We start from the raw sequence: 57,671 nt of genomic DNA on the forward strand, positions 1-57,671 counted from the left end.
GGATGAAGAACTACAAGATCTTGCGCGACTGCCGGCAGCGAGGCACCGGCCTGCATCACGCCGTTCAAGCCGTCGCCCACCTGCACAATCTCGCCGTGTCGACCTGATCCCGGCAACCACGAATCCAGCCCTGACCTGCCGACACACCGACTTCTGCAACACCCTTTAGGCGGACTCGCGGACGATCAGCTCGGTCGGCAGGATGACCGGGTCGGTGGGACCGTTCTCGAACAGGGCCAGCAGCAGCCGGACCATCGCCGCCGCCTGGTCGAAGATCGGGTGCTTGACCGTGGTCAGCGGCGGCTCGGTGTACTTGGCCGCCTCGATGTCGTCGAACCCCACCACCGCCACGTCGTCGGGCACCCTGCGGCCCGCCTGCCGCAGCGACTGCAGCGCGCCGACCGCCATCAGGTCGTTGGCCACGAAGACCGCGTCCAGCCCGGGATCGTCGTGGAGCAACTGCCGCATGGCCGTCGCGCCCGACTCGCGGGTGAAGTCGCCCACCGCCACGATCGAACGGCGGTCGGAGTCGCGCAGCACGTTGCGGTAGCCGGTCAGCCGGTCCTGTCCGGCGATCATGTCCAGGGGGCCGGCGATGGTCGCGATGCGCCGCCGTCCGGTCTCCAGCAGGTAGCGCACCGCCGACTCCGCGCCGCCCACGTTGTCGTTGTCGACGAACGGGATGTCGACCGGTACGGCCGGCCTGCCGTACGAGACGACCGGCACGCGCAGCCGGGAGACGGCGGCGGGCAGGGGGTCGGCGCCGTGCATGGAGATGAGCATGACCCCGTCCACGTGCCCGCCGGCGATGTAGCGCTCCACGCGCGCGTGGCTCTTGGCCGAGGAGGCCAGCATCAGCACGACCTGCTTGTCGGCCGACTCCAGCTCCACGCTGGCCGTCCTGATCACCGTGGAGAACAGCGGATCCTCGGAGAAGACCCGCGTGGGCGGCTCCGATACGACCAGCGCGATCGAGTCGGTGCGCTGAGTGACGAGGCTGCGGGCGGCGCTGTTGGGCACGTACCCGAGCTCGTCGATCGCCCGCAGCACGGCGTCGCGGATCCCGGGCGCCACCGTCGTCTGCCCGTTGACGACCCGCGAGGCGGTCGCCCGCGACACCCCGGCGCGCGCGGCGACACCCTCCAACGTCGGACGTTTCATCGGATGTATGGCGCCCTGATGGGGTACGCCAATCCTCCCTTCGCCGCACTCACGGAGAACACTGATCGCTTCCGGCAGTATGCACGCACCGGGCCCCCTGACGAGACCGGGCCTCCGGCCGGAGCCGGAGGTCACCGGGCCACGCTAGGAATCTACAGTCCGTTCCTCGCGATGACGTCGCGATACCACAGGGCGCTGTCCTTGGGGGTACGCACCTGGGTCTCGTAGTCGACATGGACGATGCCGAAGCGGCGGCGGTAGCCCTCGGCCCACTCGAAGTTGTCCAGCAGCGACCACACCAGGTATCCGCGCAGGTCGGCGCCCTGCGTCAGGGCGTCGTGGACGGCGCGCAGGTGGCCGTCGAGGTAGGCGAGGCGGTCGGCGTCGTGAACGCGGCCCGACTCCACGACGTCCTCGTAGGCGGCGCCGTTCTCGGTGACCATGAGGCCGACCTGGGGGTAGTCGCGCGCGAGCCGGACGAGGAGCTTGGACAGGCCCGCGGGGACGACGGGCCAGCCCATCGCGGTCCTCGGGACGTCGGCGGCGGTGAAGGCGACGTCCTCCGAGCCCGGCCAGGCCGGGTCAGCGGGGGTGCCGGGGGCGGATTCGACCAGGCAGGGGTTGTAGTAGTTGACGCCGACCAGGTCGATCGGGGCGTTGATCAGCGTCAGGTCGCCGTCGAGGATGTGCGCGACGCCGCCGTTGCGCTCGGCGGTCGCGAGGACCTCCGACGGGTAGACGCCGCGCAGCGCCGGGTCGAGGAACTGGCGGTTGAGGAGCGCGTCGATCCGCCGGACGGCTGCCGCGTCCGCCTCGGACGGCTCCGCCGCGGGGTCGGCGACCTGGGCGGCGGTCAGCACCGGAGCGGCGTTGACCACCAGCATGAGGCTGCGCGCCCCGGCGGCGCGCAACTGCCTGGCCGCCAGGCCGTGGCCGAGCAGCAGGTGGTGGGCGGCGCGCATGGCGGCGGCGGGGTCGGTGCGGCCGGGGGCGTGCACGCCGTTGCCGTAGCCGAGGAACGCCGAGACCCACGGCTCGTTGAGCGTGGCCCAGTGCTCGACCCGGTCACCCAGCCGCGCGTGTACGGCTGCCGCGTACTCGGCGAAGCGGTAGGCGGTGTCCCGGTTGGCCCAGCCGCCCTGGTCTTCGAGGGGTTGGGGGAGATCCCAGTGATAGAGCGTCGCATACGGCGAAATTTCGGCCTTTAGCAGCTCATCTAGGAGTCTGTCGTAAAAGTCGAGACCTGCCTGGTTGATCGGGCCCGAGCCGGTCGGCTGGACACGGGGCCAGGCGATGGAGAAGCGGTAGGCGGCCAGGTTGAGCTCGCGCATCAGCTTCACGTCGTCGGCGTAACGATGGTAGTGGTCGCACGCGACGTCGCCGGTGTCACCGCCGACGACCTTGCCCGCCGTTCTCGAGAAGGTGTCCCAGATCGACTGGCCGCGCCCGTCCTCCCTGGCCGCCCCCTCGATCTGGTAGGAGGCCGTGGCGGCGCCCCAGACGAAGTTTTCCGGGAAAATCATCCCTTAACAGCTCCTTGCATGATTCCACCGATGATCTGCTTGCCGAACACGGCGAAGACCAGGACGAGCGGCAGCGTGCCGATCGCCGTCCCCGCCAGGCCGAGCACGTAGTCGTTGACGTAGCCGCTGGCCAGGGTCGAGAGCGCGACCTGCACCGTGGGGTTGTCGGGGGTCAGCACGACCAGCGGCCAGAAGTAGTCGTTCCAGGCCGACATGAACGTCAGCATCCCGAGCACCGCCATCGCCGGCCTGGCCACGGGCAGCACCACGTGCCAGAACAGCCCCCACGTGGTGGCGCCGTCGACCCGCCCCGCCTCCAGCAGCTCGTTGGGCAGGGCGCGCTCCAGGAACTGCGTCATGAAGAACACCCCGAACGCGTTGACCAGGGCGGGCACGATCAGCGCGTACATCGTGCCGGTCCACTCGACCTTCACCATGAGCATGTAGAGCGGGATGATCCCGAGTTGGGCCGGGACCATCATGGTGCCGACCGTGATCAGGAGCATCGCGTTCCTGCCGCGGAAGCGCAGCTTGGCGAAGGCGAATCCGGCCAGCGTCGACAGGAACATCACCGCCACCGAGATCGCCCCCGCCACCAGCACCGAGTTGGCCAGCGCCAGCCCGAACGGCACGGTGTCGAAGACGCGCGAGACGTTGGCGAAGAAGTTGCCGCCGGGCAGCAGCGGCGGCGGCACCTCGGCCAGCGCCGAGTTGTGCCGCGAGGCCACGACCACGCTGTAGTAGAGCGGGAAGGCCGAGAAGAAGGCCACCGCGATGAGCGTCAGGTACCTGAGCCGCATCACAGACCGCCCTTCATCCGGCGCGTGAGCAGGTAGTTGAGCCCGGCCGCCAGGACCACGAAGACGAACATGACCCAGGAGGCCGCGGAGGCGTATCCGAAGTCGAACTTGGTGAAGCCGTGCTCGTACACGAACAGCGAGAGCGTCTGGAACTGCCGGTCGGGGCCGCCCGTCACGCTGGAGCCCCCGAACAGCAGCGGCTCGGCCAGGATCTGCATCGCGCCGATGGTCGAGACGATCACCACGAAGACGATCGTGGGCCGGATCATCGGCACCGTGATCCTGCGGAGCTGCGTGAGGTTCGACGCGCCGTCGATGGTGGCCGCCTCGTAGAGCTCCCTGGATACGGCCTGCATCGCCGCGAGGAAGATCAGCGCGTTGTACCCGGTCCAGCGCCACATGATCATGACCGAGATGGCGATGTGCGAGGTGGCGGTGCCCGCGGCCCAGTCGATCGTGCCGACCCCGAACCAGCCCAGCACCCAGTTGATCAGCCCGAAGTCCCGGCCGAAGAGCTGGCTGAAGATCACCACGACGGCGACCACGCTGGTCACGTTCGGCAGCAGCAGGCTGATGCGGAAGAACGTCTGCATCCGCAGCGGCCGGTTCAGCAGATGCGCCAGCCAGATGGCCAGCAGCAACTGCGGCACCGTCGAGATGATCCCGATCGACAGCGTGTTGAAGGTGGCGTTCCAGAAGTAGGCGTCACCGAGCAGCGTGCCGAAGTTCCCGAGCCCGACGAAGGTGTGCACGTCGGACAACAGCGTCCACTCGTGCAGCGAAACCCACGCGGTGTAGATGAGCGGGAAGAGCCCGAAGGCGCAGAACAGCAGGAAGAAGGGGGCGACGTACGCATACGGCGACACCTTCATGTCCACGACGTGCCGTCTGCGCCTCCTGGAGAGCGCCCTCAGCGAGATGGCGCTCATTTGATCTTCGCGACGTCCTGGAGGACCTGCGCCCATGACTCGTCGGGCGACTGCTTGCCCTGCTCGACCCGGCCGAGGCCGTTGCCGATCGCGGTGCGTACGTCGGCCTCCTTGGGGCCGAGGTGCTGCGGCTTCAGCGCCTTGGCGGCGTCGGAGTAGATCTTGCCGATCGGGGCGTCGCCGAAGAACGGCTTGGTGAAGGTCTGGATCGACGGGTCGTCGTAGAGCGCGGGGATCGACGGGAAGGTGCCCTCCTCCTTGAAGACCCGGGCCTGGTTCTCCTTGGAGGTGAGGAAGTCGATCAGCTCGGCCGCCTCCTTGGCGTGCTTGCCCTGCTTGGGCAGCATCAGGTGGGAGCCGCCGCTGTTGCCGGAGCCGCCGGGCACGGCCGCGATGTCCCACTTGCCGGAGGCGTTCGCGGCCTGCTCCTGGATGTAGCCGGTCATCCAGGCCGGGCAGATGATCGTGGCGAACGAGCCCTTGGCGAAGCCGGTGTTCCACGGCGGGGAGAAGGCGGCCAGCTTGGCCGACAGGTTGTTCTGGGAGATCTGGTTGGACAGGTCCCAGGCCTTCTTCACGTCGGGGTTGGAGTCCACGATGATCTTGTCGGAGGTGTCGTACAGGCCGACCGGCGCCTGGTTGACCATCGCGCGGAAGATCTCACCGGGCGAGTCCACGAACTTCGCCCCCGCCACGTTCGCCGCCGCGAACTTCTTGCCGGTCTCGATGTAGGACTCCCAGGTGGGCCAGAGCCCCGCGACCTCGGCGCGGTCCGTGGGCAGCCCCGCCTTCTTGAACAGGTCCTTGCGGTAGCACATGGCCAGCCCGCCGACGTCGGTGCCGAGCCCCAGCACCTGCTGGCCGTCCTTGCTGATGCCCTGCTGCCACTTCCAGTCGAGGTAGTCGGCCTGCCGCTTGTCCAGCCCGAACTGCTTGAGGTCGTGGAACTTGCCGGGCAGCGCGGTGAAGGTGCTGACGTAGCCCACCTCGACCGCCTCGATGTCGGCCGCCCCGGCGTTGGTCGCCAGCCGCTTGACCAGGTTGTTGTGGTGGTCGTTGAACTGAGTGACCTGCTCGACGATCTCGACGTTCGGGTGCGTCTTCTTGTACTCCTCATAGAGCGGCTTGAAGCCGAAGTCGCCGAAGAGGCCGACGGTGAGCTTGACCTTCTCGGTGGGCTTCGCGGAGGCGGCGGTGCCGGTGGTTTCGCCGCCGCCCCCGCAGGCGGTGACGGTGAGAGCGAGCATCAGGGGTACGGCGAGCAGGCGCAGACGAGGGGTCATGGAAACCTTCCAAGGCTTTCCTGGGAACGATGAGAGAGCGCTCTCTCAGAGTTATCTCGTCCCTCACCGCAGCTCGTCAAGGGAGGCTAGATAACGATCCGAGCGACAAAAGAGAACGCTCTCTCACAACTCTGCGGCTGTTTGCCCAGGTGGCGCCGGTTGCCCAGTGTCTTTGGGAGCGCTTTCACCCCGCCTCAGGTCACGCGTTCGCTGCGCCGTACCAGTCGCCGGGCGGGCAGGTCGTAGGCCAGCCCGACCACCACGCACACGACCGCCACCGCCGCGGGAGCCAGCCAGAGCGGGCCGGCCGGCCACGGGCGGCCGAGGAAGCCGATGCTCAGGAACAACAGCGGCACCGCGCTCATCACCAGGCCCGCCGCCGACGCCGTCAGCGCGACCAGCAGCGCCTCCCAGCGGATCATCGCGCGGATCTGGCCGGGCGTCGCGCCGAGCCGCCTGATCGCGGTCAGCTCCGCGCCCCGTGAGGCGGTGGTGGCGACCAGCCGGTTCGCGACCGAGACCAGTACGTACCCGAGCAGCACGGCCAGCACCGCGATGTTGATCCACAACTGCGCCGAGGTCTCGCCCGCCTGTGGCGAGGTGGCGGCGGAGGCCAGGGTGAGCGCGGGCCAGCGCTCGGACAGCCGGTTCAGCGCCGACGGGTCGGCCGTGCGCACGAAGACCGACGAGGCCAGATCCGTGGTGGTGTGCCCGGCCACCAGGTCGCGGGCGAGCACGATCGGGCCCAGGCCGAGCGCGCGGCTGTAGGTGGCCACGACGCGAGCTTCGACCTTGGCGCCGTCGCCCAGCACGAGGTCGCGCCGCTCGCCCACCTCGCCGGATCGCTCGTCGATCGCGATCGCCGCACCCGTCAGATCGGCCAGGCTGCCCTTGGTGACGTCCAGGTCGACCAGGTCGCGGGCCTCTGGGCCGAGGACCATCGCGGCGCGCGAGGTGCCCGACTCGGCGCCGTCGCCCAGGGCCAGGCCGCGCCCGATGACGGTCGTGGCCGAGGCGGTGACGGCCGCGCTCACGCCGGGCAGCGCCCGTACCTCGTCGAGCAGGTCGCGCGGGATGCCACCGTAGGCGGGCGCGGTGATGACCGCGTCGGCCTTGAGCGTGCGCGCCGTTTCCTCGGCGGTCGCCCGCATGACGGTGGTGTGGGTCAGCGCGTTGCTGGTCGCCAGCGTGATCACCATGCCGAGGGCGGCCACCGCGCCCGCGGTCCTGAGGGCGTAGCCGTGGGTGTTGGACACCGCCAGCCACAAAGGTGGGGACACGCGCGCGGGCAGGATCCTGACCAGCAGACCCGTGGACCGCTGCACCAGCTTGGGACCCGCCAGCGCCAGCCCGACCACCGCCAGCAACGCGCCCAGGCCGGGGCCCAGCACCGCGATCTCGCCGCGCAGGAACAACGGCATCGTGGACAGGCCCATACCCGCCACGATGATCAGCAGGCCGGCGTTGAACCGCACCGCCGACGGCCGGCGCGGCTCGCTCTGCGCCTCACGCACCGCCGCGACCGCCGGCATCCTCGACGCCGAGATCGAGACCGCCCAGGCCGACACCCGTACCACGCCGAGCAGGACCAGCGCCGCAGCCGCGGCCGGGATCGGGCTGTAGGTCAGCGGGAGGCGCGCGGGCAGCAGGCCCAGGTGGATCAGCAGGTCGCCGAAGTGGGCCGCCAGGTAGTAGCCGGCGGCCGCGCCCGGGATCAGCGCCGCCAGGGCGGCGGTCAGGCCCTGGACCGCGACCAGCTTGCGCACCTGGCGCGGGGTCGCGCCGGCCGCGCGCAGCAGGGCCAGGTCGCGGCGCTGGCGGGTGATCGACAACGAGATGCCGCCGCCGACGACGAAGCCGACGATCAGCATGCTGATGCCGCTGATCGAGCTGGGGAGGGCGATGAGCATGCCTCGGGCGGCGGCCGTACCGGGGGACTCGGCGTCTCCCTTGGCCGGTCCCGTGCGGACCTCGTACCGTCCGCCGAGCTTTCGCTTGACCGCTTCGGCCAGGTCGGCGGGGTCGGTGCCCGGGGCGGCACGCAACGCGACCAGATCCACGGTGCCCGCCCGCGGCCCACTGGTCCGCCCGGCCAGCTCGGCGGCCCTGTTGTCTTGGAAGTACAGGTCAGGCCCCTCCACGAGGCCGCTGACCCGGTATTCGCCTCGATGTCCTCCGGCTACCACCTCGATGGTCGCGCCCTGCCGTACGCCCAGATGCTTGGGCACCACGACCTCATCGTGGGCCCGCGGCGCCCGCCCACTGACCAGCGCACTCCCCGCGAGCACGGCCGACCCCCACCCATGCCCACCACCCAGCGGTGTGGCGGTGCCCCGCGGTGTGGCGGTGCCCAGCGTCAGCGGTGTGGCGGGGAAGGTGACGTCGCCCGTGGCGGAGGCGACGCCGTCGAGACGGGCCAGTTCGCCGGCCAGATCGGCGGGCACCACGGCCCGCTCGGGCAGTGCGAGGGGCAGGTCCTCCTTCTGCGGCAGGCTCTGCGGGGCGGAGACCAGCAGATCCGCGCGAACAAGCCGCTGACCCGTGAGGTCAGAACGCAGCCCCGACTCGATGATCACCCCGGTCCCCGTGACCAGCGCCATGCCCCCGAACACCGCGAAGAACGCCACGACCAGCCCGCCGATCCCCGACATCGCGAGCGCCGTCCTGATCACAACCCACCCCCCACAGTCGGTACGGCGGACTGCGCCCCAGGCCGAGCGGCGGACTGCGCGCCAGGCTGAGCGGTGGGCTGAGCGCCAGGCTGAGCGGTGGGCTGAGCGCCAGGTTGAGCGGCGGGCTGAGCGGTGGGCTGTACGGCGGGTTGAGTGGCGGATCGCATGGCGGGCTGTCCGGCTGCGCCGCCCCGAGCCAGTCGGGTGAGTCGCGCGGCCAGATCCTCCGCCGACGGCGCGGCCAGGACGTCCACCACCTTCCCGTCCGCCATGACCAGCGCGTCGTGCGCACGGGCGGCGGCGGCCGGATCATGGGTGACCATGACCACGGTCTGCCCAAGGTCGTCCACCAGCCCCCGCAACAGATCCAGCACCTGGGCGGCACTACGCAGGTCGAGCGCCCCCGTGGGCTCGTCGGCGAAGACCACGTCCGGCCGCCCGGCCAGCGCGCGAACGATCGCCGCCCGCTGCTGCTGCCCTCCCGACAACTCCGCCGGCCGGTGCCGCAACCGATCCTGAAGCCCCACCCGCTCCACCAGCTCACCGATCCAGGCCCGATCGGGACGCCTGCCCGCCAGCCGTAGCGACAACGTCAGGTTCTCCTCGACGGTGATCGCGGGCAGCAGGTTGTAGGACTGGAAGACGAAGCCGATGTGCTCGCGGCGGAGGATGGTGCGCTTGGTCTCGTTCAGCTTGCCGACATCGACGCCGCCGATCGTGACCGAGCCGGACGTGGGCCGGTCGAGCGCCGCCGCACATTGGATCAAGGTGCTCTTACCCGACCCCGAAGGCCCCATCACAGCCAGAAACCGGCCCCGCGGAAAGCCAAGCGACACGTCGTCCAGCGCACGGAGCTCGCCATACTGCTTGGTGACCGAGGTGAGAGTGACAACGTGGCTCATGCCTTGCGTCCCCTGACATGGCTGACGATGAGCCCACCAATGCACGCGACAGCCACACACCCAGCCACGATGCTGACGGCCGTATACCCGCCGAGAAGGCTCCCGGTGATCACATTGACCACCACACTCACCGTCAGGACCATCCAGAGCACGGCCCGCCACTTACCAGGGTTGATGCTGTTCATACCAAAACCCTAGAAAGCACCCTGAGCAGCAGGAATCCCGCAAGCTACCCACGTCAAGGTAGTGCAGGCAGTAAGACCCCAACCCCACGCCACGACCACCTCCGCGCACCCCACCCCGGCAACCACGCTCCACCCTCGTGCCCCGGCACCACCCCTCCCGCGCCACAACCTCCCGCGCCACAACCTCCAGGGCCAGCACCCCGCGCCGGCACCCCCGCGCCACAACCTCCCGCGCCACGACCCACAGGGCCGACACCCTCCCGCGCCAGCACGCCCGCGCCACCCCTCCCGTGACGACCTGCTTGCCGTCATCCGGACGGCCCCCGCAGCGCTCTTGTGGGCGGAAGCGCGGGCTTGTGCCGGTGTAGCGTCGGGGGCCTGGGGGCGCGCCGCTCATACTGGTACGGGATGACCCTGACCAGCCCCGACGGAGGGCCGTTCGTGATCGAGGTGGAGTTGCCGTGCGAGTCGTGATCGCCGAGGACGACGCGTTGCTGCGCGAGGGCCTGGTCTTGTTGCTGACAGGTGAGGGCATCGAGGTGGTGGCGGCCGCGGGGGAGCCGGAGGGGTTCCTGGCCGCTGTCGAGGAGCATCGGCCCGATGTGGCGGTCGTGGATGTACGCATGCCGCCGACCCACACCAACGAGGGCATCAAGGCCGCGGTCGAGGCCAAGCGGCTGCATCCCGAGCTGGGCGTGCTGGTGTTGTCGGCGTACGTGGAGCAGGCGTTCGCCACCGATCTGCTGGCCGGAGGCACCAGCGGCATCGGGTACCTGCTGAAGGAGCGGGTGGGCAAGGTCGAGGAGTTTCTGGAGGCGCTGCGCCGCGTCGGCGACGGTGGCACCGCGATCGACCCCGACGTGGTCGCCCAGCTCTTCGCCCGCCGCCGCGACCCCCTCGACCAGCTCACCGCCCGCGAACGCGAAGTCCTCGCCCACATGGCCCAGGGACTCGGCAACATGGCCATCGCCGACAAGCTGGTGATCTCGGAGGGGGCGGTGCACAAGCACATCCGCAACATCTTCGCCAAGCTCGGCCTGGCCCAGACCGACCGGGTAGACCGCCGTGTCGCTGCCGTCCTGGCCTACCTCGACAACGCCCCCTCCGACCCAACCCCACCCAAATAACCCCAACCTCCAGCCCCCCGGCCTCCCGTTCCGCCTCAGGATTGAGGACCGAGAGGAGGGCATCGGGCCGTGGAGGACCTCTGACTCTGGAGCGCCCCGAACAGCCGGGCCTTTGAGCGCGCCTGCCCGCGGAACGGCGCGGCGTGGGAGCCCTCGGAGCGCGCCAGCCACTGGCACGGCAGGGACATGCGGGCTGTACCGGGGCAGGGCACTGGCGAAGGCAGGGGCAGAGCCTCGGAGGGCGTTGCGCTGGCTGGTGGGTTGGCGGGTGGAAGGGGCCACCGGAGGCGGTGGGCTGGCTGGGCGGCCGGGGTGGGTTAGGGAGTGGTGGGTTGGGGGGTGGGGGTGGTGGGTTGGTCCAGGGGATGGGCTAGTTCGTCGGCGGGCATGCGGGCCAGCAGGATGGCGATGATGGCGATCGGGAGCGGCAGGATGCCGGCGAGGATGAAGGTCGGGGTCAGGCCGATGGCCACGCTTACCGGGCCGGCCAGCGCCATCGAGACCGGCATGAAGACCAGGGAGACGAAGAAGTCGAGGCTGGAGACCCGGCCCAGGAGTTCGGGGGGTACGCGGCGCTGCAGCAACGTACCCCAGATGACCATGGGGGCGCTGAACATGGCGCCCAGGACGAACGCGGCCAGCACGATCAGCCAGATGTCGGAGGCCACGCCGATGAGGATGAAGGGGAGGCAGGCCAGGCCCCACATGAGGTTCATGGAGGTCAGGTAGCGTCTGGGGAGCTTGCGGGAGGCCATCACGAGGGAGGCCAGGGCGCCGCTGACGCCGAAGGCGGCCATGACGATGGCGTGTTCCTTGGGGCCGCCGCCTGCGCCGTCCTTCACCGCGAAGGGGATGAGGACCTCCATCGGGCCCATCGTGACCAGGATCATCAGCGAGGCGAACAGCAGGGTGGCCAGGAGCCACGGGGTTCTCACCATGTAGACGAAGCCGTCGCGCAGGTCCTTGGCCATGGATCTGATGGGGTGGCTCTTGTCTTCGCTCTGGTCTCTGCGTAGGGGGACTGGGCGCATGAGCACCAGGAAGATCGTGGCCACCACCTGGGTGCCCGCGCCCACGGCCAGGGCGGCGGCGGGGGACTGGGCGGCCACCAGGAAGCTCGCGATCGCCGGGCCCGCGGCCTGCATGATGACCGGGCGCAGGACGCCTTCCACGCCGTTGGCGGCCAGCAGGTGGTCGGCGGGGACGATGGACGGGAGCATCGCGGAGTAGGCCGGGTAGTAGAAGCCGCTGCCTATGCCGCGTACGAACGCCACCACGGCCAGGTGCCAGATGTCGATCACGCCGGTCAGGGCCAGGGCGGCGATCACGATGGCGGCGGTGGCCAGGACGACCTCTGTGGTCAGGAGTACGCGGCGTTGCGGGACCCGGTCGGCCACCACGCCGCCCAGCAGCACCGTGGCCACCATGCCCGCCGCCGCGCCGGTGGAGACGATGGACAGCTCGCCCGCCTTGCCGTCGAGAGCGATCACCTGCCAGACCATGGCCATCAGCCACAGGCCCTCGCCCAGCATGGACGCGGTCAGCGAGCCCGCCAGCAGGCGGTACTGGCCGTGCTGGAACGGGCGGAGCGGCCCGCGCAGCCAGCGCGTGCCCTGTTCGGCGACGGTCGGCTCGGTCATGGTGGAAGTCTCCTCGGGGGACTGTGATGGTCACCACTATCGACGAGGGCACCGACAAAACCTCATCGGTACGGCTGCGCGAGCCCTGTGGAGGAGAGGGGTCAGGGGGTGAGGGCCCGGCCTACTATGCGGGCGTACATGCGACCAGGACTGGGGTCGGGGGCGAGGAAGCCGGGCAGCATAGGCAGCCCCTTGGCCAGCGGCTCAAGCCGCCGATACAACGTGTCCGCATCGGCCGGCCGCGACTCCGGCCTCTTCTCCAGCAGGGCGGCGAGGATGGCGGCCAGTTCAGAAGGCAGCCCCGGTATGGCCGGAGGCGCCTCCTTCACCTGCTTTTCGAAGACCACGTAGTCGGTGGGTCCGGTGAAGAGCTGGCGGCCGGTCAGCATCTCGTGCAGGACGCAGCCCAGCGAGTAGAGGTCGCTGCGCGGGTCGGCGAGTCCGCGTTGGATCTGCTCCGGCGCCATGTAGGCCGGAGTCCCCAGGATCTGCCCGATCCGGGTGAACTGTCCAAGATCGGCCTCACGCAGCATCGCGAGCCCGAAGTCCAGGACCTTGACGCTGCCGTCCGGGCAGAGCATGAGGTTGGTGGGCTTGAGGTCGCGGTGGCAGATGGTCAGCGCGTGGGCCGCGGACAGCACGGCGGCGGCCTGGGCGGCGATGGCGCAGGCCCACGGCACCGGCAGCGGCCCGTGCTCGCTGACGACGTCGGCCACCGTGACGCCCTCGATGAACTGCATGACCTGGAAGAGCCGTTGCTCGTGCGCCCCGAAGTCGTACAGGACGGGCGCGCCGGGGTGTTCGAGGCGGGCGAGGATGCGCGCCTCGCGGATGAAACGCCGTTCGAGCTCCTCGTCGTCGGCGCTGAGCCCGCGCATGTGCAGGAGCTTCACGGCGACCCTGCGGTCGAGGTGGCGGTCGTGTCCGGCGTAGACGGCGCCCATGCCGCCCTGCCCGAGTGGGAGGTCGTCGAGCTCATAGCGGTCGCCGATGACCATTCGCCCCTCCCCGCAGCCTTTCGGGAAAAAACTACACCGTCAGGACTACGGGTGCAGATGCCCGTCGATCAAGCCGTCGAGACCCAGCCGGATCAAGGACTGCCCCAGCGCGCTGGCCTCGCGTAGCGCGTCTTCGAGTTCGGCCAGTTGGCGGAAGGCGGCGCCGTACTCGCGCTGCTCCTCCATGGAGACGCGGGGCAGGCGCGTGCGGCGGGCGTCGAAGCGGCTGGAACCGGTCGTGGCGCGGCCGCCCGCGCCACGCAGGAAGCCGGCGAGGAAGTCGGGGTCGAGGCGGCGCGGATCGACGCGGTAGAGCGTGAGGTGCGGGCCGAGCACGCCGCCGGGCTCGCCGACGACGCGGACGCTGGAGTAGGAGGCCACGACGTCGCCGGTCCGCACCGGGACCAGGCCCTTCGACGGCGTGGTGCGCCCTGACGGCGCCGAGCCCTGCGCCACGTCGTCGGCGGTCAGGACGGGCAGTTCGCCGCCGTCGGCGGTCATGCGCGGCGGCGCCTGCAGCACCGCGACGAGCCCCTCCTTGATGAGGTCGCCGACCGTGGTGACGGGCCGTTCGAGCGGCTGGTCGAGGACCTTCAGATCGGGGGGTACGGCGGAGGCCGCCAGGAACCGGTCCCGCGCCTCGGTGAAGGCCCTGCCCAGATCCTCCCGGCGCCGATGCCGGGCCGGCGTCATGTCCACCTCGTCGGCGAACAGGTCGATGATGCGTACGGTCTGGTCGGAACGGTCCTCCAGATGAGCGCGCCAGGCGGCCTCGACCGCGGACAGGTCGTCGGCCGCGTCCACGATCAGCACGTCGGAGGGCGGCCGCTCGCCCGGCGCGGGACGGCGCAGCAGCCACAGGTCGGAGCCGGGCAGCGCGATCACCGCGCGCAGGGCGCCGGCGCGCAGGAGGTTGGCGCGGATGCGGCGGCCCGGCTTGCGGCTGGCGGCGGCCTGCGGCATGAGGATCGCGACCGTGCCGCCGGGGCGCACGTGCGTGAGGCAGTGCTGCACCCAGGCCAGTTCGGACTCGCCGCGCGGCGGCAGGCCGTGCTCCCAGCGGGGGTCGCCGGTGAGCTCCTCGTAACCCCAGGCGCGCTCGTTGAAGGGCGGGTCGCAGACGACGGCGTCGGCCTTGACGGCGGCGAAGCCGTCGTGGCGCATGGAGTCGCCGGCGACGATCTCGGCGTCGTGGCCGGCCAGCCGCAGCCTGGCGTGGGCGATGCGGGCGGAGGAGCCGCTGAGGTCCTGGCCGAGGTAGCGCAGCCCGGGTACGGCGCCGGCCGTGGCCAGCAGGAGTGTGCCGACGCCGCAGGCCGGGTCGAGCACGGTCCCGCCTTCCGGTACGGCCAGCCGTACCATCAGCGCGGCCACCTCGTCGCGGGTGACGGAGAGCTGGCGGGAGTGGGCCTCCAGGTAGCGCTCGCACAGGAAGTCGTAGGCCGCGGCGGCGCCTTCCCGGTCGGCCAGTTCGGTGATCATCTCGGCCAGTTCGGCGTCGAGCGCGCTCCGGCCTCCGGTCAGCAGCGCGCCGGCCTCGGCGACGAGCTCGCCCAGGCGCAAATCTCCGGCGGCTTTCAGGCGTTGCCACACCCGGTCGGCCAGTGATACCTGGTAGGACTTCCCATAGCGCCGCAGCCACGCCTCGACCTGGCGCAGCAGGAACAGCGGCTGGTTCGCGGTTCCGCCGACCGGCCGGGGGAAGTCGTCGTGGCGGCGGCGCCAGTTGCTGACCGCGGCACGCCCGACACCGGCGAGCCGGGCGATGTCCCCGGCGTTGACGGTGGGGTCGTGGCTCATGAGGCCCACAGTAGTTCACAAGAGTCTTCAGCGCATCTGCTTGTGAAGTCTTTCAACCAATGATTTACTGCAGGGTATGAAGCACAACATCCGCTATGCCGCGGGATCAGACGTGGGCCGCCGCAGAGAGCAGAACGAGGACGCGGGCTACGCGAGCGCCCGCCTGCTCGTCGTGGCGGACGGCATGGGCGGGCACGCGGCCGGAGAGCTGGCGAGCTCGGCCGCGATCGCCGTCATGCGCGAGCTGGATGCGTCGCTTCCCGAGACGGGCGCCGACTTGGAGGCCGCGCTGGAGGGCGCCGTGCACGAGGCGGCGCGCCGGTTGGTCGAACTGGCCGACATCGACCCCGCGCGCAGGGGGATGGGCACCACGGTCACCGCCACGCTGTGGGACGGCTACCGCTTCGCGCTGGCTCATCTGGGTGACTCCCGTGGGTACCTGCTTCGCGACGGTGCTCTTTACCAGATCACCAAGGATCACACACTTGTGCAGTCCATGGTGGACGAAGGGCGGATTACCGAGGACCAGGCCGCCGTGCACCCGCGCCGCTCGATGGTGCTGCGCGTGCTGGGCAGCGAGGGCAGGGCGGAGCCGGACATGTCGCTGCGCGAGGCCGATCCTGGAGATCGCTACCTCCTCTGCTCCGACGGGCTGACCGGGGTCCTGGGGCCCGAGATCCTGCACGAGATCCTGACCACTGTGGCCGACCCGGCCCTCGCCGTCCAGAGGCTGATCGATCTGGCCAACCAGGGCGGCTCGCCGGACAACGTGACCGTCATCGTGGCCGACGTCGTCTCCCCCGGTGAGGGTGACGAAAAGGTCCATCGCGTGGGTGCGGGTAGCTAGTCACCTGCGCCACAAAAGCCACATTTTGCCACCCCAGTGACTATCTTCCGGATGTACGGCCCGCGATCACGAAGGCGCTATTACAGTCCATCGTGATCTGCCGGTTATCTGGGAGGAGTCGTCCTGGACCCGATCGCTGAAGGTCTTCTGGAAAAGGTCCGCCCGGAGCTCGGATACCGGGAGAAGGGCGGCCAGCACACCAAGTTCGGCGAATGGTACGCGGATCGCCTCCAGGATCCCCAGTACAAGAACGCGCCGTGGTGCGACATGTTCATCGCGTGGGCCGCGGAGAAGGCGGGTGTTGGCGAGTTCGTCGGCCAGTTCGCCTGGACGCCCTCGCACGCCGCCTGGTTCATCAAGCAGGGCGCGTGGTCGCGTACGCCCGAGCCCGGCGCCCTGGTCTTCTACGACTGGAGCGGCGGCAAGAGCTACAAGGGCATCGACCACGTCGGCATCGTGGAAAAAGTCGAAGGCACCCACATCCGAACCATCGAAGCAAACGTCGACAAAGTCTGGTTAAAGCGGAAATTTCGTGACCAGGAGAAAGTCGTCGGCTACGGCCTGCCCCGCGTGGTGAAGGAGAAGATGGTCGCCGGCAAGCTCCAGCCCACCGAGCAGCCCACCACCTACGCCCCCGAGCTCAAGACCTACACCGAGACCCCCGCGAACGACTCCCCGCTCGACCTCCTCGGCACCCCGCAGGCTTTGCTCGCCTTCATGGTCGTCACCACCGTCGTGGTCAGCTTCCGCCTGGCCGGCCGCCGCCGCGGCACGCACCGCAGGGTCCTTCGCGACCTCGTCCCATGGAACGCGCCAACCCCTGAGCCCCCACCGGAACCACCCGTCCAGGAACGGGTGCCCCACCGGTACCACGAGGGGCCGCCGCCGATCCGCCACACCCACACGCGGGTGCGGGGACGCCGGCCGTACGAACGCCTCTGAGTGTGGCGCTACCTGCGACGCTGGGCATTTAGTAGGACGTCCTAGTAGTTTGTAGGGGAGGCCCCTCACGAAGGAGTGATCTGGCGTGCACGTTCCGGCCCACCCTGTCCGATTCGTGACCGCGGCGGCACTGTTCGACGGCCACGACGCCGCGATCAACATCATGCGCCGCATCCTGCAGACCCAGGGCGCGGAAGTGATCCACCTCGGCCACAACCGCTCCGTGGACGAGATCGTCACCGCCGCCATCCAGGAGGACGTCCAGGGCGTCGCGATCAGCTCCTACCAGGGCGGCCACGTCGAGTTCTTCTCCTACCTCGTCGAGCTGCTGCGCGAGCGCGGCGCGGGACACGTCAAGGTGTACGGCGGAGGCGGCGGCGTCATCGTCCAGGACGAGATCGACCTGCTCCACTCCCGCGGCGTCACCCGCATCTTCTCGCCCGAGGACGGCCAGCGCCTCGGCCTGCCCGGCATGATCAACAAGCTCATCGAGGAGTGCGACGTCGAGCTCGGCGACGCCCCCTCGGCCGAAGCCGTGCTCTCCGGCGACCAGGCCGCCCTGGCCAGGGCGATCACGCTGATCGAGTCCGGCAGGGCCGGCCAGGAGCTCCTCGACGGCATCCGCGGCGCCCAGCGCAGCGCGCCCGTGCTCGGCATCACCGGCACCGGCGGCTCGGGCAAGTCGTCGCTGACCGACGAGCTGGTCCGCCGCCTGCGCGTGGACAACGACGACAAGCTGCGCATCGCCGTCATCGCCATCGACCCCACCCGCAGGCGGGGCGGCGGCGCACTGCTCGGCGACCGCATCAGGATGAACAGCCTGGGTGCCCAGACCTACTTCCGCTCCCTGGCCACCCGCGGCGCGGTCGCGGAGGTCCCCGAGCACCTGGACGACGTGATCGCCGCCTGCCGCGCCGCCGGGTACGACCTGGTGATCGTGGAGACGCCGGGCATCGGCCAGGGCGACGCCGGCATCGTCCCCCACGTGGACGTGCCCATCTACGTGATGACGCCCGAGTTCGGCGCCGCCTCCCAGCTCGAGAAGATCGACATGCTCGACTTCGCCGAGGCCGTGGCCATCAACAAGTACGAGCGGCGCGGCGCCGAGGACGCCCTGCGCGACGTGCGCCGCCAGCTCGTGCGCAACCGCGAGGCGTTCGGCGCCAAGCCCGATGACATGCCCGTCTTCGGCACCATCGCCGCACGCTACAACGACGCCGGCGTCACCGCCCTCTACCAGCACGTGAAGGAGCTGCTGGTGGGCAAGGGCCTCCAGACGGGCCCCGGCCTGCTGGCCAGGGTCGAGGGGCGTACCTCCCAGGTGTCGGCCGCGATCGTCCCGCCCGCGCGGGTGCGCTACCTGGCCGAGATCGCCGAGAGCGTGCGGGCCTACCACGCCGAGACGCTGGCCCAGATGGAGGTGGCCCGCCGCCGCCAGCAGCTCGCCGCCGTGCGCGACATGCTGGGCGAGGACGGCTCGCGCCTGGACGAGCTGCTCGGCCGGGCCGAGTCCGAGCTGTCGGCCGGCTCCCGCGCCCTGCTCGACGCCTGGCCCGCCACCAAGGAGGCGTACCAGGCCGAGGAGCTCGTGGTGAAGGTCCGCGACAAGGAGATCCACACGCCGCTGTGGCGCGAGACGCTGTCGGGCAACCGCGTCCCCCGGGTGGCCCTGCCGCGCTTCGAGGACCACGCCGAGCTGCTGCGCTTCCTCAGGAGCGAGAACCTGCCCGGCCGCTTCCCGTTCACCGCGGGCGTCTTCCCGTTCAAGCGCGACGACGAGGACCCCACCCGGATGTTCGCCGGCGAGGGCGACCCGTTCCGCACCAACCGGCGCTTCAAGCTGCTGTCGGAGGGCCAACCGGCCACCCGCCTGTCCACGGCGTTCGACTCGGTGACCCTGTACGGCCACGACCCCGACCTGCGCCCGGACATCTACGGCAAGGTCGGCACCAGCGGCGTGTCCATCGCGACCCTGGACGACATGAAGGTGCTCTACGACGGCTTCGACCTGTCGGCCCCGAACACCTCGGTCTCCATGACCATCAACGGCCCCGCTCCGACGATCCTGGCCTTCTACCTCAACGCCGCCGTGGACCAGGCCCTGGAGCGCGATCCTGACGCCGACCCCGACGCGGTCAGGGCCGCCACGCTGGCGACGGTGCGGGGGACCGTACAGGCCGACATCCTCAAGGAGGACCAGGGGCAGAACACCTGCATCTTCTCCACGGAGTTCTCGCTGCGGATGATGGCCGACATTCAGGAGTGGTTCATCCAGAATCGGGTGCGCAACTTCTACTCCGTCTCCATCTCCGGCTACCACATCGCCGAGGCCGGGGCGAACCCGATCAGCCAGCTCGCCTTCACGCTGGCCAACGGGTTCACCTACGTCGAGGCGTACCTGGCGCGCGGCATGAACGTGGACGACTTCGCGCCGAACCTGTCGTTCTTCTTCTCCAACGGGATGGACCCCGAGTACTCGGTGCTCGGGCGCGTGGCCCGCCGCATCTGGGCGGTGGCCATGAAGGAGAGGTACGGCGCCGCAGAACGTTCCCAGAAGCTCAAGTACCACATCCAGACCTCGGGCCGTTCCCTGCACGCCCAGGAGATGAACTTCAACGACATCCGCACCACGCTCCAGGCCCTGATCGCCATCTACGACAACTGCAACAGCCTGCACACCAACGCCTACGACGAGGCCGTGACCACGCCGTCGGCCGAGTCGGTGCGCCGCGCGATGGCCATCCAGTTGATCATCAACCGCGAGTGGGGCCTGGCCCGCAACGAGAACCCGCTGCAGGGCGCGTTCGTCATCGACGAGCTCACCGACCTGGTCGAGGAGGCGGTGCTGCGGGAGTTCGAGCGGCTGTCGGACCGCGGTGGCGTGCTGGGCGCGATGGAGACCGGCTACCAGCGCGGCAAGATCCAGGACGAGTCGATGCTGTACGAGACCCGCAAGCACGACGGCTCGCTGCCGATCATCGGCGTGAACACCTTCCGCAACGGCGACGACGGCGGGGAGCCGCACAAGAAGCTGGAGCTCGCCCGCGGCACCGAGGAGGAGAAGCGCTCGCAGCTCGACCGGCTGCACGCCTTCCACGAGCGCAACCGCGCCGAGGCCCCGGCGGCCCTGGCGAGGCTGCGGGAGGCGGCGATGTCGGACGGCAACGCCTTCGCGGCGCTGATGGAGGCGGCCAGGGTGTGTTCGCTGGGCCAGATCACCGACGCGCTGTTCGAGGCGGGCGGACAGTATCGGCGCAACGTTTAGGCCGTCCCCAACTCGGTCATGGTTCGGGGCATGGCGACCCTTGCTGAGCAGTTTGTCCAGGTCCTGATCCAGGCCGGCGTGGAACGGGTCTACGGGGTCGTGGGCGACAGCCTCAACCCCATCGTGGACGCGATCAGGCGCTCCGGCTCCATCGAGTGGGCACACGTGCGCAACGAGGAGGCCGGGGCGTTCGCCGCCGCCGCCGAGGCCCAGGTGACCGGGCGGCTGGCGGTGTGCGCGGGCAGTTGCGGCCCCGGCAACACCCACCTGATCCAGGGCCTGTACGACGCCCAGCGCAGCGGCGCGCCCGTGCTCGCGCTGGCCTCGCAGATCCCGAGCACGCACATCGGCACCGGCTACTTCCAGGAGACCCACCCGGAGCGGCTGTTCACCGAGTGCAGTGTCTATTGCGAGGCGATCAACTGGCCGTCCCAGATGCCGAAGGTGCTGCGCAGCGCGATCCAGCACGCGATCGGGCTCGGCGGCGTCGGCGTCGTCGTGCTGCCCGGCGACGTGGCCCACCAGAAGGCCGCCGAGCCGGTCGGGCGGCACGACATGCTGGTCAGGCGTGGCGTCGTGCACCCGCCCGCCGACCAGGTCGACCAGCTCGCCGGCCTGCTCAACGAGGCGGAGAAGGTCACGCTGTTCTGCGGCGCGGGCGTGCGCGGCGCCCACGACGAGGTCATGTCACTGGCCGCGCGCCTGAACGCGCCCGTCGGCCACGCCCTGCGCGGCAAGGAGTGGATCCAGTACGACAACCCCTTCGACGTCGGCATGAGCGGCCTGCTGGGCTACGGCGCCTGCTACGAGGCCATGAGCGAGGCCGATCTGGTCGTGCTCGTCGGCACCGACTTCCCCTACTCCGACTTCCTGCCGGCCGGCAAGACCGTGCAGATCGACGCCGACCCCGCCGTCTTCGGGCGGCGCACGCCGCTGGACCTGGCCGTGCACGGGGACGTGGCGGCGACGCTGCGGGCCGTACTGCCGAAGGTGGAGCAGAAGGACGACCGGCGCTTCCTCGGCAAGATGCTGCGCGAGCACTGCAAGAAGCTGGAGCACGTGGTCGAGGCGTACACACGCGACATCAAGGACCGCGCGCCCATCCACCCCGAGTACGCGGCCAGCATCCTGGACGAGCTGGCCGCCGACGACGCGGTCTTCACCGTCGACACCGGCATGTGCAACGTCTGGGCGGCCCGCTACCTCACCCCGAACGGCCGGCGCCGGGTGATCGGCTCCTTCAAGCACGGCTCGATGGCCAACGCGCTGCCGCACGCCATCGGCGCCGCCTTCGCCGACCGGGGCCGCCAGGTCGTCTCCATGTCCGGCGACGGCGGGCTGGCCATGCTGCTCGGCGAGCTGATCACGGTCAAGCTGCACGACCTGCCGGTCAAGACGGTGGTGTTCAACAACTCCTCGCTCGGCATGGTGAAGCTGGAGATGCTCGTGGACGGCCTGCCCGACTTCGGCACCGACCACGAGCAGGTCTCCTACGCGGCGGTGGCCGCGGCCGTGGGCATCCCGTCGATCACGGTGACCCGGCCGGGGGAGATCCGCGCGGCGCTGACCAAGGCGTTCGACGCCGAAGGCCCCTACCTGGTGGACCTGATCACCGACCCGGACGCGCTGTCGATGCCGCCGAAGGTGTCGGCCGAGCAGATGAAGGGCTTCGCGCTGGCGGCGGGGAAGATCGTCCTGTCCGGCGGGGTCGGCAAGATGGTGGACCTGGCCAGGTCGAACCTCCGGAATCTGAAGGGCATATGATCCCCTGCTGGGGAGCACAGCTAACTGGAGGTTTTCATGTCCGAGATCACGTTCAAGGGCAACCCGGTCACGGTCGGCGGCACGTTCCTGCGGCCCGGTGACAGCGCGCCCGGCTTCAAGCTGGTGGGCAAGGACCTGTCCGACGTCTCGCTGGCCGACTTCGACGGCAAGTACAAGATCCTCAACATCTTCCCGAGCGTCGACACCGGCGTCTGCGCGGCGTCGGTGCGCCGGTTCAACCAGGTCGCCGCCGAGCACCCGGACGCCGTCGTGCTGTGCGTCTCGGCCGACCTGCCGTTCGCGCAGGGCCGCTTCTGCGGCGCCGAGGGCCTGGACAAGGTGGTGACGCTCTCGCTGATGCGCGGCAGGGAGTTCCTGACCGACTACGGCGTGGCGCAGGAGACCGGTCCGCTGGCCGGTCTCGCGGCCCGCGCGGTCGTCGTGCTCGACGGCGAGAACAAGGTCGTCTACTCCGAGCTCGTGCCGGAGATCGCGCAGGAGCCCGACTACGAGGGCGCCCTCAAGGCCCTCGCCTAAGGGGTCAGGTCTTCCGGCCGATTCCGCAGAGGATGAGCGACTTCTCCGGGTTCCCGGGGAAGTCGATCATGTCGGTCTCGTCGGGACGCCACTGCGGCAGCCAGACCACTCCCGGCTCCTCGATCGCGAAGCCGTCGAACAGCCCCTCGATCTCGTCCCTGCTGCGCAGCGTCAGCGGGCTGGCGGAGTTCTGGTAGACCTCGGTGCCCTTGCTCACCGCCGCCGCGCGGGCGTCGCTGGTGCCGTGGGACAGGACCAGAAAGCTGCCCGGCGCCATCGCGTCCCTGAGCGTGGCGATGATCCGGCCGGGGTCGTCGGAGCGGGCGATGAAGTGCAGCACCGCCACGAGCAGGATGCCGACCGGGCGGCCGAAGTCGATGCCCAGCTCGCCGTCCTTCAGGATCTCCTCGGGGCTGCGCAGGTCGCCGCGCACCACGGTGGTGTCGCTGTCGAGGGCCAGCAGCGCCCGCGCGTGCACGAGCACGACCGGGTCGTTGTCCACGTACGCCACCCGCGAGCCGGGGGCGGCCACCTCGTGGACGTTGCCCTGGGTCGGCAGGCCGGTGCCGATGTCCAGGAACTGCGTGATGCCCTGCGCCGACAGGTGCCGCACCGCGCGCCCGAGGAAGGCGCGGTTGGCCCGCGCGGCGGCCCTCAGCTCGGGGGCCACCCGTAGGATCTTCTCCGCCGCCGCCCGATCGGCCGGGAAGTTGTCCTTGCCGCCCAGGTAGTAGTCGTACAGCCGGGCGGCGTTGGGCTTGTTCGGATCGAAGCCCCTCGAACCCCTCTGCTCCAACCGGTGATCCCCCGATCACAAGTATTTCGGCCTTTGCCGAGAATCCTACGTATTCGACCCGTGACATGGCGCGAGATCGGCCATAACGTCCGGGAGGGGATCACCGCGCTATGGAACGGCATGCGCGATACTCGGCGGTGTGCTGAGCGACGACACCGGCGCCCCTGCGGCCGTGCCGGACCAGGTGCGGCGGATCGTCTCGCTGGTCCCCTCGCTGACCGAGTCGGTCGCCGCCACCGTGCCCGAGGCGCTGGTCGGCGCCACCGACTGGTGCTCGCATCCGGCCGGCCTCGACGTGGCCCGCGTGCGCGGCACCAAGAACCCCGACCTCGACGCGATCGTCCGGCTGCGTCCCGACGTCGTCCTCGCCAACTTCGAGGAGAACCGCGAGCCGGACATCCTGGCGCTGCGCGAGGCCGGCGTCCCGGTCTGGGTGACGGTGATCAGGACGGTCGAGGAGGCGTTCACCTCGCTGGCCAGGATGTTCGAGCTGGCCTGCCGTACCGGGGAGCCGCCGTGGCTGGAGGCGGCGCGGGCGGCCTGGGACCTGCCGGAGCCGGACCCGCGCAGGAGCGCGGTCGTGCCGATCTGGCGGCGGCCCTGGATGGTCGTCGGCAGCGGCACCTTCACCGGCGACGTGCTGCGGCGGCTCGGCGTCGACAACCTCTACGCCGACCACGCCGAGCGCTATCCCAAGATCCCGCTGCCCGACCTGGTGGCCGCCGCGCCCGACCTGGTCGTGCTGCCCGACGAGCCCTACGCCTTCTCGGCCGAGGACGGGCCCGAGTCGTTCCCCGGCCTGCCGTGCGCGCTGGTGAGCGGGCGCCTGCTCACGTGGTACGGGCCGTCGCTGGCCGATGCCCCCTCGCTGCTGGGCGCGGTGCTGGGCCGTACCGGAGGCTAGGCGCGGTCGGCGAGCTGCGACGACCCCAGGGCCGCGTCCACGGCGTCGGGGGAAAGGACGTGCTCCGTCACGATCACCGCCGTGCCCACGACGCCCGCGCGGTCGCCGAGCGTGCTGGTCACGATGTCGAGGTTGCGCGTGGTGTACGGCAGGCTCCGCCGGTAGACGCTCTCCCTGATGCCCGTCAGGTAGTGCTCCCGGGTCTCGGCCATGTCGCCGGCCAGCACCAGCACCCCGGGGTTGAGCAGGCTCACCGCCGTGGCCAGCACGATCCCCAGCGTACGGCCGGCCTCCTGGGTGCGCGCGATGGCCGTCGGGTCACCGGCCTGCACCAGCCTGACGACGTCGCGGCTGGAGACCTGCCCCAGGTCGGCGGCCAGGGCGTGGCCGCTGGCCAGCGAGGCGACGCAGCCGCGCGAGCCGCAGGTGCAGACCCGGTCGTCGCTCTCGCGCAGCCGTACGTGGCCGATGTTGCCCGCGGCCTCCTCCACGCCCCGGTAGATCTGGCCGTCGATGACGATGCCCGCGCCGATCCCGGTGGAGACCTTGATGAGCAGCAGCGAGGGCGTCTCGCGCCAGTGCCGCCACCACTCGCCGAGCGCCATGGCCTTGGCGTCGTTCTCCACCAGGATCGGCACGTCGAAGCCGGCCCCGATGGCCTCGGCGATCGGGTACTCGTCCCAGCCGGGCATCAGGAACGACCTGATCGCGCGGCCCGAGGTGTGGTCGACGGAGCCCGGCAGGTCGACGCCGATGCCGCAGACCCGGTCGCGGGCGTGCCCGGTCCGGTCCAGCAGGCGCTGGAACGCCTGGCGGACCCAGCTCAGCACGGGCTCGGGGCCCAGCTCGATGCGGATCTCGGTGTGCTCCTCGGCCAGCGGGCGGGCGGCGAGGTCGGTCAGCGCCACCCGGGCGTGCCCCGCGCCGAGGTCGGCCACGAGCGCGAACCGGTTGGTGGCGTCGATGTCGAGCACCGACGGCGGCCGTCCGCCGCCGGAGATGGCGACGCCGGACTCGTGGATGTAGCCGGCCTCGATCAGCCGGTCGACCCGGTCGGTGATCGTCGAACGGGACAGGCCGGTGAACTCGATCAGTTCCTTGCGCGTCCGGCAGGAGCCGTTCCTGATGAGCTGGAGCATCTGCCCTGCCGTCAGCATGGCCTATCCCTTCTCCGCCCCGGCGGTGAGTCCTTCGGTCAGCAGCCGCTCGCCGGCGAAGAAGATGATCACGATGGGGAGTGTCAGAACCACCGATCCTGCCATGAGAACCGTGGTCGGGATCTCGATACTGCCCGCAAGCTGTGACAGGCCGAGCGAGACCGTCCACCGTTCCCGCCGCTCGACCAGGAAGAGGAGGGCGAACAGAAACTCGTTCCAGGCGATCATGAAGGCGTACAGCCCGGTCGCCAGGAGGGCCGGCTTGGACAGCGGCAGCACCACCCGCCAGATGGTCTCCACCCGGGAGCAGCCGTCGATGGCCGCCGCCTCCTCGACGCTCTGCGGGACCGTCTCGAAGTAGTTGCGCAGCATGTAGACGGTCACCGGGACCGTCTGGGCGATGTAGACGAGGATCAGTCCGGGCAGCGAGCCGCGCAGTCCCATCATCGTGAACAGCACGAACAGCGGGATGGCCAGCACGATGGCGGGGAAGAGATAGACGGCCAGGAACAGGAAGTGCACCTGCCTGCGGCCGAAGAAGCGCAGCCTGGCCACGGCGTAGGCGCCCGGGATGGAGATGGCCAGCGTGACCGCCACCGAGGAGACGGCGATGATCGCGCTGTTGCCCATGAAGGTCAGGAAGCCCTGCCGGGTCAGGACGTCGGCGTAGGTGCTCAGGGTGATGGCGTTGGGCCAGAGCGATCCGGGTTCGAGGATCAGTTCCTGGATGTCGCGTACCGACAGCATCACCATGTAGAAGAACGGGAACGCGGTGATCACGAACAGGAAGGCGATCACCAGCGGGCGCAGCGCGCGAAGCAGCGCGCGCTCGAACCTATCCCTGCTCACGCGCACCTCCCGAGAAGAAGCGCAGGTAGATCACCAGGAAGACGACGAGCACCGCGGCCAGCACGATGGCCTGCGCGGCCGAGGCGCCGATGTCGTCGCGGGCGGTCAGGAAGTTGTAGACGCGCACCGAGACCACCTCGGTGCCCGCGCCGCCGCCGGTGAGCAGGTAGACGTCGTCGAACTTGGTGAAGGTGAAGACGAAGCGCAGCACCGACAGCAGCGCGATGATCCGCCAGAGCTGCGGCATGATCACGTAACGGAAGCGCTGCGTGGGCGTGGCGCCGTCGACCACGGCCGCCTCGTCGAGTTCCTTGGGCAGCGCCTGCAGCCGAGCCAGGATGAACAGGAACGCGAACGGGAAGTACCGCCACGCCTCGAAGGCGATCACCGTCAGCAGGGCCACCGGCACGTCGATGCCGAGGAAGGTGCCGCGGGCCTGCGACAGGAAGGCGATCGGCTCGCTCAGCCAGGTGTTGACGATCCCGTACTGCGGGTTCAGCATCACCTCCCACAGGAAGGCCACGGCCACGACCGGCGCCACGTACGGCACCAGGATCGACGCCCTGACCATCGTCCGCCCGGGGAACCTGTCGCGGAGCGCGAGCGCGGCCACCAGCCCGACGGCGATCGACAGCCCCGTGCCCGCCACCGTGTAGACGAGCGTGTTGACCAGCGCCGTCCAGAAGCCGGGCTCGGAGATCACGTAGGTGAAGTTCTCCAGCGTGTAGTGGCCGAAGACGCCGACCCGCCTGATGTTGATCAGCCGGACGTCCTGGAAGGCCAGCATGATCGCCCACAACAGCGGCACCACCACCACGACCAGCGTGACCACCAGCGTGGGCGAGATCAGCGCGAGCCCGGCCCTGCCCTCCTGCTGCCTGAGCGTCCCCCTCACTGGCGGATCCCGCGCTTGATGCTCTCGACGTCCGCCTTGGCCTGCGCCGCGGCGGCCTCCGGCGTCAGCGAGCCCTCCACGATCCCGCTCAGCGCCTTGGGCACGGGCAGTTCACCCATCGTGGCGCCGACCAGCTTACCCTGCCCCTGCGGGATGCCCCAGCGGCCGAAGGTGTCGGGGCTCTTGCGCAGCGCCTCCAGCGTCGCGGCCGGGTAGATCTCCGACAGCGGCTTCTTGGTGTCCACTCCCGCGGGCAGCTTGGCCCAGGCGTCGGCGTGGCCGGTGCGGGTGGGGAACTTGCCCTCGGGCGCCATGCCCATCCAGCGCTCGTAGCCCTCGTTCATCATGTACGCGACGAACTTGGCCGCCGAGTCCTTGGCGGCGTCGCGGGTGATGGCCCAGGAGACGATCTCGCCGTACTGCGCGGGCGCGGTCCCGTCCGGGCCCTTCAGCGCGGTCACCACGCCGGTGTTCTTCGCCAGCCACTCCTTGTCGGTACGGCACTGCGCGCACGAGGGCAGCGCGTCGGCACGCAGCCCGGCCATCTCGTCCAGGATGAACGACGACCAGATCATCATGGCCGCCTTGCCGGAGAAGTACGTGGCCCTGGTCGAGTCGACGTCCTGCTTGCCCTTGACCGAGTACTGCTTGGCCAGCGTGGAGTAGAACGTGAGGGCCCGCACGCAGTTGGGGGAGTTCAGCGCCACGTTGCCGGAGCCGTCCACCAGCTCGCAGCCGTTGGCCAGCGCGACGTGCTCGAAGCTCTGGGCGGTGAAGGAGTCCTTGGGCGCGACCGCCAGCGTGATGCCGGCGACGTCGGCGCCGTGCAGCTTGGCGGCGGCGGCCTGCAGCCGCTCGTAGGTGTCCGGCGGCTCCAGGCCGGCCTTCTCGAACAGGTCCTTGCGGTAGAGGACGAGCTGGGCCCAGCCGTCGCTGGGCACGGCCAGCAGCTTGCCGTCGGCGGTGCTGAGGTCGAGGGCGCGCTTGGAGAAGCCGGCACGGCCGAGCTGGTCGACGACCTTGCCCGGCGTGTCGGTGTCGAGCAGCTCGTTGGTCTCCATCTCGCGTACCGCCGCCAGCGGCAGCGCGCCGATGACGTCGGGCAGGTCGCCGGCGGCGGCGGCCGCGGTCAGCGTCTGGCTGAACTGGTCCTCGGCCACCGGCACCAGCTTGACCTTGATCCCGGTCTTCTGCGTGAACTCGGTGACGATCTTGTTCTGTACGTCCATCCGGTCGGGGAGGTTCTCCTCGGTCCAGACGGTGATCTCGGTGGCGGCGGCGGGCCGGCTGCCCCCGCCGCCGTCCCCGCAGGCGGTCATGGCCGCGGCCAGCGCGGCGGCGCTGAGAACGGCGGTTGCCTTTCCTGGCATGGCTCGCTCCTCGGTCTGCACCCGGCACTCCGAGCGGCATGACGCCGGGTGTCCGGCAAGGCCCCCCGCGAAAGGGGGTAGGCCGCCTTTACCCCACGATGAGCGGCCGCAACGTGTGATAGGCGATGCCGAGACCGGTACGGACCCTCGCCGGGCTCCCACTCCACACCGGATCCTCGTGCTCGACCGACACCACCCCGTCGTACCCGCCTTCCTGAAGTGCGTCAATGACCCGGGTCCAGTCGACCTGCCCGCGGCCGGGCACGCGGAAGCGGTACCAGCCCTTGTCGCCGCTGATCGGGCCGTGGAAGCCGGTGTGGTCGATCCGGCCGGCGAGGATCTCGGTGTCCTTGGCCTGCACGTGCGCGATCTCCGACACGTACGGCCGCGCCGCCGCCACCGGATCCACGCCCAGCGCCACCAGATGGGACGGGTCGTAGTTGAGCTTGAGCCCGAGCCCGAACATCCACTCCCAGAGCTCGGGGGAGTAGGCCAGGTTGCCCGGGTACCCGTCGGGGTGCCAGCTCTTCATGACGCAGTTCTCGATGACCACATCGACCCCGAGGCCCCGGGCGTGCTCGACCAGCGGCCCGAACACGTCTTCGGCCTTCTTGAGGTTGTCGTGGACGGTCATCCCGGCGTCGCGGCCGACGAACGTGCCCACGGTCGGGCAGCCGAGCGCCGCCGCCGCCTCGACGCACCGCCTGACGTGCGCGTTCACCTGTGGCCCTTCGGTTGGGTGCAGGTTGTTCTCGTAGTAGGCGATCGAGGAAAGGGCGAGTCCGGTGTCCGCGAAGATTCGCCTGACCCGCTCGTATTCGATCTCATCGAATCGCTCTACTCTGATGTGATTTCGGTTGTCCGTTGCCGGCCATCCGGCCACCTCCAGGGCTTCGAACCCCTGGTCGACGGCCCAGCGTGCGATGTCGGAAAGGTTGCTTTCCGGAAGACACGCTGTCAGGAACCCCAATTTCATCGGCTACCTCCAACAGAAGTCGTAGACTTACGAGTGCTAAAGGCACAACTATCGCGTGCAAACAAGCACTAAACCTCTGACTTTTGTTTGATCAAAAAGCGTAAGTGTGGGGAATGCACGTCATCACCATCCAAGGGCCAGGTGCAGTCCGCGTCAGTCTGGAGCCAACCGGTGAGCTGGAGCCGGGCAGCGTGCGGGTCCGCACGATCTACTCAGGTGTCTCGGCGGGAACGGAACTCACCGCCTACCGCGGCACCAACCCGTATCTCACGAGGAAGTGGGATACCGAGCAGCGACTCTTCGTCGAGGGCCGCACACACGCCTACCCGCTCACCGGCTGGGGCTACCAGGAGGTGGGCGAGGTCGTCGAGGCCGCCCCCGACGTGCGCGAGCCGCAGGTGGGCAGCGTCGTCTGGGGCGTCTGGGGCCACCGCGACGAGGCCGTGGTGCCCGCCGAACGGCTGGCCGGGCACCTCATGCCGCCCGGCGCCGACGCGCTGACCGGCGTGTTCGCCCGCGTCGGAGCCATCGCGCTCAACGCCGTCCACGCGGCCGACCTGCACCTGGGCGACCAGATCGCGATCTTCGGCCAGGGCGTCATCGGCCTGCTCGCGACCCGGCTGGCCGTGCTCAGCGGCGCCCGCGTGGTCGCCGCCGACGCCATCCCCGAGCGGCTCGAACTCGCCCGCCGCTTCGGCGCCGCCGAGACCTACGACGTGCGCGAGGGCTCGGTGGCCGAGTTCATGCGCAAGCGGGTCGTGGGCGCCGACGTCGCCATCGAGCTCAGCGGCAGCCACGCCGGCCTGCACGAGGCCATCAGGACCGTCCGCAGGGGCGGCAGGGTGGTCGCGGCCGGCTTCTACCAGGGCGACGGGCTCGGGCTGCGGCTCGGCGAGGAGTTCCACCACAACCAGGTGCAGCTCGTCTCCTCGCAGATCGGCGGCGTGGCCGCGTGGCTGTCGCACCGCTGGGACGTGGAACGGCTGCAGCGCACGTTCATGGAGCTCGTCCACCGCCGCGAGGTCGACACCGGCGACCTGGTCAGCCATGTCATGGACGCGGCCCAGGCGGCGGCGGCCTTCGAGCTGATCGACCGCCGCCCGTCGGAGGTGCTCCAACTCGTCTTCAAGTTCAAGGAGCCAGCGTGAAGCTTGCCGTACAGGAGCAGCTCCTGCCGGGGCGCAGCCTGCAGGAGAAGTTCGCCTTCGCGGTCGATGCCGGATTCGACGCGATCGAGCTGCGCGGGAAGGGCGACTTCCACTTCGCCGGGCGGCTGACCGAGCTGAAGCGGGCCCTCGCCGACGGGGTGGTGATGCCGACCGTCTGCGTGGACATGCCGCACTTCATCGGCGACTTCGACGCGGCCAGACGCACCGACGCCATCCAGCAGTTGCGCTCCCAGCTCACCGTCATCGCGGAGCTGGGCGGGATCGGCGTCATGACGCCCGCCTCGTGGGGGCAGTTCTCGCGGCGGCTGCCGCCGTTCGAGCCGCCGCGCAGCCCGAGGGAGGATCGCGAGGTGCTCACCGAGGCGCTCGGGGTGCTCGGCGAGCACGCGCAGCGCAACGGCGTGCTGATCATGCTGGAGCCGCTCAACCGCTACGAGAACCACATGGTCAACACCCTGGCCGAGGCGGTGTCCTACTGCTCCATGGACGCGATCAAGGTGGTCGGCGACACCTATCACATGAACATCGAGGAGGACGACCCCTGCCGCTCGCTGGTGGAGGCGGCGCCGTACCTCGCGCACATGCAGATCAGCGAGTCCAACCGCAACCAGCCCGGCACCGGGCACCTCGACTGGGGTTCCCAGCTCGCCGCGCTCGACGCCACCGGGTACGAGGGCTATCTGGCGCTGGAGTGCCGCCTGCGCGGCGAGCCCGAGATCGTGCTGCCGCAGACGGCGGCGTTCGTCAGGAAGTTCCTGTGATCCGCCAGGCGGTGCGGGTCCTGGTCGCCAACTGGGACGGCAGCTACACCGTGCCCTCGCGGCGGCTCTACCCCCACCAGTGGAGCTGGGACTCGGCGTTCGTCGCGATCGGCAACGCCCGCTGGTCGCCGCGGCGGGCCAGGTCCGAGCTGCTGTCCCTGTTCGGCGCCCAGTGGCGGGACGGGCGCGTGCCGCACATCGTCTTCAACCCGGAGGTGCCCGATGGCGCCTACTTCCCCGGGCCCGACGTCTGGGAGGTCCGCGCGCCTTCCGGCGCGGCCACCTCGGGCATTGTTCAGCCACCGGTCCACGCACTGGCCGCCTGGCGGGTCCACCTGGCCGATCCCGATCCGGCCTTCCTGCGGCGGATCTACCCCCGGCTCGTGGCCCAGCAGAACTTCCTGCGCACCGCACGCCGTTCCGCGGACGGCCTGATCTCGATCGTGCACCCGTGGGAGTCCGGCATGGACAACAGCCCCGCCTGGGACGCGCCGCTGGCCGCCGTCCAGGCCGGGCCCATGGGCGCGCGGCGCAGGGACCTCGTCCACGTCAACGCCGACGAGCGTCCTACCGACCGCGACTACGAGCGCTACACCGCGCTGGCCCGCGCCTACCGCGACACCGGCTACCGCAGGGCGGGCGCCTTCGCGGTCGAGGATCCGCTGTTCAACGCCGCGTACGGCATCGCCGAGACGTCACTGGCGCGCATCGCCAGGGCGATCGGCCGCGACCCCGACCCGCACCACCGCGAGGCCGCCGAGATCACCGCCGCCATGATCGCCCACCTCTACGACGACGGCCTCTTCCACGCCCGCGACGCCGGCACCGGCTGCCCGATCCGCTCCCAGAGCGCCGCGGGGCTCATCCCGCTCATGCTGCCCGACCTGCCGCGCGAGATCGCCAACGCGCTGATCGGCACCGCGCTCGACCGCTTCGAGATCAAGAACGGGCTGCTGCCCAGCTACGCCCCGGGCACCCCGGAGTTCGACCCGGCCCGCTACTGGCGCGGGCCGAGCTGGCTCAACCTGACCTGGCTGCTCTGGCAGGGGCTGCGGCACCGCCGTCCCGACCTGGCGCAGACGCTGGCCGACGGCATGATCGGCGCGGTCGCGCGGTCGGGCTTTCGCGAGTACTTCGACCCGTTCACCCGCGCTGGGCACGGCTGCCGCGACTTCAGCTGGTCAGCCGCGCTCGTCCTGGACGTCGCGGCAGAGCACGGCCTGGAGGGACTCCCTGCGGCGGGCGGCGAGGTCGCCAAGGAACTCGGGCGCCTTGCCGAAGCGGACGACGTCGGTGATCACGTGCTCACGTAGCCACGGGCCGATGCCGTGCAGCAGTTCGACCGTCTCGCGCGAGAGGCGGTCGCGGTCCCAGGCGTGGGACATGCCGCGCGGCACCCGGCCGATCTGCGCGCAGCGCAGGCTCAGGCCGTTGTGGTGGAACTCCTCGCCGAGCCGTACCTGTCCCGCGCCGCCGGTGTAGAAGGCCAGGTCGATCGCGCTGCCCTGGGGGCGCAGCAGCTTGAGCGCCAGTGCCAGCGCGCGCTCCTGGCCGCGGCACTGGAAGACCACGTCGGCGCCGTGGTCGTTCGGCCCGTGGCGCCAGCGGTGCTTGAGCGTCAGCGCGTCCTCGGCCGGGAGCGTCCGCACGCCGAGCGCGGCGGCCACGCACAGGCGCGCGGGGGTCTCGTCGATGACCACGACCTCGGTCCCGGCTCCCGCGCCCGCCGCGAACGCCGCCACCAGCAGCCCGACCACGCCCGCCCCGATCACGGCCACCCGCCGCCCGCGCACCCCGTCGCGCAGGTCGCGCACGTCGGGGCCGAGCAGGTCGTGCGCCGCGTGCAGCAGGCCGTTGGCGCAGATCGGCCCCATGTGCGCGGCGTAGATCCCGAGCAGCGGGTCGAGGTCGTGGGGCAGCGTGACGAAGCGGTCGCGCCGCGGGTCGGCGGCGTAGGCGGTGCGGTGCCCGTAGGCCATGGCGACGATCTGGCCCACGGCGACCGCGTCCGTGCGGCTGTCCACGACCATGCCCACCTGCATGTACCCGATGCCGCGCACCGGGTACTCCATCACCGGGCCGCCCGTGCCGAACAACCCGAGCACCGGGTCCCAGGAGGTGTTCAGGTAAGGGTTGGTGCCCTTGACGTAGGTCAGCTCGGTTCCCGCGGAGATGCCGCTGTAGACGGTCTCCACCAGGAAGCCGCCGGGCGCCGCCATGGGCATCGGCTCCGAGATCAGGCTGACCCGCCCCGGCCCGTCGATGCTGAGGACCTCAGCCATCCAGCACCACCGGCTCCCGCGTGGCCGCCGACCGCGCCACCGCCTGCGCCAGGCGATGGGTCCGAAGCGCCTCGTGGTACGGCACGCGCACGTCAGCCTGTCTGCCCTGCACGGCGTTGACGAACTCCCTGTCCACCAGCGTCTTGGCCATCCCGCCGTCCTCGATCACCGTGCGCCCGTCGACCACCAGCCGCTCCTCGCCCAGGTCGAGCGTGACGCCCTCGGCGTGCACCTCCAGCCCGGCCCGCTGCTTGCCCGAGCACAGGCTGGTGGCGGCCAGCGTGCCCGCGGCGCCGCCGGTGAAACGCAGCACGGCCGCGGTGGCCCGGTCGATCTCGCCGTCCTCGGCGCCCTCCGACGGCACCGCGTGCACCATCGCTACCTCGCCCACCAGGATCCTGGCCAGGTCCAGCACGTGGACGGCCTGCTCCACGATCTGGCCGCCCGAGGTCTCGGTACGCAGCCACCAGCCCACCGGCGGCACCTTGTCGAGCCAGTGGCCGAGGGCCAGCCGTACCGGACGGCCGGCGAGCAGGTCACGGGCCTTCTGCAGGATGTCGAGGTAGCGCCAGTGGTGCCCGACGGCGGAGGGGAGGCCGCGGCGGGATATCTCTGCGGAGATCTTTTCGGCCGTCTCTAGATCAATCGCTAACGGCTTTTCCACGAAAAGCGGAAGATTACACGACAGGGCATCTGTTTCCGGGTTACCGTGCGCGAAAGGCGGCACGCACACGTAGACGGCATCCAGCCCGCCGGCGTCCAGCAGGTCGGCATGATCCCCGTACGACGGGGAACCATACCGAGAGGCCAGTGCTTCGGCCTTATGGGGAACCGCGTCGGCGATTCCGGCAATCGTCACGTCGGGGAATGCTGAGAGCACGTCTGCGTGGCGGGCGGCCACATTTCCAGCACCTATGATGCCGATTCGAGTTATTGGCGACACAGGATGGCATATCCCACATCCGCCGATGAACAAACGAAAATGTTCGAGCTCCTATCGACAGGGCATGTGTCGCCAACCGTGACCTGAGACGATCGGGGTGAGCACATGCAGACGGATCCGCGGGTCCGGGACTGGTATCGGCGGCGCACGAGCAGCGCCGCCGACTGGTCGCCGGACACACTCGTGGCCGCCAAGGGGGCGACCACGGTGAGCGTGGTTCTACCCGCCCGTGACGAGGAGCGCACCGTCGGGCGGATCGTCTCGGTGATCAGGAGTGACCTGCCCGACCTCGTCGACGAGATCGTCGTCGTGGACTCACGCTCCACCGACGCCACGGCCGCCGTGGCCGCGGCGGCCGGCGCCACCGTCGTCCACCAGGACGAGGTGCTGTCGCACCTGCCGCCGCTGTCGGGCAAGGGCGAGGCGCTCTGGAAGGGACTGGCCGCCAGTTCCGGCGACCTCGTCGTCTTCGTCGACGCCGACCTGCGCGACTTCCACTCCGGCTTCGTCACCGGCCTGCTCGGCCCGCTGCTGCTCGACCTGGGGGTCCAGTTCGTCAAGGGCGCCTACGACCGGCCGCTGAACGGGCGGCGCGGCGAGGGCGGCCGGGTCACCGAACTCGTCGCCCGCCCCCTGCTCAACCTGTGGTGGCCCGAGCTGTCCGGCTTCATCCAGCCGCTCGGCGGCGAGTACGCGGCCCGCAGAACGGTCCTGGAACGTGTGCCGTTCGCCACCGAGTACGGGGTGGAACTCGGTCTGCTCGTGGACCTGCTCGAACTCGCCGGCCTCGACGCCATGGCCCAGGTGGACCTGGGCTGCCGCACCCACGCGCACCAGTCCACGGCGGCGCTCGGCCGCATGGCCGCCCAGATCATGATCACCGCGTGGACCCGGCTCGAACGCCAGGGCCGCGTGGTGTCGGCGGCCCCGCCCGCGCACGCCCTGCTCCAGTTCGACACCGAACGCCGTACGGCCAGCGCCGACGTGGGCGTGGCCGAGCGGCCGCCGCTGGCTTCCCTGGCCATCGAGGAGGACGTCGCGTGAACATCCTGATGAACGCGGGACCCTGGCTGGAGGTGCCGCCACCCGGATACGGCGGCATCGAGAACGTGGTGGCCACGCTGGTGCCCGCGCTGCGCGAGCGCGGCGTACGCGTGGTGCTGGCCACGGTCGGGGCCAGCACGATCGAGGCCGACGAACTGGTCTCGGCCTTCCCCGAGGGGCAGTTCGCCCATTTGCAGAAGCCGTACAACCAGGTGATGGGGCTGGCCCACGCCCACCAGGCGCGGGTGGCGGAGGAACTGCGCCGCCGCGACGACATCGACCTCGTCCACGACCATCTGGAGGTGGTCGGGCCCGCGGTCCTGTCGGCGCTCGGCGGCCCGCCCGTGCTCCACACCCTGCACTGGGACCTGCGCAAGCACCCCCGCTTCTACGGCGCCTGGCCGCAGGAGATCGCCGTCAACGGCGTCTCCCACGACCAGCTCACCAGGGCGCCCGCCGCGCTGCGCGCCGCCGCCGTGGGCGCCGCGCACCTGGCCACCCCGCTGGCCGAGCGCGACCTGCGCTTCCCGCGCGGCGAGCACGTCGCGGTCATGGGCAGGATCTGCGCGCTGAAGGGCCAGCACCTGGCCGCCCGCGTCTGTCAGAAGCTCGGCCTTCCACTGGTGCTGGCCGGGCCGGTCAGCGGCCTCGGCGGCCCCGCCGAGCTGGAACGCGTCCTGGAGGACCCGGAACACCCGCTCCACGGGCACCCCGACGTGCGCTACCACCACGAGCAGGTCGCCCCCTACCTGGACGGCGAGCTGGTCCGCTGGGTCGGCGGCGTCGCCGGCGACACCCGCGACGAGCTCTACGGCAGCGCCAGAGCCGCCCTCTTCCCCCTGCAATGGGACGAACCCGGCGGCACCGCCGTGGTCGAGGCCCTGGCCCTGGGCGTCCCCGTGGTCGGGCTGCGCCGGGGCTGCCTGCCCGAACTGGTCGAGCACGGCCGTACCGGCTTCCTGGCCGACGGCGAGGAGGAACTGGCCGAGTGGCTGCTGCGCGTCGACGACCTCGACCCGGAGGAGTGCCGCCGCGAGGCACGCACCCGCTTCACCCCGGCCGTCATGGCCGATCGCTACCTGGAGCTCTACGCGGCCACCCGCGCCAGGCTCAGTTGAACCCCCGCGGCAGCACCGCCACCGGGCAGACCGAGGCGCGCAGCACCTTCATCGCCAGCTCGCCCAGGAAGACCCGGTGCGCCTGCGCGTCCTCGCTGCTCGCGCAGACCAGCAGGTCGCCGGGCGGCCACTCGACGGCCCCGATCGCGGCCGCCACGTCGTAGCCTTCGGCGACCTCCGCCTCGGCCTCGATGCCGGTGCCCTCCCAGGCCAGCCGTACCGCGAGGGCGAGGTCGTCGCGCAGCCGGCCGGCGTCGTCGGTGCGCAGGTCGAGCGTGATCAGCCGCAGCGGGACCCCGAGCCGCAGCGCCGCCTGGGCCACGCGCTCCACGGCCTCGTCGCACTGCGGCCGGTGCACGTACGCGAGCGTCAGCCGGGTCGGCGCGTCAGGCGGCCGGTAGCCGGCCGGGGCCAGCATCACCGCCTCGGGCGACAGGTGCAGCAGGTGGTCGGAGGTGCTGCCGATCGCGATGCGGCCGTGCTGCCCGCCGCCGGCCGAGCCGACCACGATCAGGTCCGCCTTGATCCGGCTGGCCAGCACCGCCAGGCCGCGCCCCGCCCCGCGGCTCTCGAACGCCATGTACTCCGCCGGCCGCTCGCCGAGCTCGCCCGCGGCGTGGGCCAGGTTCGCCTGCGCCTCGACCGCCTGGCCGGGGCTGCCCGGCGGGTAGATGGTAGCCACCGTCAGCTCACCGCCGGTGACCTGCGTGATCGCGGTCCCCAGCGCGAGCGCGTCCCGTCCTCCAGCGTCGCCGGTGTAGCCGACGATCACGTGCGCACCGATCACGCATCCCTCTCTACCCGTTCTGAGCTGGGAATACGCGGCTTCCATCAGACGTTGTGATGACTTGGAGGCGCACGCGACGTGAAGATCACACCAGACACGGAATTCAACGGCTTCGGCGGGCAGGTCACCCTCAGGGAAGCCGTGAAACAGCTCAAAGCACGCGAGATGGACTGCACCATCTCCCGCGAGACCCTCGAAGGCAAGGTCAGCGTCTTCGCCGAGTGCGTACAGCGCGGTTTCACCCCGCTGCGCAGCGAGATCATGGCCGCCTACTACGTGGCGGAGAACGACGCGGCCACGGCCGCCTTCGACACCGGACTGATCACCGAGGGCGAGCTCACCCAGCGCCGGCTCGATCTCGCCCGCATCCTCACCGGCACCGCCTGACCCCGATCGGCTCCCTCATCGGCTGAACGGCCGATGCGTATCGGCCGAAGGGCCGACGAAACCACGCGGTAAGATCATTAAGGTCGTGTCCATCGTTTCTTCACCGATTGGACATGTGTTGTACCGCGACATCGTCGACTTCGCCCTCGGCACGCCCGGCTGGGTGCACACCTTCGCGGAGGTGGGCACCGACGCCGGGCTCTTCGTGTTCGCCGCCCTGTTCGTGCTGTGCTGGTGGCGGGCCCGCCGCGCGCCCGCGCGCGAGCTGGCGCTGTCCCTGGTCGGGCCGTTGGCGGTGGTCGTCGCCTATGGCGTGAGCGAGGTCGTGAAGCTGATCGTGCGCGAGGAACGGCCGTGCCGCGGCGTCACCACCGTGGCCGCCTGCCCGCCGGCCGGCGACTGGTCGTTCCCGAGCAACCACTCCGTGATCGCCGCCGGCGCCGCGGGCGCGCTCGTCCTGGCCTGGCGCGCGCTCGCCTGGGTCGTGCTGCCGCTGGCGGCGATCATGGCGTTCTCCCGCGTGTTCGTCGGCGCCCACTACCCGCACGACGTGGCCGCCGGGTTCGCGCTGGGCCTCGTGATCGCGCCGCTGGTCACGCTGCTGTGCGTCGGCGCCGTCACACCCCTGGTCCGTCTGGTACGCGACCGGCAGGCCCTCGCCGCCTAACGGGCGAACCGGTCGGTCGCCTCCACCAGGCGGTCCACGATGCCCGGCTCGGTCGAGGCGTGCCCGGCGTCGTTCACCACGTGGAAGTCCGCCTCCGGCCATGCCTTGTGCAGGTCCCAGGCGGTCGCCATCGGCGTACAGGCGTCGTAGCGGCCCTGCACGATCACGGCGGGCAGGTGGCGGATCTTGCCGACGTCGCGGATGAGCTGCTCGGGCTCGAACCACCCGCCGTGCGTGAAGAAGTGGTTCTCGATGCGCGCGAACGCCAGCGCCATCCGCTCCTCACCGAACTCCGCGACCAGTTCGGGATCGGGCAGCAGCGTCACCGTCGAGCCCTCCCACTGCGCCCACGCCCGCGCCGCCGGCACTCGCACCGCCGGGTCGGAGCTCTCCAGCCGCCTGCGGAAGGCGGCCATCAGGTCGCCGCGCTCCTCCGCCGGGATCGGCGCCACGAACCCCTCCCACAGGTCGGGGAAGAGGTGGGAGGCGCCCTCCTGGTAGAACCAGTGCAGCTCACGGGGGCGCAGGGTGAAGATGCCGCGCAGCACCAGCTCCGTCGTGCGCTCGGGGTGCTTCTGCGCGTAGGCCAGCGCCAGCGCGCTGCCCCACGAGCCGCCGAACACCTGCCAGCGCTCGATGCCGAGGTGCTCGCGCAGCTTCTCCATGTCCGCCACCAGGTTCCAGGTGGTGTTGTGTTCCAGCGAGACCGCCGGGTCACTGGCGTGGGGCCGGCTGCGCCCGCAGTTGCGCTGGTCGAACAGCACGATGCGGTACAGCTCCGGGTTCCACTGGCGGCGGTGCTTGTCGGTGCACCCGCCGCCCGGGCCGCCGTGCAGCATGACCGCGGGCTTGCCGTCCGGGTTGCCGCACACCTCCCAGTAGACCTGGTTGCCGTCTCCGACCGGGAGAAGGCCGGAATCATAGGGTTCGATGGCCGGGTAGAGCTGTCTCATGATTCGGCATACTTCCATGTGTGGCCTTGGAAGCGGCGGCTCTCGCGGTGGGCAAGGCGGTCGGTGACCGCGCGGCGCGTACGTGGCTGGCGGCCAGGTCCACGGCGGACAGCCGCAGCCTCCCCCTGCTCGACCTCATGCGGTCGCGCTTCCCCGACCAGCTCGTGCGTCGCAAGGCCGAACGCCAGCTCGCCGACATCGCCGACTCCGTCACCGCCCGCGTGCTCAAACTGGCCGGTCACGAGTATCCCGGCCTGGAGGACAACGCCCGCGAGACCGTCCTGGCCGAGATCGTCGCGACCCTGTCCCGCGCGGACCTCTCCGACGCCGCCCTCCTGGCCGCCGACACCGATCCGGTACGGCTGGCCCGCTCCTTACCCCGCCCCAAGGACCTCGACGAGCCCGCCGCCAGGCTGTACGAGACCGTCCTCGACGAGGTCCTGGACTGCCTGGTCCGGATCGTCAGGCACCTGCCCGAGTTCCAGCCCCGGGCGGCGACCGAGACGCTGACCCGCCTGTCCGGCCTGGGGGAGCAGGTGGCGCTCATCCTCGACCGGCTGCCCGCGCGTACCCTCGAAGCCCCCGACGGCACCGACCGCGACGCCGCCTTCGCCCGCCGCTACCTGGAGCACGTCAGCCGCACCCTCGACACGCTCGACCTCATCGGCGTGCGGGTCGAACGCTTCACCCCGCGCACCTCGCTCAGCGTGGCCTACATCAGCCTGTCCGTCTCGGCCGCGCTGCCGCCCGCGCGTGAGATCCCGTTCGACGCCTGGCACGCGGGCGGCCGCGAGCCGGCCACGATGCGGGTGGAGAGCGCGCTCGGCCGCAGCCGCCGCACGCTGCTGCGCGGCGAGGCGGGCGGCGGCAAGAGCACGCTGTTGCGCTGGCTGGCCATCACCGCCGCCCGCAGCGCCTTCGAGTCCGACCTGTCGGACTGCAACGGGACCACGCCGTTCCTGGTCAAGCTGCGCAGCTACGCCGACCGCGAGCTGCCCCGCCCCGAGCACTTCCTGGACGGCTCCGCCGCGCCCCTCGCCGGCCTGATGCCGACCGGCTGGGTCCACCGCCGCCTGTCCTCAGGCCGGGCGCTGCTGCTGGTGGACGGCGTGGACGAGCTGACCGGATCCCAGCGCAAGGCGATCCGCCCCTGGCTGCGCGGCCTGCTCGCGGAGTTCCCCGGCATCCGCGTCGTGGTCACCTCCCGCCCGGCGGCGGCCGACTCGCGCTGGCTGGAGGACGACGGCTTCGTCTCCGCCTTCCTCGAACGCATGACCCCGGGCGACACCACCGCGCTCGTCCGCCACTGGCACACCGCCATCCGCACCGGCCACGACCTGCCCTGCGCGCCGGAGAAGCTCCCCGCCTACGAGGAGCGCCTGCTCACCCGCCTGGAGAACTCCACCCACCTGCGCTCGCTGGCCGCCACGCCCCTGCTGGCCTCCATGCTGTGCGCGCTCAACCTCGACCGCGAGGCCCAGCTCCCGCCCGACCGCATGGGCCTGTACGGCGCCGCCCTGGAGATGCTCCTGGAACGGCGCGACGCCGAACGCTCCATCCCCAGCTACGGCGCCATGCACCTCGACCGCGCCCAGAAGACGCAGATTCTTCAGGAACTGGCGTGGCAGCTCTCGATCAGCAACCGGGTCGAACTGGCCAAGCCCGCCGCCGTGTCCCGGGTGGGCAGGGTGGTGGCGGGGATGCCCCGGGTGCGGATGTCCGGCGAGGCGGTGCTGGAGTATTTGCTCGACCGCTGCGGCGTGATCAGGGAGGCCACGGAGGGGCGGATCGACTTCGTGCACCGGACGCTGCAGGAGTACCTGACGGCGCGGGCGGCGGCGGAGGACGGCGACATCGAACCCCTCGTCACCTGGGCGCACCGGGACCAGTGGCGTGACGTGGTGGTATTGGCCGCGGGGCACGCCAATGGGCCGGTCAGGACGGAGTTGCTGCGCGGGCTGCTGCGGAGGGTCGACACCGAGCCCCGGCAGGCGCGGCGGCTCAAGCTGGTGGTGACGGCCTGCCTGGAGACGATGCCTTCGGTGCCGGTGGAGCTGCGGGAGCGGATCGAGGCGTGTGTCCAGGACTTGGTGCCTCCCCGAAGCTCCAAGGCCGCCCGTTCCCTGGCCATGGCGGGGGAGGCGGTGCTCCACTGGCTGCCTGCGGACCTGTCGGGGCTGAGCGTGGCGGCGGCGCGGGCCACCGTGCGGACGGCGTGGCTGGTGAACGGGCCGCGGGCGCTGGAGATGCTGGCCGGATACGCGGGGGATACGCGTGAGGTGGTGCTTTCCGAACTGCTCACGGGATGGCGCTACTTCGACCCCGACATGTATGCGGAGCACGTCCTGTCGAGGACGGCCTTGACACCTCGGTTGCTGTGGATTCACACGAAGGGGCAGTTCAAGGCGCTCGACCGCATACAGCCCCAGCGGGGGATCTTCACCCTGAGCGCGTTGAAGGATGATCTCAGCCCGCTTCTCCGGCACCGGGACTCGCTGACGACGCTTGGCGCTCTCGGATTCCGTCAAGTCGTCGATCTTTCACCGCTCCGTTCCTTCACCTCCCTCGAAAGCCTGGCACTCGGTCACAACTGCTTTGAGAATCTCGCCTTTCTCGCCAGCCTGCCCCAACTGACTGATGTGACGCTCTTCGGGTTGGCCCAGATCACCGATTACGCGCCGCTCCGCACACTGCGCGAAGCGCACAGGTTGGCGCTCACCCAAGCTGCTGGGTTGACCCGGTGGGAGCAACTTCCCCCGCTCGATCACCTGGAGCACCTGTGGCTTGAAGGGTCCAGGTTGGTGGAAAGCGCACGCGACCTCGCCCAGCGTGCGCCCATGCTGAGGCGGCTGGACCTGGCCGAGGTGCCATTGCCTGCGGATATGGAGGCTTTGGGATACCTGCCGTTGGATCGTCTCAGCCTCAGGGAGATCGTGGAACTGGAGGATCTGAGGACGATCGCCAGATACCGCGATCTCACCAACTTGTGCCTCAGCGCCTGCCCAGGCGTTCACGATCTCAGCCCGCTCGCGGACCTCACCCGGCTGCAGACCCTGGACATCAGGGGCGTGCAGGCAGGGATCGACCTCGCGCCGCTGGCCGGGCTCCCGCTGACCAGGGTCGTGGTCGAACCTGGTCAGGTGGTGGTCAACGCGGATTGGCTCGGAGATCGGCTGGCTCGCGAACCATGATGGAAGGCATGGACGTGAAACTGGTCGAGCTCGACGAGATCCAAGCCGCCGCCGAGCGGATCGCCCCCGTAGCCGTCAGAACCCCGCTCGTGCCCATGGGCGAGGTGTGGGTCAAGCCGGAGAGTCTCCAGCGGGTCGGCTCCTTCAAGATCAGGGGCGCCTACAACGCCGCCGTCTCCCTCGCCGACGGGCGCGGCGTGGTCACCCACTCCTCGGGCAACCACGGCCAGGCGCTGGCGTACGCGGCCAAGAAGCTGGGTGTCCCGTGTGTCGTGGTGGTGCCGGAGGGGACGCCGCAGGTCAAGGCGGAGGCGATCGTCGGGCACGGGGCCGAGCTGGTCGTGGTGCCGCCGGAGCGGCGGGTGAGCGCGGCGGAGAAGGTGGCGGCGGAGCGGGGGATGACGATGGTGCCGCCCTACGACCACCCGGCGGTCATCGCGGGCCAGGGGACGATCGGGCTGGAGATCGTGGCGGATCTGCCGGACGTCGAGGTGGTGCTGGTCCCGGTGAGCGGGGGCGGGCTGGCCTCGGGGATCGCCTCGGCGGTCAAGGCGCTCAGGCCGTCGGCCGCGGTCGTCGGGGTGGAGCCGGAGCTGGCGGCCGACGCGCTGGAGAGCCTGCGCGCGGGGCGGCCGGTGTCGTGGGAGCCGGCCAGGACGTTCAGGACGATCGCCGACGGGCTGCGGGCCGACCTGTCCGAGCTGACCTTCGCGCACCTGCGGGAACGGCTGGACGACATCGTGACCGTCTCCGAGGACGAGATCCGCGCCGCCATGGGCCACCTGGCCAGGGCCGCGCGGCTGGTGGCCGAGCCCAGTGGCGCCACCGCCACCGCCGCCTACCTCGCGGGCCGGGCGCCGGCGGGCCGTACCGTGGTCGTGCTGTCGGGAGGCAACGTGGATCCCGGCCTGTTCCGCTCGGTGATCTAGGACGACCAGGGGAGGCGGGTCAGGAATCCGCGCTCGTCGCGGGCGTACTCGTCGAAGGCCCGCTGGATCTGCGCCAGGTCGGGCACCAGCGTACGGCGCAGCGTCCCGCCCTCCTTGTACTCCAGCTCATATCCCCCCGACTCTGGCGAGACCTGCATGAAGTGGCGCCCGAAGTTGACCAGGGCGGCGAAGGGGTTCTGGGCGGAGAGCGTGGCGAGCACGTCGTGGACGAGCCCGAGGTCCGGATCGGTGACGATCATCCCGTCGCCGGTGTGCAACTGCATGCCCGCATAGGCGCCGCGCGGTCCCGCGTTGTGGACGAGGTCGCGCTGCGGGTCGTAGCAGACCAGGCCGTGGGCGCCGGCGACGGCGAAGACCTGGCCGGACATCTCGTCCATGGACTCCAGGTCCATGGTGACCAGCACGTGGCCGGCGGCGTACGCCGTGAGCTTCCCGGGCAACTCCTCGGCGTACGGCGGCAGGGTGCCGCCCGGCGCGTCCTTCTTCGCCGCCAGGTACGCCTTACGGGCGTGATCTCGGGTGATCGGCTCCGGTTCCCGCCAGAGCATCAGCTCAACACTCACCTCGCCCATCTAACCGGACGATCGCCTCAGTCGGGGCATTCGCCAGCATAGGGCGCAAGATCCGCTTGCTGGCCGTGGCTTCTCCGCGTGGCGTCACGGCTGCTCGGACTGCGGAACCAACTCCACCGTGCAGTGCGCGCACCGCCGCGCCTCGACCGGGACGTCGCTCAGGCAGTCGGGGCACTGCCGGGTGGTGACCGCCTGATCCCGCTCGAACAGGCTGACCAGCCGGGACATCGGCATGACGACCAGCCAGTAGACGACGGCCGCGATGATGAGGAAGGCGAGCAGGTGGTTGAGGAAGTCACCGTACTTGAACACGCTGCCGTTGACGGTGAAGGAGTACTTCGCGAAGTCCGGCTCACGACCGCCGGTCACCGCCCCGATCAACGGCGTGATCAGATCGGCGACCAGGGCCTGGACGAGCCCGCTGAAGGTGGCGCCCACGATGACCGCCACCGCCAGCTCGACGATGTTGCCGCGCAGCAGGAATTTCTTGAATCCGCCCATGGGACCGGCACATTGCCCCCAGAACAGCCCCGAAACCTGGCCTGCGGACGTGCCCGCCCGGTCTTCGCCGCGACCCCTGTTCCGCCGGTGGCGGAGACGGGGGCCGCCGCCTGCCGTACCTGCCGCCGGTCGGGAGGTATGCGGTCGTAATACCTCGACGTGGGATCTGGGGAATGGGCGTGGTGGTGGTGGTTTGCGGGTAGGTCGGTGCTCCCCGCCCTTGTCGCCGGAGGCGGGGGAACGGAACATGGGATGGATCGCGAGGGAGCGTCGATGATCGAGCTTTGGCCGGGAGACCCCTACCCGCTGGGTGCGACCTACGACGGGGCGGGGACGAACTTCGCGCTCTTCAGCGAGGTGGCCGAGCGGGTCGATCTCTGCCTCTTCGACGAGCACGGCAAGGAGAGCGCGGTACGGCTGAGCGAGTGCGACGGGTTCGTCTGGCACGGGTACCTGCCAGGCGTCGGACCCGGCCACCGGTACGGCTACCGCGTCCACGGCCCCCACGACCCCGCACAGGGCCTGCGCTGCAACCCGGCCAAGCTGCTCCTCGACCCGTACGCCAAGGCGATCGAGGGCGAGGTGACCTGGGACGAGGCGGTCTACGGGTACATGTTCGGCAGCCCGGAGACGATGAACGAGGCGGATTCGGCCCCGTTCATGCCGAGGTCGGTGGTGGTCAACCCGTTCTTCGGCTGGGGACACGACCGGCCGCCGGCCACGCCGTACCACGACACGGTGATCTACGAGGCGCATGTCAGGGGACTGACGATCACCAACCCGAAGATCCCCGAGCGGATCCGCGGCACCTACGCCGCGCTCGGCCACCCGGAGATCCTCGACCACTTGACCAAGCTCGGGGTGACGGCGCTGGAACTGATGCCGGTGCACCAGTTCGTCACCGACGACTTCCTGACGCAGCGCGGGCTGACCAACTACTGGGGCTACAACTCGATCGGGTTCTTCGCCCCGCACAACCGCTACTCCAGCCAGGGCCAGCGCGGCGGGCAGGTGCTGGAGTTCAAGGCGATGGTCAGGGCGCTGCACGAGGCGGGCATCGAGGTCATCCTGGACGTCGTCTACAACCACACGGCCGAGGGCAACCACCTGGGGCCCACGCTGAGCCTGAAGGGCATCGACAACACCCACTACTACCGGCTGGTGGACGGCGACCCGCGCCACTACCTGGACACCACCGGCACGGGCAACAGCCTGTTCATGCGCAGCCCGCACGTCCTGCAGATGATCATGGACTCGCTGCGCTACTGGGTGACGGAGATGCACGTGGACGGCTTCCGCTTCGACCTGGCCTCGACGCTGGCCAGGGAGCTGCACGAGGTGGACCGGCTGAGCGCCTTCTTCGACCTGGTGCAGCAGGACCCGGTGCTGTCGCAGGTCAAGCTGATCGCCGAGCCCTGGGACCTCGGGCCGGGTGGCTACCAGGTGGGCAACTTCCCCTCCCGCTGGACCGAGTGGAACGGCCGCTACCGCGACACCATCCGCGACCTGTGGCGCGGCCAGCCGGCGACGCTGCCGGAGTTCGGCTCGCGCTTCACCGGCTCCAGCGACCTCTACCAGGACGACAGCCGCCGCCCCGCCGCCTCGATCAACTTCGTCACCTGCCACGACGGGTTCACGCTGCAGGACCTGGTCTCCTACAACGGCAAGCACAACGAGGCCAACCAGGAGGGCAACCGCGACGGCACCGACGACAACCGCTCCTGGAACTGCGGCGCCGAGGGCCAGGCGGGCCCCGAGGTCGAAGCGCTGCGCGAGCAGCAGAAGCGCAACTTCCTGACCACGCTCTTCCTGTCGCAGGGCGTGCCGATGATCTCCCACGGCGACGAGCTCGGCCGCACGCAGAAGGGCAACAACAACGGCTACTGCCAGGACAACGAGCTGACCTGGGTCGACTGGTCGGACGTGCGGGAGAACTGGCTGCTGCTGGAGTTCACCCAGCGGCTGGCCGCGCTGCGCAGGAAGCACCCGGTCTTCCGCCGCCGGCGCTTCTTCTACGGCCGGCCGGTCCGCGGCCTGGCCGACATCGCCTGGCTGACCCCGGCGGGCGAGGAGATGACCAACGGCGACTGGGAGGCCGGCTTCGCCAAGTCGCTGGCGGTCTTCCTGAACGGCGAGGCCATCACCGAACCCGACCGCCGCGGCCGCACGATCAGGGACGACTCGTTCCTGCTGCTGTTCAACGCGCACCACGACACCATCCGATTCACCGTCCCCAAGGATTACGGCGACATGTGGCAGACCGAGATCGATACCGCGATGCCGATCAGCGTGGGCGTGGCGACGTGCCGGGCCGGAGAGAACGTGGCCGTGACCGGCCGCAGCGTGCGGGTGCTGCGCCGTGTCTAAGCCGACCTCGACCTACCGCGTCCAGCTCACGCCCGAGTTCGGCTTCGCGCAGGTGGCCGAGATCGCCCCCTACCTGCGGGAGCTGGGCGTCAGCCACGTGTACCTCTCCCCGATCCTCCAGGCGACACCCGGCTCGCTGCACGGCTACGACGTGATCGACCACTCCAGCATCAGGGCGGAGTTCGGCGGCGCGGCGGGCCTGCGGGAGCTGGCCGAGCAACTGGCCGCGCACGATCTGGCCATCGTCATGGACATCGTGCCGAACCACATGAACACCGAGAACGCGCAGTTCCGGTCCGTTCTGAAGGACGGGACGGCCTCGCCGTACGCGGACTGGTTCGACATCGAGTGGGTCGGCGGGAAAGTGGCTCTGCCGGTGCTGGGCGACGGCGCCGAGCCCCGGATCGACGGCGATGTGCTGCGCTACTACGAGCACGAATATCCCTATCCGGGGCACTACCGGCTGGTTCCCTACACCGAGGGGCCCGGATACCGGCGCTTCTTCGACGTGTCGTCGCTGATCGGGCTGCGGGTGGAGGATCCCGCGGTGCTGTTCGCCACGCACGAGGTGATCTTCTGGCTGCTCGACGAGGGGCTGGTCGAGGGCCTGCGGGTGGACCATCCCGACGGGCTGGCCGACCCGCGCGGCTACCTGGAGTCGCTGCGCCGGCGCTCGGGCGGCGTGTGGACGGTCGTGGAGAAGATCCTCATCGGCGAGGAACGGCTGCCCGACGACTGGGCCTGCGACGGCACGACCGGATACGAGGTGCTGAACCGGATCACCCGCCTCTTCGTCGACCAGGCCGGGGCGGATCCGCTCATCAGCCTGTTCGTCCGGCGAACCGGGCAGAGCGCCGACTACCGCTCGGTGGTCGAGCGCTCCAAGCGCGAGGTGATCGAGCTGTTCTTCACCTCCGAGGTCGAGCGCCTGGCGCGGGCCGCGGGCTCCGATCCCGCCGAGGTCGCCGAGCTGCTGGCCGCCATGCCGGTCTACCGCGCCTACGTCACGCCGGGCGAGCCGCCGCCGCCCGCCTCCGTCGAGCTGATCGAGGAGATCGCCACCCCGAAGACGAGGGACCTCGCCCACAAGATCCTGTACGGCCCCGCCGAGGTGGTCACCAGGTTCCAGCAGACGACCGGGCCGGTCATGGCCAAGGGCGTGGAGGACACGGCGCTGTACCGGTGGTACCCGCTGGCCGCGCTCAACGAGGTGGGCGGGGAGCCGGACGTCTTCGGGATCGAGGTCAAGGAGTTCCACGAGTTCTGCGCCGGGATGCGGCCGCACACGATGACGACGCTGTCCACGCACGACACCAAGCGCTCCGAGGACGTGCGGGCGCGGCTGGCGGTGCTGTCGGAGCTGCCGGAGGAGTGGGCGCGGGCGGTGTCGGACTGGTCGGCGGCGCTGAGCTTCGACCCGCACCTCGACTACCTGGCCTGGCAGAACCTGCTCGGCGCCTGGCCGATCACGCCCGAGCGCTTCGCCGACCACCTGCTGAAGGCGGCCAGGGAGGCCAAGACCCGGACGTCCTGGGTCAGGCCGGACGCGACCTACGAGAAGGGGCTGCGCGAGTTCGCGCTCCAGGCGACGCAGCTTCCCGTGGGCGAGTTCGCGGCCATGATCGAGCCGTACGCGATGGCCAACTCGCTCGGGGCCAAGCTCGTGCAGCTCATGATGCCCGGCGTCCCCGACGTCTACCAGGGCAATGAGATGACCGACTTCTCCCTGGTCGATCCGGACAACCGGCGGCCCGTCGACTTCGGCCGCCGGCCGGCGAACGGCTGGGACGCCACCAAGCTGCTGCTCACCAGCCAGGCGTTGCGCCTGCGCCGCCGCTTGGAGGCGGCGGCGCCGTACCGGCCGCTGTTCGCGATGGGCGAGGCGGAGCAGCACGCGATCGCGTTCTCGCGCGGCTGCGGCGCCGTCGCGGTCGCCACCCGCCTCCCGGTACGGCTCGCGCGCCGCGGCGGCTGGGGCTCCACGACGCTCATGCTGCCGCCCGGATCCTGGCACGACCTGCTCACCGGCTGCCGCTACACCGGCCGCATCCCCCTGGCGCATCTGCTGTGCCGTAACCCCGTCGCCCTCCTGGAGCGAACCTGACGCAGTGAGTGGAGTGGAGGCCCGACGGAGGAGGGACTCCGCGGAGCGAATGAGGAAGGTGAGCGACAAATGAGCAGGGAGCGAACCTGATGCGATTTGACGTGTGGGCGCCTCGTGCCACGACGGTCGAGATCGAGCTGCCCAGCGGGCGACGAGCCTTGCGGGCGGGGAAGTCTGGCTGGTGGGGTGTTGATGCCGACGATGCCGGGCACGGCACGCCGTACTCCTTCGTGCTGGACGGCGGCGGCCCCTACCCCGACCCGCGCTCGCGCCGTCAGCCCGAGGGGGTCTTCGGCCCCAGCATGGTCTACGACCACGCCCGCTACACCTGGAGCGACCACGAGTGGACCGGCCGTGACCTGCGCGGTTCGGTCATCTACGAGCTGCACGTCGGCGCCTTCACCCCCGAGGGCACCTTCGCCTCGGCGATCGAGCGGCTCGACCACCTGGTCGAGCTGGGCGTCGACCTCGTCGAGGTCATGCCGATCGTCCCCGTGCCCGGCGGGCGCAACTGGGGCTACGACGGCGTCGACCTCTACGCCGTCAACGAGACCTACGGCGGCCCCGACGGCTTCAAGTCGTTCGTGGACGCCTGCCACGGCAAGGGCCTGGGCGTCATCCTGGACGTGGTCTACAACCACCTCGGCCCGTCGGGCAACTTCCTGCACCCCTTCGGCCCCTACCTGACCGGCACCCAGGGCAGCTACTGGGGCGAGGCGGTCAACTTGGACGGGCCCGACTCGGACGAGGTGCGCCGCTACTTCATCGAGAACGCGCTGCAGTGGCTGCGCGACTACCACGTGGACGGGCTGCGGCTGGACGCCGTCCACGCGCTGCACGACCGCCGCGCCACACACCTGCTGGCGGAGCTGTCGGCCGAGGTCGACGCCCTTTCGTGCGCCCTCGGCCGCCCGCTGACGCTGATCGCCGAGTCCGACCTCAACGACCCGCGCATGGTCACGCCGCTGGAGGCCGGCGGGCTCGGCATGACGGCGCAGTGGAACGACGACGTCCATCACGCCCTGCACTGCGCGGTCAGCGGCGAGGACCACGGCTACTACGGCGACTTCGCCGGACTCCAGTCGCTGGCCAAGGCGCTGACCTCGGGATTCGTCCACGACGGCGGCTACTCCACCTTCCGCGGCCGCTCCCACGGCGCCTCCGCGCGCGGGGTGCCTGGACACCGCTTCGTCTGCTGCCTGCAGAACCACGACCAGATCGGCAACCGTCCCGCGGGCGACCGGCTGCCCATGACCGCGCTGAAGCTGGGGGCCGGGGTGCTGCTGGCCTCGCCGTACACGCCGATGCTGTTCATGGGGGAGGAGTGGGGCGCGCGCTCGCCGTTCCTGTTCTTCTCCGACCACGTGGAGCCCTCGCTGCGCGAGGGCGAGTCGGTGCGCAGGGCGCGGGAGTTCGAGGGTTTCGGGTACGTCTGGGACGCGCCGGACCCCTCGTCGGAGGAGGCGTTCCTGAAGTCCAAGCTCGACTGGAGCGAGCTGAAGGACGAGGAGCACTGGACGCTGCTGAGTTGGTACCGGGATCTCATCGCGCTGCGGAAGGCGCTTCCCGAGCTCTCCGACCCCCGTCTGGACCGGGTTCGGGTGGAGATGGGGCCCCTTGACCGATGGATGATCCTGTGGCGGGGATCACTTTGCGTAATCGTAAATTTTTGTCCGGATTCTGTGACACTGCCCCTCCGTGGAGGGGGTGTTCTACTGGCCTCTGAAGAGGCTGTTTCCGCAGGTCCAAACGGTTTACAGGTCCCCGGACAGTCGGTTGTGATCTACCGTTCGGTGATCTGACCGTAACTTTGCCCCGTTGCGGACTGTTACGTTTCGCCAGATATTCTGCGCATCGGCCGTGACTGATGCGTCAAGTGATTTCTCACGACGCGAAACGGCCTTTTCGTTGCGGGGGCGATCTCTCCACCCCAGGACCATCCGGCCCCCGTTCAGCGCGAACGGAGGGTGATGGGCAAGTACCTGCTGCGCAGGTTGGCGATCAACGTGCTGTTGGTCGCGATCGCGGCCAGCCTGGCCTACCTCCTCGCCGCGTCGAGTCTCAACCCCCAGGTCAACTTCAAGGGACGCAACCCTCCCGTCCCCGAGGCGACCATCGACAAGACGCTCGACCAGTACAACCTCAACCCCAAGACGCCGCTCCTGGAGCGCTACGGCACCTGGGCGTCCGGGGTGGTCAAGGGCGACTTCGGCCAGACCTGGGAAGGCGACTCGGTCAACGAGGAGATGGGCCGCAGGGTGGGCGTGAGCCTGCGCCTCCTGCTGATCGGAACGATCCTGGGCTCGGGGCTCGGCGTGCTCATCGGCGCGTTCGCCGCGGTCCGCCAGTACAAACTCAGCGACCGGGTGATCGGCGTGTCCTCGTTCGTGATCATGGCGGTCCCGGTGTTCGTCATGGCCACGATGCTGATCCTGGCCGCCACCGCGCTCAACGACGCCGCCGGGACGAAGCTGATCGAGTTCGTGGGTGAGTACTCACCCGGGCTGACCGGCTGGGAGCAGTTCACCAACCGGCTCGTCCACCTGATCCTGCCGACGATCTCGCTGTGCCTGGGCCAGATCGCCTTCTACAGCCGGATCCAGCGGAACATGATGCTCGACGTGCTCGGCCAGGACTTCGTCCGCACGGCCATGGCCAAGGGGCTGCGGCGCCGTACCGCGTTGTTCAGGCACGCGCTGCGCACCGCGCTGATCCCCGCCGCGACCTACTTCGCCTTCGCCTTCGGCACGCTGCTCACCGGCGCCACGTTCACCGAGAAGATCTTCGGCTGGCACGGCATGGGCGCCTGGCTGGTGGACTCGATCAACCAGCACGACGTGAACTCCGTCGCGGCCGTCAGCACCTTCGCGGCGGCCTGCGTCCTCGTGGCCGGTTTCCTGTCCGACCTGGCGGTCGCCGCCCTCGACCCCCGAGTCCGGGTGAGCTAACAGATGCGTAGCAAGGTCGTCCTCCGACGCCTGATCAAGAACAAGCAGACGCGCTACGGCCTCATCGGCGTGCTCCTCCTGCTGATCCTGGCCTACGTGGGCCCGTTCGTGGCGCCCTACGACTGGTCGGAGAAGGACTTCATGGCCTTCATGCAGCCACCGGGGCCCGACCACTGGTGGGGCACCACTCAGACCGGCGGCGACGTCTTCGCCAACACGCTGCGCGGCCTGCAGAAGTCGCTCGTCATCGGCTTCCTCGTGGCGCTGATCTCCACCGGCCTCGCCGCCCTCGTCGGCGCCGCCGCGGGCTACTTCGGCGGCTGGGTCGACCGGATCCTCATGTGGGGCGTCGACCTGCTGCTGGTCCTGCCCAGCTTCCTGATCATCGCCATCCTCTCGCCGCGGCTCAAGGGCGGCTCCTGGCTGCTGTTCGTCCTGCTGCTCGCGCTGTTCGGATGGATGATCACATCCCGGGTGGTCCGCAGCATGACGCTGTCGCTGCGCGAGCGTGAATACGTGCTGGCCGCCCGGTACATGGGCATCCCCGGCTGGAAGATCATCCTCAGGCACGTGCTGCCGAACCTGTCGTCGCTCCTGATCATCGACGCCACGCTGAACGTCAGCGGCGCCATCATCGGCGAGACCTCGCTGTCGTTCTTCGGCTTCGGCGTCCAGGCGCCCGACGTCTCCCTCGGCACCCTGATCGCCGACGGCTCCGGCACCAGCACGGTCATCTCCTATCCGTGGCTCTTCCTCTTCCCCGCGGGCCTCCTGGTGGCGCTGGTGCTCAGCGTCAACCTCATCGGCGACGGCCTGCGCGACGCGCTCGACCCCGGGAGCACCTCATGAGCATCCTCGAGGTGAAGGACCTCACCGTCACCTTCCCCGGCGGCATCGAGGCCGTCCGCGGCGTGGACTACTCCGTCTCGCGCGGCGAGGTGCTCGGCATCGTGGGCGAGTCCGGCTCGGGCAAGTCCGTGACCTCGCTGGCCGTCATGGGCCTGCTGCCGCGCAACGCCGTGGTCAGCGGCTCGGTGAAGCTGCACGGCCGCGAACTGCTCGGCATGTCCGAGGACGAGCAGATCAAGGTACGCGGCAAGACGATCAGCATGATCTTCCAGGACCCGCTGTCGGCCTTCACCCCCGTCTACACCATCGGCGACCAGATCGCCGAGGCCGTCCGCATCCACCAGAAGGTGGGCAAGGACAAGGCCGCCCGCAAGGCCGTCGAACTGCTCGACCTGGTCGGCATCCCGCACCCCGGCGTGCGGGCCAAGTCGTTCCCGCACGAGTTCTCCGGCGGCATGCGCCAGCGTGCGATGATCGCCATGGCCATCGCCAACGACCCCGACCTCCTGATCTGCGACGAGCCCACCACCGCCCTGGACGTCACGATCCAGGCCCAGGTGCTGGAGGTGCTCAAGACCGCGCAGCGGGAGACCGGCGCCGGCATCGTCATGATCACCCACGACCTGGGCGTCATCGCCGGCATGGCCGACCGGGTGCTCGTCATGTACGCGGGCCGGCCGGTCGAGCAGGGGCCGGTGGACGATCTCTACTACCGGCCGCGCATGCCGTACACGATGGGGCTTCTGGCGTCGATCCCGCGGATCGACGGCGAGGAGGGGCCGCTGGTCCCCATCGAGGGCAACCCGCCCTCCCCGGCGGCGCTGCCGCCCGGCTGCCCGTTCGCGCCGCGCTGCCCGATGAAGATCGACGCCTGCGACGACGAGGAGCCGCCGCTCACCGAGATCGCCGGCGGCAGGCACGTGGCCTGCATCCGCTCGCGCGAGATCGAGCACAAGGGGCTGACCGGCGCCGACGTCTTCCCCGTCCCGGTGATCCCGCCGAGCGACGTGGTGCGGGTGCCGCGCGAGGAGCGGGCCACCGTCCTGCAGCTCGACGACCTCATCCGGCACTACCCGCTGATGAAGGGCGCGGTCTTCAAGCGGCGCGTCGGCACCGTGCACGCCGTCGACGGCATCAGCTTCGACATCGCCGAGGGCGAGACGCTGGCCCTGGTCGGCGAGTCCGGCTGCGGCAAGACGACCACGCTCCAGCAGATCATGCAGCTTGAGCCGCCGCAGAGCGGCCGCATCGTCGTCCTCGGCAAGGACAGCGCCCAGCTCGGCAAGGAGGACCGCAAGGCGCTGCGCGGCGACCTGCAGATCGTCTTCCAGGACCCGATGGCCGCGCTCGACCCGCGCATGCCCGTCGGCGACATCATCGCCGAGCCGCTGCGCGCCCACGGCCGCAAGAACGTCGACCAGCGCGTGGCGGAGCTGCTCACGCTGGTCGGCCTCGACCCGAGCTACGCCGAGCGCTACCCGCAGCACTTCTCCGGCGGGCAGCGCCAGCGCATCGGCATCGCCCGCGCGCTCGCCCTGGAGCCCAAGCTGCTCGTGCTCGACGAGCCGGTCTCCGCGCTCGACGTCTCCATCCAGGCCGGTGTCATCAACCTGCTGGAGGAGCTGAAGAACACGCTCGGGCTGTCCTATCTGTTCGTGGCGCACGACCTGGCCGTGGTACGGCACCTCGCCGACCGCGTCGCCGTCATGTACCTCGGCCGGATCGCCGAGATCGGCACCGTCGAGAGCGTCTACGACCACCCGGCGCACCCCTACACGCAGGCGCTGCTGTCAGCGATCCCGCTGCCCGACCCCGAGATGGAGCGCACACGCAGGCGCATCCTGCTCGAAGGTGACCTGCCCAGCCCGGCCGACCCGCCATCGGGTTGCCGGTTCCGCACCCGCTGCCCCAAGTTCGCCCGCCTCAGCGAGGCCGAGCGGCGGCGGTGTGTGGAGGAAGAGCCCTCAGTTGTCCGGCTCGCGAACGCCGTCGACCACGGTGCCGCCTGCCACTACGCGGAGGAGATCGAGGTCATCACGGCCTCGGACGATCAGGAGGAAAAGTGAAGGTTCGTTACCGGGCAGCGGCAGGACTCGCGGTCCTCGCCATGGCCGTCGCGGCCTGTGGCGGTGGTGGCGGCGATGCCAAGAAGCCCAGTGCGGAGCAGTCGCAGCAGGCCCAGCAGCAGGCCGCCGCGCTGCCGGAGGTGGCCATCAACGAGACGCCGTACGAGCAGGTGCCGGACGGCGGCACGGTGAAGCTGGCGCTGCAGTCGTGGCAGACGCAGTGGAACTACAACCAGACGCAGGGCACCAAGGGTGACGTCCGTGACGCCATGTCGCCGATGATGCCGTTCATCGGCGTCGCCGATGAAAAGGGGCAGGTCACCAACGACCCGAACTACATCACCGAATGGAAGTCCGAGGTCGTCGACGGCAAGCAGACCGTCACCTACAAGATCAACGAGAAGGCCACCTGGTCCGACGGCGAGCCCATCAGCTACAAGGACTTCGAGGCCCAGTGGACCGCCCTGAACGGCAAGAACAAGGACTACCTGATCTCCTCGCCTGACGGTTACGACCGTATCGAGGCGGTGGACAAGGGCGCGACCGACAAGGACGTCGTCGTCAAGTTCTCGAAGGTCTGGCCGGCCTGGCAGGGTCTGTTCAGCCCGCTTTACCCGGCGTCCGTCAACAAGACGCCCGAGGACTTCAACAAGGGCTACCTGAACAAGATCCCGGTCACCGCCGGGCCGTTCAAGCTCGACAAGATCGACCAGACCGCGAAGACCGTCACCGCGGTCCGCGACGACAAGTGGTGGGGCCGCAAGGCCAAGCTCGACTCGGTCGTCTTCCGCGCCATCGACCTGTCCGGTCACGTCCCGGCCTTCGCCAACGGCGAGATCGACGCCGTGGTCATCGGCGCGGACGGCGCCAAGTACCAGCAGGCCAAGAACGTCGCCGGCGTGGACATGCGCAAGGCCGCCGGTCCGATCTGGCGTCACTTCACCTTCAACGGCGCCTCCGAGGCGCTGAAGGACAAGAACGTCCGGCACGCCATCTTCATGGGCATCAACCGCACGCCCATCCTCCAGTCGGACCTCCAGGGCCTCGACTGGCCGATGCAGCCCCAGGACAACCACGTCTACGTGAACACCCAGAAGGGCTACCAGGACAACTCGGGCGGGCTGAACACCTACAACCCCGACAAGGCCAAGCAGCTCCTCGACGCGGCCGGGTGGAAGCTTGAGGGCGACGTCCGCAAGAAGGACGGCAAGGAGCTGAACATCCGCTTCATGTACTCGGCCGACCTGGCCGTGGCGAAGCAGGAGGGTGAGCTCACCCAGGCCATGCTCAAGGAGATCGGGGTCAAGGTGACCCTGGACGCGGCCGTTCCGGACAAGTTCTTCGACCGGATCAACGAGGGTGACTTCGACGTCACGCCGTTCGTGTGGGAGGGCACGCCGTTCCCGCTGGGCAACCTGTTCCAGCTTTACGGCAACCCGCCGGACTCGAAGCTGTTCAACAACAACTTCACCCGGGTGGGGTCGGCCGAGCTGGACGCCGCCATGGACGCGGCGGCCTCGGAGATCGACCCGGCCAAGGCGGTCGAGCTCGGCAACAAGGTCGACCAGTTGATCTGGGACCAGGCCGGTGTGCTGCCGCTGTTCCAGCGGCCGAACATCGTGGCGGCCAAGGCTGGGCTGGCCAACTACGGCGCGTTCGGGTTCTCCGACCGTGACTGGACCTCGGTCGGGATGAGGAAGTAGTCCCGGACCGATCGCTCGGGGCCCTGGCCGGTGTCGTCCGGCCGGGGCCCTCGCTTGTCTTCCACAGCGGGACCTTGGCTTGTTTCCACGGCGGGACCTTGGCTTGTTTTCCACAGTATTTTGGCGGGGCTGCCCTTTCCCCAGAATCCCGTTCGTGTCCCCGGGCCGGCGCCTCCCCTCGGCACTCTGAGGGCCTCACCGTTCCGTTCCGGAGGCCCCTCGTGCAGATCACCTTTCCCGTGCCCGCGTCCCTGACCGCGCTGTTCGTGGTAGCCATCGAACGGCTGCGCTTCGACATCGAGGGCATGTTGCCGTGGCGCATCGGCAGACCCCACAGAAGAGCCGCGATGGCGGCACTGGGCACCACGCTAACCCTGTCCCACAGCACCGCCCAGTGGCGCCCCGGCGGAGTCGACCTCACCGAGGACGAACGCAGGCTGCTGCGCCGTACCCGCCAGCACGTCCTGGTCACCAGCACCGCTCCCCCGCAGACACTGCCGACGAGCCTCCAGGTCGCGCGGGCCGCCGCGCGGGCGATCGCCGAGGAGTGCACGGGCCTGGTGGTGGACCCGCTGGCCGGCTTCGCACTCCCCTCATGCGCCCGCTGCGCCGGCGAGCCGTCCACGTTCCGCCTGGCCGACGACTGGCTGGGCTGGAACGTGGAAGTCCACGACACCGCCACCTGCCCGCCCTGGAACCCGGCCGACACCCACGCCTGCGACTGCCTGCGGGTCACCTCGCGCGGCCTGCGCCGCTTCGCCCTCCCCGAGATCACCCTGGACGGCGCCGCCTGCGCCCACAACCTCTGCGCCGTCAACCTGCTGCGCGCAGTGGCCCAGCGCCTCCTGACCGACCACCTGGCGTTCCTGTCCGCCAACCCCGAGGCCCGCGAACGCACCATCGACGACCACCTGCGCATCCACGACCAGGCCCTCTTCTCCGACCGCCAGTCGTTCGGCGTCCGGCTGACGCCCTGCGAGAGCCCGG

The 57,671-nt window shown here is 70.1% G+C and carries 46 protein-coding genes and 2 pseudogenes (1 of these 48 running past the window's edge); 24 read left to right on the forward strand and 24 right to left on the reverse strand.

Annotated features, from left to right (window positions below):
* Positions 1-165: 165 nt before the first annotated feature.
* The 9 genes and pseudogenes from ACIBEJ_RS43935 to ACIBEJ_RS43975 form a co-directional block, all read right to left on the reverse strand.
* On the reverse strand, positions 166-1,161 hold the full coding sequence (locus ACIBEJ_RS43935) for a LacI family DNA-binding transcriptional regulator (protein WP_397188918.1): 996 nt from the start codon (positions 1,159-1,161) through the stop codon (positions 166-168).
* A gap of 152 nt (positions 1,162-1,313) precedes the next feature.
* On the reverse strand, positions 1,314-2,684 hold the full coding sequence (locus tag ACIBEJ_RS43940; protein ID WP_397188919.1) for a GH1 family beta-glucosidase: 1,371 nt from the start codon (positions 2,682-2,684) through the stop codon (positions 1,314-1,316).
* Positions 2,681-3,484 carry a carbohydrate ABC transporter permease gene (locus tag ACIBEJ_RS43945; RefSeq protein ID WP_397188920.1) on the reverse strand — a complete coding sequence of 268 codons (804 nt, stop codon included), beginning with the start codon at positions 3,482-3,484 and terminating at the stop codon, positions 2,681-2,683. The genes ACIBEJ_RS43940 and ACIBEJ_RS43945 overlap by 4 nt, the downstream gene beginning before the upstream one ends.
* Positions 3,484-4,413, reverse strand: a complete 930-nt coding sequence (locus ACIBEJ_RS43950) for a carbohydrate ABC transporter permease (RefSeq protein ID WP_397188921.1) — start codon at positions 4,411-4,413, stop codon at positions 3,484-3,486. Before ACIBEJ_RS43950 ends, ACIBEJ_RS43945 begins: the two co-directional genes overlap by 1 nt.
* On the reverse strand, positions 4,410-5,696 hold the full coding sequence (locus tag ACIBEJ_RS43955; protein ID WP_397188922.1) for an extracellular solute-binding protein: 1,287 nt from the start codon (positions 5,694-5,696) through the stop codon (positions 4,410-4,412). Before ACIBEJ_RS43955 ends, ACIBEJ_RS43950 begins: the two co-directional genes overlap by 4 nt.
* Positions 5,697-5,890: 194 nt before the next feature.
* Positions 5,891-8,368: an FtsX-like permease family protein gene (locus tag ACIBEJ_RS43960; protein ID WP_397188923.1), complete on the reverse strand. Its 2,478-nt coding sequence runs from the start codon at positions 8,366-8,368 to the stop codon at positions 5,891-5,893.
* Positions 8,365-8,535, reverse strand: a complete 171-nt coding sequence (locus ACIBEJ_RS43965) for a PT domain-containing protein (protein ID WP_397189190.1) — start codon at positions 8,533-8,535, stop codon at positions 8,365-8,367. Before ACIBEJ_RS43965 ends, ACIBEJ_RS43960 begins: the two co-directional genes overlap by 4 nt.
* A 30-nt stretch (positions 8,536-8,565) precedes the next feature.
* Positions 8,566-9,270, reverse strand: a pseudogene (locus ACIBEJ_RS43970) (ABC transporter ATP-binding protein); the annotation flags it as partial.
* On the reverse strand, positions 9,267-9,455 hold the full coding sequence (locus ACIBEJ_RS43975) for a hypothetical protein (protein ID WP_397188924.1): 189 nt from the start codon (positions 9,453-9,455) through the stop codon (positions 9,267-9,269). The pseudogene ACIBEJ_RS43970 and the gene ACIBEJ_RS43975, both read right to left, overlap by 4 nt.
* A gap of 461 nt (positions 9,456-9,916) precedes the next feature.
* Here ACIBEJ_RS43975 and ACIBEJ_RS43980 point away from each other — a divergent pair, with 461 nt between their 5' ends.
* The gene (locus tag ACIBEJ_RS43980; protein ID WP_397188925.1) at positions 9,917-10,582 is read left to right on the forward strand and encodes a response regulator transcription factor; all 666 of its coding nucleotides are present in this window, start codon (positions 9,917-9,919) and stop codon (positions 10,580-10,582) included.
* A 317-nt stretch (positions 10,583-10,899) separates the two neighbouring features.
* Here ACIBEJ_RS43980 and ACIBEJ_RS43985 read toward each other — a convergent pair whose 3' ends face one another.
* The 3 genes from ACIBEJ_RS43985 to ACIBEJ_RS43995 form a co-directional block, all read right to left on the reverse strand.
* A complete protein-coding gene (locus ACIBEJ_RS43985; protein WP_397188926.1) occupies positions 10,900-12,222 on the reverse strand; it encodes an MFS transporter in 1,323 nt (440 codons plus the stop codon).
* Positions 12,223-12,323: 101 nt separating this feature from the next.
* Positions 12,324-13,220, reverse strand: coding sequence for a serine/threonine-protein kinase (locus tag ACIBEJ_RS43990; RefSeq protein ID WP_397188927.1), 897 nt, complete (start codon positions 13,218-13,220; stop codon positions 12,324-12,326).
* Between the two features lie 45 nt (positions 13,221-13,265).
* A complete protein-coding gene (locus ACIBEJ_RS43995; protein ID WP_397188928.1) occupies positions 13,266-15,020 on the reverse strand; it encodes an N-6 DNA methylase in 1,755 nt (584 codons plus the stop codon).
* A gap of 76 nt (positions 15,021-15,096) precedes the next feature.
* Here ACIBEJ_RS43995 and ACIBEJ_RS44000 point away from each other — a divergent pair, with 76 nt between their 5' ends.
* From ACIBEJ_RS44000 to tpx, 5 genes are all read left to right on the forward strand, one after another.
* Positions 15,097-15,867, forward strand: coding sequence for a PP2C family protein-serine/threonine phosphatase (locus ACIBEJ_RS44000; protein ID WP_397188929.1), 771 nt, complete (start codon positions 15,097-15,099; stop codon positions 15,865-15,867).
* 147 nt (positions 15,868-16,014) lie between these two features.
* Complete coding sequence (locus tag ACIBEJ_RS44005) at positions 16,015-16,809, forward strand: CHAP domain-containing protein (RefSeq protein ID WP_397189191.1); 795 nt, start codon at positions 16,015-16,017, stop codon at positions 16,807-16,809.
* Between the two features lie 85 nt (positions 16,810-16,894).
* On the forward strand, positions 16,895-20,074 hold the full coding sequence (icmF, locus tag ACIBEJ_RS44010) for a fused isobutyryl-CoA mutase/GTPase IcmF (RefSeq protein ID WP_397188930.1): 3,180 nt from the start codon (positions 16,895-16,897) through the stop codon (positions 20,072-20,074).
* 30 nt (positions 20,075-20,104) lie between these two features.
* Positions 20,105-21,838: a pyruvate dehydrogenase gene (locus ACIBEJ_RS44015; RefSeq protein ID WP_397188931.1), complete on the forward strand. Its 1,734-nt coding sequence runs from the start codon at positions 20,105-20,107 to the stop codon at positions 21,836-21,838.
* 36 nt (positions 21,839-21,874) lie between these two features.
* Positions 21,875-22,375 carry a thiol peroxidase gene (tpx, locus tag ACIBEJ_RS44020; protein WP_397188932.1) on the forward strand — a complete coding sequence of 167 codons (501 nt, stop codon included), beginning with the start codon at positions 21,875-21,877 and terminating at the stop codon, positions 22,373-22,375.
* Between the two features lie 4 nt (positions 22,376-22,379).
* On the opposite strand, the gene ACIBEJ_RS44025 is transcribed toward tpx, so the two are convergent.
* Positions 22,380-23,171, reverse strand: coding sequence for an SAM-dependent methyltransferase (locus tag ACIBEJ_RS44025; protein ID WP_397188933.1), 792 nt, complete (start codon positions 23,169-23,171; stop codon positions 22,380-22,382).
* 142 nt (positions 23,172-23,313) lie between these two features.
* Here ACIBEJ_RS44025 and ACIBEJ_RS44030 point away from each other — a divergent pair, with 142 nt between their 5' ends.
* Entirely contained in the window at positions 23,314-24,075 is a 762-nt protein-coding gene (locus ACIBEJ_RS44030) for a helical backbone metal receptor (protein ID WP_397189192.1), read from the forward strand.
* Here ACIBEJ_RS44030 and ACIBEJ_RS44035 read toward each other — a convergent pair.
* The 5 genes from ACIBEJ_RS44035 to ACIBEJ_RS44055 form a co-directional block, all read right to left on the reverse strand.
* A complete protein-coding gene (locus tag ACIBEJ_RS44035) occupies positions 24,072-25,232 on the reverse strand; it encodes an ROK family transcriptional regulator (protein ID WP_397188934.1) in 1,161 nt (386 codons plus the stop codon). The two genes, ACIBEJ_RS44030 and ACIBEJ_RS44035, sit on opposite strands and share 4 nt — an antisense overlap.
* A gap of 3 nt (positions 25,233-25,235) precedes the next feature.
* Positions 25,236-26,081: a carbohydrate ABC transporter permease gene (locus tag ACIBEJ_RS44040; RefSeq protein WP_397188935.1), complete on the reverse strand. Its 846-nt coding sequence runs from the start codon at positions 26,079-26,081 to the stop codon at positions 25,236-25,238.
* Positions 26,068-26,976, reverse strand: a complete 909-nt coding sequence (locus ACIBEJ_RS44045; protein WP_397188936.1) for a carbohydrate ABC transporter permease — start codon at positions 26,974-26,976, stop codon at positions 26,068-26,070. The genes ACIBEJ_RS44040 and ACIBEJ_RS44045 overlap by 14 nt, the downstream gene beginning before the upstream one ends.
* Entirely contained in the window at positions 26,973-28,346 is a 1,374-nt protein-coding gene (locus tag ACIBEJ_RS44050; RefSeq protein ID WP_397188937.1) for an ABC transporter substrate-binding protein, read from the reverse strand. Before ACIBEJ_RS44050 ends, ACIBEJ_RS44045 begins: the two co-directional genes overlap by 4 nt.
* An 88-nt stretch (positions 28,347-28,434) precedes the next feature.
* Positions 28,435-29,322, reverse strand: a complete 888-nt coding sequence (locus ACIBEJ_RS44055; RefSeq protein WP_397188938.1) for a sugar phosphate isomerase/epimerase family protein — start codon at positions 29,320-29,322, stop codon at positions 28,435-28,437.
* Positions 29,323-29,513: 191 nt separating this feature from the next.
* Here ACIBEJ_RS44055 and ACIBEJ_RS44060 point away from each other — a divergent pair, with 191 nt between their 5' ends.
* The 3 genes and pseudogenes from ACIBEJ_RS44060 to ACIBEJ_RS44070 form a co-directional block, all read left to right on the forward strand.
* Positions 29,514-30,470, forward strand: a complete 957-nt coding sequence (locus ACIBEJ_RS44060; RefSeq protein ID WP_397188939.1) for a zinc-binding alcohol dehydrogenase — start codon at positions 29,514-29,516, stop codon at positions 30,468-30,470.
* Complete coding sequence (locus tag ACIBEJ_RS44065; RefSeq protein ID WP_397188940.1) at positions 30,467-31,252, forward strand: sugar phosphate isomerase/epimerase family protein; 786 nt, start codon at positions 30,467-30,469, stop codon at positions 31,250-31,252. The genes ACIBEJ_RS44060 and ACIBEJ_RS44065 overlap by 4 nt, the downstream gene beginning before the upstream one ends.
* A 50-nt stretch (positions 31,253-31,302) precedes the next feature.
* A pseudogene (locus ACIBEJ_RS44070) lies at positions 31,303-32,424 on the forward strand (MGH1-like glycoside hydrolase domain-containing protein); the annotation flags it as partial.
* A 9-nt stretch (positions 32,425-32,433) separates the two neighbouring features.
* Here ACIBEJ_RS44070 and ACIBEJ_RS44075 read toward each other — a convergent pair.
* Positions 32,434-33,534, reverse strand: a complete 1,101-nt coding sequence (locus ACIBEJ_RS44075) for a zinc-binding alcohol dehydrogenase (protein WP_397188941.1) — start codon at positions 33,532-33,534, stop codon at positions 32,434-32,436.
* Positions 33,527-34,477: a Gfo/Idh/MocA family protein gene (locus ACIBEJ_RS44080; RefSeq protein WP_397188942.1), complete on the reverse strand. Its 951-nt coding sequence runs from the start codon at positions 34,475-34,477 to the stop codon at positions 33,527-33,529. Before ACIBEJ_RS44080 ends, ACIBEJ_RS44075 begins: the two co-directional genes overlap by 8 nt.
* 105 nt (positions 34,478-34,582) lie before the next feature.
* Between ACIBEJ_RS44080 and ACIBEJ_RS44085 the strand changes: the two genes are divergently transcribed.
* Complete coding sequence (locus tag ACIBEJ_RS44085; protein ID WP_397188943.1) at positions 34,583-35,521, forward strand: glucosyl-3-phosphoglycerate synthase; 939 nt, start codon at positions 34,583-34,585, stop codon at positions 35,519-35,521.
* Complete coding sequence (locus ACIBEJ_RS44090; RefSeq protein WP_397188944.1) at positions 35,518-36,639, forward strand: glycosyltransferase; 1,122 nt, start codon at positions 35,518-35,520, stop codon at positions 36,637-36,639. Before ACIBEJ_RS44085 ends, ACIBEJ_RS44090 begins: the two co-directional genes overlap by 4 nt.
* On the opposite strand, the gene ACIBEJ_RS44095 is transcribed toward ACIBEJ_RS44090, so the two are convergent.
* The gene (locus ACIBEJ_RS44095) at positions 36,632-37,426 is read right to left on the reverse strand and encodes a universal stress protein (protein WP_397188945.1); all 795 of its coding nucleotides are present in this window, start codon (positions 37,424-37,426) and stop codon (positions 36,632-36,634) included. The two genes, ACIBEJ_RS44090 and ACIBEJ_RS44095, sit on opposite strands and share 8 nt — an antisense overlap.
* A gap of 78 nt (positions 37,427-37,504) precedes the next feature.
* Here ACIBEJ_RS44095 and ACIBEJ_RS44100 point away from each other — a divergent pair, with 78 nt between their 5' ends.
* Together ACIBEJ_RS44100 and ACIBEJ_RS44105 are read left to right on the forward strand one after the other, a co-directional pair.
* Positions 37,505-37,813 (forward strand): hypothetical protein, encoded by a 309-nt coding sequence (locus ACIBEJ_RS44100; RefSeq protein WP_397188946.1) that lies wholly within the window; start codon positions 37,505-37,507, stop codon positions 37,811-37,813.
* A 115-nt stretch (positions 37,814-37,928) separates the two neighbouring features.
* On the forward strand, positions 37,929-38,480 hold the full coding sequence (locus tag ACIBEJ_RS44105; RefSeq protein WP_397188947.1) for a phosphatase PAP2 family protein: 552 nt from the start codon (positions 37,929-37,931) through the stop codon (positions 38,478-38,480).
* On the opposite strand, the gene pip is transcribed toward ACIBEJ_RS44105, so the two are convergent.
* Positions 38,477-39,433 (reverse strand): prolyl aminopeptidase, encoded by a 957-nt coding sequence (gene pip / locus ACIBEJ_RS44110; protein WP_397188948.1) that lies wholly within the window; start codon positions 39,431-39,433, stop codon positions 38,477-38,479. The two genes, ACIBEJ_RS44105 and pip, sit on opposite strands and share 4 nt — an antisense overlap.
* Positions 39,434-39,453: 20 nt before the next feature.
* Here pip and ACIBEJ_RS44115 point away from each other — a divergent pair, with 20 nt between their 5' ends.
* Both ACIBEJ_RS44115 and ACIBEJ_RS44120 read left to right on the forward strand, forming a co-directional pair.
* On the forward strand, positions 39,454-42,624 hold the full coding sequence (locus ACIBEJ_RS44115) for an NACHT domain-containing protein (protein WP_397188949.1): 3,171 nt from the start codon (positions 39,454-39,456) through the stop codon (positions 42,622-42,624).
* Entirely contained in the window at positions 42,624-43,553 is a 930-nt protein-coding gene (locus tag ACIBEJ_RS44120) for a threonine/serine dehydratase (RefSeq protein ID WP_397189193.1), read from the forward strand. The genes ACIBEJ_RS44115 and ACIBEJ_RS44120 overlap by 1 nt, the downstream gene beginning before the upstream one ends.
* Here the strand turns inward: ACIBEJ_RS44120 and ACIBEJ_RS44125 are convergent.
* Positions 43,550-44,137 carry a hypothetical protein gene (locus ACIBEJ_RS44125; RefSeq protein ID WP_397188950.1) on the reverse strand — a complete coding sequence of 196 codons (588 nt, stop codon included), beginning with the start codon at positions 44,135-44,137 and terminating at the stop codon, positions 43,550-43,552. The genes ACIBEJ_RS44120 and ACIBEJ_RS44125 overlap by 4 nt on opposite strands.
* A 93-nt stretch (positions 44,138-44,230) precedes the next feature.
* Complete coding sequence (mscL, locus tag ACIBEJ_RS44130; protein ID WP_397188951.1) at positions 44,231-44,647, reverse strand: large conductance mechanosensitive channel protein MscL; 417 nt, start codon at positions 44,645-44,647, stop codon at positions 44,231-44,233.
* A gap of 273 nt (positions 44,648-44,920) precedes the next feature.
* Here mscL and glgX point away from each other — a divergent pair, with 273 nt between their 5' ends.
* The 8 genes from glgX to ACIBEJ_RS44170 form a co-directional block, all read left to right on the forward strand.
* Positions 44,921-47,014 carry a glycogen debranching protein GlgX gene (gene glgX / locus ACIBEJ_RS44135; RefSeq protein ID WP_397188952.1) on the forward strand — a complete coding sequence of 698 codons (2,094 nt, stop codon included), beginning with the start codon at positions 44,921-44,923 and terminating at the stop codon, positions 47,012-47,014.
* Entirely contained in the window at positions 47,007-49,118 is a 2,112-nt protein-coding gene (gene treY / locus ACIBEJ_RS44140) for a malto-oligosyltrehalose synthase (RefSeq protein WP_397188953.1), read from the forward strand. Before glgX ends, treY begins: the two co-directional genes overlap by 8 nt.
* Positions 49,119-49,207: 89 nt before the next feature.
* A complete protein-coding gene (gene treZ, locus ACIBEJ_RS44145) occupies positions 49,208-50,920 on the forward strand; it encodes a malto-oligosyltrehalose trehalohydrolase (RefSeq protein WP_397188954.1) in 1,713 nt (570 codons plus the stop codon).
* A 168-nt stretch (positions 50,921-51,088) separates the two neighbouring features.
* Entirely contained in the window at positions 51,089-52,066 is a 978-nt protein-coding gene (locus ACIBEJ_RS44150) for an ABC transporter permease (RefSeq protein ID WP_397188955.1), read from the forward strand.
* 3 nt (positions 52,067-52,069) lie between these two features.
* The gene (locus ACIBEJ_RS44155; protein ID WP_397188956.1) at positions 52,070-52,915 is read left to right on the forward strand and encodes an ABC transporter permease; all 846 of its coding nucleotides are present in this window, start codon (positions 52,070-52,072) and stop codon (positions 52,913-52,915) included.
* Positions 52,912-54,981 (forward strand): dipeptide ABC transporter ATP-binding protein, encoded by a 2,070-nt coding sequence (locus ACIBEJ_RS44160; protein ID WP_397188957.1) that lies wholly within the window; start codon positions 52,912-52,914, stop codon positions 54,979-54,981. Before ACIBEJ_RS44155 ends, ACIBEJ_RS44160 begins: the two co-directional genes overlap by 4 nt.
* Positions 54,978-56,684, forward strand: a complete 1,707-nt coding sequence (locus ACIBEJ_RS44165) for an ABC transporter family substrate-binding protein (RefSeq protein WP_397188958.1) — start codon at positions 54,978-54,980, stop codon at positions 56,682-56,684. The genes ACIBEJ_RS44160 and ACIBEJ_RS44165 overlap by 4 nt, the downstream gene beginning before the upstream one ends.
* Positions 56,685-56,905: 221 nt before the next feature.
* A protein-coding gene (locus ACIBEJ_RS44170; protein ID WP_397188959.1) for a hypothetical protein crosses the window boundary here: on the forward strand, positions 56,906-57,671 show its 5' portion. It continues 155 nt past the right edge of the window; the window shows 766 of its 921 coding nt (coding positions 1-766); it begins with the start codon at positions 56,906-56,908; the stop codon falls past the right edge of the window.

Origin of the sequence: Nonomuraea sp. NPDC050790, from assembly GCF_044456745.1 — a bacterium.
Taxonomy (GTDB): Bacteria; Actinomycetota; Actinomycetes; order Streptosporangiales; family Streptosporangiaceae; genus Nonomuraea.

What these genes read in the sequence shown, in the direction of transcription:
- ACIBEJ_RS43935 (WP_397188918.1), bottom strand. Translation starts at nt 1,161, where the DNA reads ATGAAACGTCCGACGTTGGAGGGTGTCGCCGCGCGCGCCGGGGTGTCG.
- ACIBEJ_RS43940 (WP_397188919.1), bottom strand. Translation starts at nt 2,684, where the DNA reads ATGATTTTCCCGGAAAACTTCGTCTGGGGCGCCGCCACGGCCTCCTAC.
- ACIBEJ_RS43945 (WP_397188920.1), bottom strand. Translation starts at nt 3,484, where the DNA reads ATGCGGCTCAGGTACCTGACGCTCATCGCGGTGGCCTTCTTCTCGGCC.
- ACIBEJ_RS43950 (WP_397188921.1), bottom strand. Translation starts at nt 4,413, where the DNA reads ATGAGCGCCATCTCGCTGAGGGCGCTCTCCAGGAGGCGCAGACGGCAC.
- ACIBEJ_RS43955 (WP_397188922.1), bottom strand. Translation starts at nt 5,696, where the DNA reads ATGACCCCTCGTCTGCGCCTGCTCGCCGTACCCCTGATGCTCGCTCTC.
- ACIBEJ_RS43965 (WP_397189190.1), bottom strand. Translation starts at nt 8,535, where the DNA reads ATGCGATCCGCCACTCAACCCGCCGTACAGCCCACCGCTCAGCCCGCC.
- ACIBEJ_RS43975 (WP_397188924.1), bottom strand. Translation starts at nt 9,455, where the DNA reads ATGAACAGCATCAACCCTGGTAAGTGGCGGGCCGTGCTCTGGATGGTC.
- ACIBEJ_RS43985 (WP_397188926.1), bottom strand. Translation starts at nt 12,222, where the DNA reads ATGACCGAGCCGACCGTCGCCGAACAGGGCACGCGCTGGCTGCGCGGG.
- ACIBEJ_RS43990 (WP_397188927.1), bottom strand. Translation starts at nt 13,220, where the DNA reads ATGGTCATCGGCGACCGCTATGAGCTCGACGACCTCCCACTCGGGCAG.
- ACIBEJ_RS43995 (WP_397188928.1), bottom strand. Translation starts at nt 15,020, where the DNA reads ATGAGCCACGACCCCACCGTCAACGCCGGGGACATCGCCCGGCTCGCC.
- ACIBEJ_RS44000 (WP_397188929.1), top strand. Translation starts at nt 15,097, where the DNA reads ATGAAGCACAACATCCGCTATGCCGCGGGATCAGACGTGGGCCGCCGC.
- ACIBEJ_RS44015 (WP_397188931.1), top strand. Translation starts at nt 20,105, where the DNA reads ATGGCGACCCTTGCTGAGCAGTTTGTCCAGGTCCTGATCCAGGCCGGC.
- tpx (WP_397188932.1), top strand. Translation starts at nt 21,875, where the DNA reads ATGTCCGAGATCACGTTCAAGGGCAACCCGGTCACGGTCGGCGGCACG.
- ACIBEJ_RS44035 (WP_397188934.1), bottom strand. Translation starts at nt 25,232, where the DNA reads ATGCTGACGGCAGGGCAGATGCTCCAGCTCATCAGGAACGGCTCCTGC.
- ACIBEJ_RS44050 (WP_397188937.1), bottom strand. Translation starts at nt 28,346, where the DNA reads ATGCCAGGAAAGGCAACCGCCGTTCTCAGCGCCGCCGCGCTGGCCGCG.
- ACIBEJ_RS44055 (WP_397188938.1), bottom strand. Translation starts at nt 29,322, where the DNA reads ATGAAATTGGGGTTCCTGACAGCGTGTCTTCCGGAAAGCAACCTTTCC.
- ACIBEJ_RS44075 (WP_397188941.1), bottom strand. Translation starts at nt 33,534, where the DNA reads ATGGCTGAGGTCCTCAGCATCGACGGGCCGGGGCGGGTCAGCCTGATC.
- ACIBEJ_RS44085 (WP_397188943.1), top strand. Translation starts at nt 34,583, where the DNA reads ATGCAGACGGATCCGCGGGTCCGGGACTGGTATCGGCGGCGCACGAGC.
- pip (WP_397188948.1), bottom strand. Translation starts at nt 39,433, where the DNA reads ATGAGACAGCTCTACCCGGCCATCGAACCCTATGATTCCGGCCTTCTC.
- ACIBEJ_RS44120 (WP_397189193.1), top strand. Translation starts at nt 42,624, where the DNA reads ATGGAAGGCATGGACGTGAAACTGGTCGAGCTCGACGAGATCCAAGCC.
- mscL (WP_397188951.1), bottom strand. Translation starts at nt 44,647, where the DNA reads ATGGGCGGATTCAAGAAATTCCTGCTGCGCGGCAACATCGTCGAGCTG.
- glgX (WP_397188952.1), top strand. Translation starts at nt 44,921, where the DNA reads ATGATCGAGCTTTGGCCGGGAGACCCCTACCCGCTGGGTGCGACCTAC.
- treZ (WP_397188954.1), top strand. Translation starts at nt 49,208, where the DNA reads ATGCGATTTGACGTGTGGGCGCCTCGTGCCACGACGGTCGAGATCGAG.
- ACIBEJ_RS44150 (WP_397188955.1), top strand. Translation starts at nt 51,089, where the DNA reads ATGGGCAAGTACCTGCTGCGCAGGTTGGCGATCAACGTGCTGTTGGTC.
- ACIBEJ_RS44155 (WP_397188956.1), top strand. Translation starts at nt 52,070, where the DNA reads ATGCGTAGCAAGGTCGTCCTCCGACGCCTGATCAAGAACAAGCAGACG.
- ACIBEJ_RS44160 (WP_397188957.1), top strand. Translation starts at nt 52,912, where the DNA reads ATGAGCATCCTCGAGGTGAAGGACCTCACCGTCACCTTCCCCGGCGGC.